The sequence below is a fragment of the Promicromonospora sukumoe genome, assembly GCF_014137995.1.
GTDB lineage: Bacteria > Actinomycetota > Actinomycetes > Actinomycetales > Cellulomonadaceae > Promicromonospora > Promicromonospora sukumoe.
Genome location: NZ_JACGWV010000001.1, coordinates 280525 through 338195, shown reverse-complemented (window position 1 = coordinate 338195; position 57671 = coordinate 280525). Strand labels below are relative to the sequence as shown.

Below are 57671 nucleotides of genomic sequence, written 5' to 3'. Positions count from 1 at the left end.
CGATCTACCCACCGGGTCTCCGCCCGGGATCCCGACGGCCCCAGCGTTCGACCCACCCACCCAGGTACCTACTGACCTGCCGACCCTGCCTCCCACGGATCTCCCGACCGTCGCCCCCAGCGATCTACCGACCGTGGTGCCGAGCGACCTGCCGACGTTCGAACCGGACGACTTCCCGTCCCTCGACCCGGACTTCGAGTTTCCTAGCCTCGACCCTGCCACAGGGTCGGACGCTGACGATGGCACCGGTGACTGGCTGGCCGGGGTGCTCGACGCGCTCGCCGACTGGTGGCACGACCAGCCCTTGCTGGCCCAGCTCGCGATCGGCGCCGGTATCGCGGCCCTGATCGTGTTGTCCGGCGGATCGCTCGGCCTCGCCCTGGGGATTTCCGGTGTCCTGACCTGGGGCCTGGACAAGTCCGCTGGCATCGCGACCTTCGTCCGCGACCCGCGGCAGGCCACACGCGACTACTTCGCCACGGCCACACCGACCCAGCTTGCCGCAGACACCCTCGGTGTCGCACTCACCTTCGCGCCCGGCAACTTCGCCGGCGCCGCAACCGGGCGCATCCTGCGCACCACAGCCGACGACCTGGTCGCGGACCCCGCAGTCTGGTGGACCACACGACGCGAGATGTTCACCCACGACGGCCTCGCCGACGAGACCGGCGCCATCAACATGGCCGCATTTCTGCGACGCGACCCCGTTCCCCTCGCCGACGGCACCACGAAAGCAGCGCTCTCACCCGCAGACGAAGCCGCGGCCGCTGCTCGATACGACTCGTACGCCTCGACGTCTGTGAAAGGCTCAGGCCCCGCCAAGGACTACCAGGTCAAGGTCTACGGCGAGAACGAGCGAGTCATCCCGATCGGCACGAACGCCGAGGGCAAGACCATCCGCTCGGAGCCGGACGGCTTCACCGCACAGTACGGGGCTGTTGGCGACTCGAAGCACATCAGCAACGAGTCAAGCAGCTTCTACATCCCCGATTCCCTCCCGAAGGAGGGGCTGCGCGAAGCGGCCATCACCAAGATGGACAAGACCCTCACCAAGCTGCAGCAAGCGGCGAACAAGGTGATGGACGGCGACGGCGTGGTCGAGCTGACGACCAACAGCACGAAGGCCGCGGAATTCATCGAGACCCGCATGAAGGCTCTCGGCATCCGCGGGTATGTAAGGATCGTTCCGGAGTGATCGGAGAACCATGGCAGACCTCCTAATAGCAGTGGCCGAAGGGAACGCGCAGTTCGACGCGGACCAGGTCGCGGCAGCGATCGTGCGGCGGTGGCCTTCGGCCGACGTCGTCTCCGTCGACGGGCCCGAGCTGTCGGACCTCGCCCAGCTGATGAGCACGCAGGTCACGATCAACGATGGGCAACGAGCTGCCACTGTCGAGTTCCACACGAGCGCCAAGGCGATCGACGCCGAGGGCGACGACGACCTCGCCGCCGAGTTCATCTCGCTGCTCACACGCACCGTGCCGGTCCCCGAGGACGCCATCGTCGTCATGAACTGGGCCGACGACATCGTCGCCCTCCGACCGAACATGACGCCCGAAGACGTCCACGCGCTACGAGGCTAGAACCGGCCGCGCCATGCTCGTTGGCTCACATCCCGGTTGGGGTGATCGGAGCGCTGGACGTCTGCGCGAGGACGATCTGGTCGAGGGCGACGAAGCCGTCGTTCTTGCAGCCGTCGCGATCAGCGTCGGCGGCGAAGACCGTTGACCTGCTGCGCTCGCTCGGTCCGGTGCGCAGCGACCACAGGCATCCGGCCTTCGCGGACGCTGTGGTCGATGAACGCCTTGACGTCCTTGACTGCGATGCCACTGCTGCCAATCCAGCCTCTCCTGACGAGGTCAGCGAACTGCTCGTTGCTCAACCACCGGCCCAGGTTGTCGTGGGTGACTGCAGCTCCGCCGTTCGGACCTTTAAGCCGGCCGGCGTCGTGCAGCCGCTTGAGCATCTCGGAGGGAACGTACATCCCTCGCGTCAGTTCGCTCTCTTTCGTGGGTGTCTCGACCGGGTAGGCAAACTTCGTGAAGGTGGCTGCTGGTCCGAGCCGGAACAAGGCCGGATCGCCCTGGCCCGTCGACGCCTGGCCGAGGCTGTCGAACCGCACCATCCGTTCCAGCTGGTCGGGCAATCGTGTGTCCACCTGCGCGATTCGCCCTTCACCTGGAATGGCGGGTTTTTTCATGCGCTTGTACTGGACCAGGACGAAGCACTGGAAGTCGTGGTTGTAGTAGACGAGGTCCACACCGGTAGCGGTCTCGACCTTTGTGGCGTTCACGTTCATCACCTCGAGCGTGTGCCGCCCGTCCTTGAAGCGAAAGATGTCTTCCCGCTTCGGAGCCCCAGTCATCCCGGGGAAGTTCCGCAGATCGTGATCGATGAGGCTGGGCTCTGTTGGCTCGGGCTGCAGCTCGGCCAGCGGGCTCTCTCCGGGCATCGGGGCGGTACGCATCGCCTCTAGGTCCATGTCGCTGAACATCAAGGCGGTTCCCACCGCGTTGGTGTGGTCCATCCTGATGTCGGTCGTCAGGCGAGGGATCATCCACTCCGGCACACCGTCGAGAGACGGCCACTGGCCGGGGCCAATGTACGACTCGATCGCCTCACGCAGCCGCTTGGATGCATCCGGTGTCAATGCGCCGCCCCGTCGACGAGCGACAACGTCCTGGACAGTCTTGCCTTCCTTGCCCAGACGTTCACCCAGGTACGAGACAGGTATCGCAACCTCGATCTGGCGCACGGCGCTCAAGACCCACGTCGAGTCCAACTTCGTTCGCGGTGGACCCGACTTGACGATTCCCAGGTGCGATACGACAAGAGTCCCGCCGTCGTCGTTGGTGACAACGACGGCCACTCGCCCGCTGCCGGGGGCATCCTCTCCCCGGTCGACTGCGAAGCTGATCGGAGCCGAGTCGACCACGCCATGTTCTTCGAGCTCCTCGGTCGACATCACCACGATATAGACCCGACCTGCAACGACAGCCATGCCGAGCATCATTCCACCAGGCCGAATGCTCGACGGTGTTGGCCCGCCGCCTGATCGGGTGAATCAGGTGGTCTCGTCGCCGGTGTACGACCATCGCTTGCCGGTCTGGCGGTACTGCTCGACGGGGATAGGCGCGGCGCCCGGGTGCATACGGGCGGTGTAGAGCAGGCCGTCGAGGTGGTCGATCTCGTGGTGGACCAGGCGGGCGAGGCCATTCTCGTACGTCGTGGTGGTGACCGTGCCGTCAAGCGCGGTCGCTTGGACGGTGACGCGCAGCGGGCGGGGCACCAAGCCGCGGACATCGAAGAAGCTCAGGCAGCCCTCGTACTGCTCGTCCTGCTCGTCGCTGGCGTCGATGACACGCGGATTGAGCAGGACAAGGACGTCTTCAGCGGGGTCGGGGGGCTGGACGGCGGCGGCCGCACGGTCGATGCCAATCTGCGGTGCGGCCAGCCCGCGCCCCTTGGCGAACTCGTGCACCTCGGCCAGTCGGTGCAGCACCTCCAGGAGCCGTGCGGTCGTCTCTTCGACAGCGGCTCGCTCAGTGGGCAGGTCGAACCGGCGCGCGGGGGTGGTCAGAATCGGTGCTCCGGCTTGGACGATGCCGAGCTGGTTCATCTGGTCGCTGGGCTTGGTCGGGGTCACGGGTGCTCCTGCTCGGTCCTGGCCCGGAATCGCCATTCGAGGCGGTAGCGGGCGTGCAGCTGTGGGTTGTCGGTGCTCCAGGTGAAAACGTCGACGCCGTCGTCGGCGGCGTGCGCGGGAGCGGTCGCTAGGGGTGTGGCCTCGGCGGTCATGGAGGTCTCGGTTCCCCACACGACGGGATCGAGCCAGGCAGGAAAGGCGAGTTGCACCTCGAGGTGCTCAGTGGGTAGCCGCACCGCGCGCTGGAACCAGCGGCCCCACTTCTCGGCGCTAACGGTGTAGGCGTACTCGATCCACACGGTCTGGCCAGGGTAGAGCGGGAAGCGGGTCTGCGGGTTCTCGAACAGGAGCCAGACCTCTTTGAACGCGTCGCGGTCATGCTTGGCCTCCCACCGCATCTCCTCACCGCCGCTGGACGCGGTCAGGTCGAGCTCCTCCCAGGTCAGGGGATGTTCACGGTAGTGGGCGTTGGAGCGTTCGGGCTCGCCGGGGTACCGGTCGACGCTGATCCGGATCAGGTAGCGGGTCACGGGTTGGTCACCGGTATTGCGTAGTCGGCGACGCATCGTGAGCCGGTAGGCCATCCCGTCGAACACCAGCCGTGCGGCGTCGTGCTCGACGACCAGGGCCGTGCCGCCCGCGTACGGCTGTGGACCCGGTGCGCGGGCGCCAGGTGTCAGTACCCGGCTGGTGCTGCGGGAAGCAGCGAAGGCACTCCAACGTCGGCGGACCGCGCCGCCGGCGTTGAGGACGTCGTCGGCCAGGCGCGCGAACTCCTCGGTGGGCCGGTGCCGCCCGGACTCGACGTGCGAGACGTAAGACGGGTCGAAACCCATCTGCTGCGCCAGGGCCCGCTTGGACAAGCCACGGACCTCACGCCAGTACGCGACCTCCGCGGCGAACGCGTCGGCCTCTTCAGAGAGCAGTTCATCGGTCACCGTGCGCGAGCCCCTTCGCCATGGCGGACGTGAAGGTGAGTGAAGCGTGAATGAGCCCGACTCACCATGCCCTCACCCTCTCACCTGCGCGTTTCCTGTTCCTGCAGGACGTTCCGATCGAGAGGAGATTCTCGTGATGGCAACACCGCAATGGGCCGACGCGATCGAGCGCGGCCTGGTCCAGATCGCCCAGGACGCCGTCGTCCACCCGACCGCCGTACTGATCCTGGCTGACCGCACCGGTCAGGAGCGGCCCGTCTCGATAGGCGCCCATGCCCGTGTCGGGGCCTTCACCGTCGTGCATGGCGGCACCATCCTTGGCGAGGACGTGGAAGTCGGGCATGGAGGAGTTGTCGGCGAACCGGAGACCGGGTACGCGTTGCGTGCCCACCACGATGGACACGGCGCAGACACGGTCCTCGGCGATGGGGTGGTGTTGCGTGCCGGCGCCGTCGTCTACGCAGGTGCTCGGGTCGGGGCCCGGACTGCCATCGGGCACCACACGCTGCTGCGCACCGGCGTCCGCATCGGCGACGACTCTCAGCTGGGGCACCTGATGACCGTCGAGCGCGACACTGTGATTGGGGACCGGGTGCGCTGCTCCCCGCTGACCCACCTGACTGCGCAGATGCACATCGGCGACGACGCCTTCATCGGCGCCCGTGTGGGCACGATCAACGACAAGCACCTGATCTGGCGCGACCCGGACCGCCAGGAGCCACTGCGTCCGCCTCGGGTCGAGGCTGGCGCGAAGGTCGGAACCGGCGTTGTGCTGCTGCCCGGCGTCGTGATCGGTGCCGGTGCCCTGGTGGGTGCCGGCTCGCTGGTCACCCGCGACGTCGCTCCGGGGTCCACGGTGTTCGGGAGTCCCGCACGTACGAACGGAGGACGGTCATGAGCGCGATGGACTGGCTGGAGACCCTGCGCCCGAGCATGAGCGTCGATCTGTCGACGTGGGCGAGCTGGCAGCGCTTGGATGCGGCACTGGACGACATCGTGGCAGGTGACCCTGGCCCTGCTGACCCGACAGCCCGCTCGCGCTGGCTGCGCCACGTCCGCTCCCGCCTTGCTGTGCACTGCGGGACGGGCCTGTGGCAGGCCGGTGCACAGTTCCTGGCCGGGTACCGGGATCTGGACCTACGCGAGGCAACCGGGACCGGACACGGACAGATGATCCTCGACCACTCCCCCGCACCGCGCACCCTGCGCTGGCGGGAACGTCTGGCAGGCGGGGCGCTGGTCGGAATCGCCGCGAGCGAGGCGCACGGCGGCTCACGCATCCAGGAGATCACCACCACCGCGCGCGCGATGCCCAGCGGGCGGTGGCAAGTTCACGGCAGCAAGTGCTGGGTCTCGCGCCTGACCGAGTCCGACGCGTTCGTGGTCTTCCTGCGCGACCCAGCTGGCACGATCTCCGCTGTCCTTGTCGATGCCGACGCGCCTGGCCTCGTCCGGGAGCCTCGGGCACCATCCGGGCTGGGTGGCTGGTCGTGGGGCATGCTCACGTTCGACGGCGTCGATCTCGACCCGTCCGTCGACCTCTTGGGTGGCGTCGGTGAGGGGCTGCGGATCTTCCGGAACCACTTCGCCAGGTTCCGCCCGCTGGTCACGCTGTGCGCTCTGGGAACCGCCGCGGGTGTGCACGATCAGGTCCGCGGCCTTCTCGCGGACCGTACCGCGCGGAGTGTCGTGCCGCGGATCCGGGACAACGCTCTGATCACGCTCGGGGCCTCCTGGGCACAGATCAATGCCGCGCTCCTGCTCGCGCTCCACGCCACGAGCCCGGACAGTCATGACCTGGCCGCTCGGCTCGGCAAGGCGCATGGCGTTGACGCTGCGTGCCACGTCGTCACAGCCTTGGCACCGCTTGTCGGCGCAGTTGGGTTCCAGCACGACCACCCGATCGCCAAGGCCAGAGCGGACCTGTCCGCCCTGCAGTACGCCGACGGGATCCACGACTCCCTGTACCGCTCCGGTGGAGCCGAGCTCCTGCGCACGACGACCAGACGAGCAAGGCTGCAGGCTGCCTGAGCGGCAGCCCACTCATGAGAACGGCTACCCAGCCGGCTTCACGCCGACCGGGTAGCCGTTCTCCAGCTCAACCAGGCCACCATCAGTGATCGCGCCGAGTGCCGCCTCGATCCGGCGCGCGACCATCGGGCGCATCCGCTGGTGCACTTGCTCGACGGTGCACCACGCCCACGACTTGAGCTCGCCCTCGGCCAGGCGGATCGTGTCGGTCTGCTCCGGGGTGAGACTGCCGCCGTCGTACACGAAGATCAGACCCTCCGTACGCCCCTCGACCGGCGGAACGTAGTCGACCGCCACCAGACGACCGGGTTCCACGACCAGGCTCAGTTCCTCACGCACCTCACGTGCCGCACCATCACGGGGCGACTCGTCCGCCTCAATGGCTCCACCCGGAGCCTCCCAGACCGCCTTGTACGACGGCTCACACAGCAGAACCCGCCCATCGCCGTCGCTGAACAACACCGTCGCCGCCGACCGCTTGCGCGGAATCGAGCGCGTGTACTCCGCAGAACCGATGTCCTTGCCCGGGGTCTCTTCCAGAGTAATCGTCACGCAACCGAACCTAGCCGCGCAGACGGTCATACGCCGACCCAGCCACGGGTCCGCAACGCATCACCACGCTGCCTCCACCAAGCGCACGCCCCACGCTCGTCCAGTAAGACTGACGGAGACTGCGTCGAACTACGAGATCAGTCAGCGTCCTTGAGTTCCAGCGTGAGCCCGAGCGCTTGGGCGATCTTGATGATCGTGGCAGTCGTGACATCTTTGTTGGCCTCGACCCGGGCGATGGTCGGGCGAGACACCCCAGACTTCTCGCCCAACTCCACCTGTGACCACCCTTGCCTCTTGCGGGCCTCACGAATGGTGTCGCCGAAACCCGCCGGCTCGAGGCCGCTCATGATCCCAGCGCCCCCGTGTCGGACCTCGTCGTCGAGGGCGGTCGATGCTGGGCGTGGAGCGCGTCCGCGGCGATCTCTGCGATCTGGTTCAGGAACGCAGGGTCGGTCATGTAGGACTGGATCTCGCGCGACTGATCAACCGTCTTCAACATCGCGAGCCCGACGGCGTTGCTGAACCCCTCTGACGCTTTGAGCTGCGCGATCGTGTTGTTCTTCGCCATCGCCACGGCTTCCTCGTTCTCGTCGAGGAAGCCCCAGAACGCCGTGATGAAGCCGGACACGCTCTCCGGGTTCACGTCGATGCCCTTGGCCTTGAACATCTCGTTCACCTTGTCGATCGCCTCGTCCAGCGGTCCACGCTGCGGTGCGCTGGCGGACTTGTGCTCGCCCTCGAAGTCCGGCAGCTTGATGCCGTCACCGCGGCCTTGGCTCAGCGAGTGGTCCTCGTTGATGGCGGACGGCACGAGCTTGACGCCCGAGAGCTGAACGCCTTCGAGGTAGTTGTCGTCGTACTCGTTCCAGTCGGTATGCAGGTTGCGCCCCAGCAGGGTGGCGAGGATCGCGCGACGGTGCAGGACCGGGTCCTGGTAGTCGACGATCTGGCTGAGGAACTGCCACGCGTTGCGGTAGCTGATCGTGTCCGCACGGAAGGCGTCCAGCGCCTCCTTCCGAGCTTTGTCCTTCGTAAGCACCGCCTGCCGCCGCTGACCACTCCAGCGGTCCTTGATCGGTGACAGGGCCTTGGCGATCTCTTCCCCACCGTCCTCGCCCAGGAATGCGTCCGCGACAGCGTTCATCTCGTCATGGGTGTAGAGCCCTGCGGTGTCGAGCCGCTCACCGATCGTGTACAACGCGTTGGGATCGACGTCACCGTCCACGTGTGCATCGGAGTAGTAGAGCTCGAAGTCCTTCTGGACGCTGGCCGGGGAGTTGCGGAAGTCGACGACCATCGGTGTGGTCTTGCCCGGGTAGATGCGGTTCAGGCGCGAGAGGGTCTGGACCGTCGCAACCCCGGAGAGCTTTTTGTCGACGTACATCGCCATCAGGCGCGGCTCGTCGAATCCGGTCTGGAACTTGTTCGCCACGACCATGACCCGGTAGATGCTCTCCTCCCGGAACGCCCTAGCCACGTCGCTGCGTCCGTTGACCGCGACCTCGGTGACGCTCTCACCGTCTTCGGTCAGCGAACCGGAGAACGCGGCCAGAATGCGCATGTCGGTGTACCCCTGGGAGGTGACGTAGGCGTCCATCTTCCGTGCCCAGCGCAGTGCCTCCATCCGCGAGCTGGTCACGATCATGGCCTTCGCTTGCCCGCCGAGCAGCGGCATGACGTTGCGGCGGAAGTGCTCGATCACGACGCGAACCTTCTGCGCGATCGCTGTCGGGTGCAGGCGCGCGTACCGGACGATGTTGGAGACCGCTTCACCGGTGTTGACCTGGATCTCGCTCTCGGGCTCCTGTCCCTCGAGCGTGTTCTTCACCCGCAGGAACATGTCGTAGGTGGAGTAGTTGGCCAGGACGTCGAGGATGAATCCTTCCTCGATTGCCTGCGCCATGGTGTAGGTGTCGAATGCTTCCCAGCGACCATCGCGCTGGGTACCGAACAACCGCAGCGTCTTTGCCTTCGGTGTCGCCGTCAACGCGACGAAGGTGATGTTCGCGGCAGCGGCGATCGCCGAGTCCTTGGCCTGCAGCAGGTCGTCGGCACTGATGTCGTCCTCGTCGCCGTCCAGGTCTACGTCCACGAGCAGCTCTCGGAGCCGATGCGCGCCGGAGCCCGACTGGGACGAGTGCGCCTCGTCCGCGACCACGGCCCAGCGTCGGCCGCGCAGCTCCTGGGAGTCCTCGATGATCTTCATGACCTCGGGAAAGGTCTGCAGGGTGCAGGTGATGATGTGATCACCTTCCAGCAGGGCCTTCTTCAGCTGGGGTGACTTCGCACCGGACTTCTCACCGACGGTGACGACGAGGCCCTTGCTCGACTGCACGAGGTTCATGTCGTCACGGATGTTCTCATCGAGGACTGTCCGGTCGGTGACCACGATGACGGAGTCGAACGTCGACGTCGAGCCGGCGCTCATGTGGCGGATCAGCCGGTGGCTGAGCCAGGCGATCGTCTTCGTCTTGCCTGAGCCCGCCGAGTGCCAGATCAGGTACCGCTTGCCGGGGCCGTTGGCCTCGATGTCGGCCACCACGCGCTCGACGGCACGCAACTGGTGGAACCGCGGGAAGACAAGGCGACCTTCGCTCTTCTTTCCTGACTTGCCCGGCTCGTAGAGCGCGAAATCCTTGAGGATTCGCATGAACTTTGGGCGGGCGAGGACCTCGCGCCACAGGTAGTTGGTCGATGAGCCGGTGCCCGACGGCGGGTTGCCGCCATGACCGTCGTTGCCCTGGTTGAACGGCAGGAATATGGTGTCCCCGCCCTGGAGCTTCGTGGTCATGTAGACCAGGTCGTTCGAGACCGCGAAGTGCACCAACGCTCGCCCCGGCGCGAGCAGCGGACGGTTCCGGCCCGGCTTTCGGTCGTCCTTATACTGCCGGATCGCATGGTTGACCGTCTGCGTGTTGTCGGTCTTCAGCTCCAGCGTGACGACCGGAAGCCCGTTGACGGTGAGCACGACGTCGAGAGTCTCGTTAGACGTGGTGTCGAAGCGCACCTGCCGCAGGACGCGCAGGCGTACTGCAGTCGCGGCCTCCACCACCTCGGTCAGGTGGGGGTTCGACGGCAGGAACTCCATCATCGGCCCGAACTTCGCGGCCGGACGGCCTACCTGCGCATACGTGAAGCCTTTACGCAGCACACCGAGCAGACCACCGACCGGATGGCCGGTGGTCGGGTCCATCCGCGTCGCCTTGGCCAGCTCCCGGGTGACATGTTGGAGCAACTCACGCTCGGCATCTGCTTTCTCCGCGTCGCCGAGGTCACCCGGTACCGCCTTCTCATACTCGTCCGGGTACTGGGTGCTGAGCCAGTGCAGCGCATCGTCCGGAACCATCGCGAGGCCAACATCCCAGCCGGTAGATCTACCGCCGTTCTCGTACAACCAGCCACGCTCGGCGAGCTCAGCGCACAAGTTGCTCTCGAACTCCGACTCCAGCAACTGCGAATAGCTCATACCGCAGCCTTTCGTCCGGCCACGACATCGACGATGTATGCCGAAGACCGTTCGACAAGCAGTGCCTTCAAATCGGCGACCCTCGCCAGCATCGCGTCGATTCTTCCTGTGGCCTCGTCGAGGTCGTCTGTAGCCTGACTCATCTCGCCGGGTGACGGGAGCGGAATTGAAAGCCCGAACAGGTCCCTCACGTTAAGACGCGGGGTCCGCACGTTACCTTGTTGCGCCGCGCCGATCCCTCTAACCCATTGGGCCATTGTCTCCACGAATTCCGGGGATCTCATGACGTACTCAGCCCATGCGGCAGTAAGACCTTCCTCCGGACGCAATACAGCATAGTCCGGACTCACAAGACCGTCCACGGGCGCCCGTCCGAGACCACCCTGAAATGCGCGCATCCGGTTGAGTACTACGTCCCCAGCTCGGGCAATTTTGTACTTGGACAAGTCAGCACCCGCCTGCTGCCCAGAGGATGATTCCTCGCGCCTCTGGACACCTCGGTGAATCGAGACCGACAACAGTGGAAGATCCTGATACTGGTTCCCTGCCCGCTCGTCAACCTCGCGCATGAACCACTGGAGCCTCACGCGCTCAAACTCCATGGCATGAACCGTCGACCATGTAGCACTGCGCCGTGCTCGCAGCATCTCCGCCAGTTCATCAAGCTTGCCGATCATTGACTCCGCCTCGTCGAGGTGAGTCGCGATGGCTTGCTGAACGGGTTTAGGTGGCAGCGGGATTCGTATGCGAGACATCCGCGTGAAGTTCGTCGACCAGAGATCATCGACGATCCCGGTGCCCCATCGAAAGAACTCCTCCTGGAACGCAATGCTCCGCAGGAGATGATGCCCATACTCCGCAACCATAACTTCAGCCTTAGGTGTCATAACGGAGTAGACGGTCGAAACGCTCCCGTCTTGGCGCGCCAGTCCCGACGCACCGCGCCGGTCGGAGCGAGAGTTAATGACCAGATCGCCTGCCCGAACGAGTTTGCGGTCCACCTCAGATCGGGTCTTGGCAACTCCTTCAAGTTGCGGGGTCACGCCACCCCTCCCAACCGACAAGGCAGGGAAATCGCTTTCGCCGACTTTTTCGTTCCGTTCAGTAACGACAAACCCAAGAGGCATCATCTGGAATATCGGACTCTCCAGTGATGACTCGTGCACCACGAGGCTCATTCGTCGCTTACCTCCTTGAACATCTCGCCTAGCTCGCCCATGATCATCTGTACATCGGCGTCAATGTCGGCCAGTGGGCGCGGCTTCCTGGGCACGAAGAAAATCCGAGTGAACGGGATCTCGTTCCCAAGCCTTGCCTTGCTCGAGTCCCATTGAGCATCCGCCAGGTACGGGAGCACTTGGCGCTCCATGTGGCCGTCCACGTCCTCAGTCAGCGGAACCCGTTCTGTGAGCTTCCATCCGTCGGCGACAACGGGCTTGCCCTTACGATCCACAGCCAGCGGCGCGGAGTCGTCTGCTCTCGCCATTACTTTCATGACCGCATCGATGAGACCAAGTGGGGCCTTCAGACCGGCGGCCACCGCGGCCTGGAGGAAGGACTTTGGCAGTTCGTTCCACGGCGTGCCGTCGAGTGACGCGAGGACGGCAACATGCCGGTCCGTAAAGTCCCGGCGCCCACGCAGCTCCTCGACAGCCTCCTCACTGAAGCGGGTCGCAAAACGCGCCTGCTTGTAGACAGGTACGTCCCGGAACATAAAATCCTCGGGCGCCATGACACGTGAGATTGCAGGGTCGGCGTGTTCGAACGCGTTGTATGCCTCAACCACGGTGTTCCGATTCTCTCTGCCCATCTTGCGACGTTTTTCACCCATCGGCTTGCGCAGCACTTCCCACTGCCCGGTGCCGTCGATCAGTTGAATCTTGCCGCGACGTTCGGGGCGCTTGTTCGTATCAAGAATCCAGACAAATGTCGAGATGCCTGTGCCATAGAACATGTCAGTCGGCAGAGCGATGATCGCGTCGATTAAGTCCTCTTCGAGCAGCCACTGGCGGATCGCGGTCGGCCCCTTGTCGCCGCTGAACAGCGGCGAGGCGTTGGACACGACTGCGGCCCGCCCGCCTTGACCATTCTTGTGCGCGGGACTCAACTTCGAGGCACAATGTGCGAGGAAGAGCATCTGTCCGTCGTTAATGCTCGGTAGGCCATGACTGAAACGTGATCCGTGCACCTTGGCCTGCTCGCGGACACACTTCTCGTCGGCCGACCAATCGCCCCCGAAGGGCGGGTTTGAGAGCACATAATCGAACGTCTGGTCGTCGTAGATGTCCTCCACGAGCGTGTTGCCCTGCTTAATGGCGTCTGGGCGACCACCCTGAATGAGAAGATCGGCCTTCCCGAGCGCGAAAGCGGAGGGCATGAGTTCCTGGCCATACAGCGTTACATCGATCGTCTGGTTCATCCGCTTCAGAGCGCCCTGAGCGATGAGCAGCATGCCGCCGGACCCCGCGGTCGGATCGTAGATCGAGCGTGCCGCACTCTCGCCGGCGAGGGTGTCGTCGTCGTCATTGATCAGGATGTCGACCATGAGCTTGATCGCATCACGCGGGGTGTAGAAATTGCCCGCCGCTTTACCCTTTTTATTGAAGGCCCGGTACATAATGTCTTCGAACACGTCACCCATGGTGGTGTTCTCGAGGCTGCGCGGGCCGAGGTCCAGCGTCGAGAAATGCTTCACGACGGCATACAGACGGTTGGCCTCGGAGAGGATCCTCGCTCGTCTGGCAAAGTCGAAGGAAACCCAGATGTCGGCAATGTTGTTTGAGAAGCCGTCGATGTAACTCTTCAATGAACTCTCGACGTTGTCGTCGACGGACGCGATCGTGGCAAGGTCGAGGGGCGAGACGTTGTAGAAGCTGAGCTTGAACTTGTCCTTGACCGCGATGTCGATAAGGTGAGGCGGCAGGTCGCCGAGCGCGGAGACGAACTTCGTCACCTCATGCTTCGAGTCCACAAGCATGCACTCCAGGCGACGCAGCACAGTGAACGGCAAGATGAAGTCGCCGTAGTCCTCCTCATCGACGACGTTGCGCAGGAACTTGTCTGCCGTGTCCCAGACGATGCGTGCGGTCGTCGCGCTCTTGGATGCCACTGCCGGTTCCGCCATGCTCGCTTGCCCCTACCTCGTTGCCCGACGTTCGATGTATCAGAAACTTTACATGGCCAGACATCACCAACGTGACATCGCGCGGTCCTCAGGTCGGTAGCTGGCGTTGAGCGGTCGAGCTGCTCGAATACCCGACCCACGGTGGATCGTCGCTGGTTGCGACGCACAGCGCTGGGCCCGTAACCCACGGTGGAGCGCGCAGGCTCGGAGCGGGTCGCGCCAGAATCCTCACGATCCTCCGAGTAGCCGCCAGACGGTCCCTCTCTCGGCCTGCAGGTCGATAGTGGTTCCGGCCATCGTGTCGAGGGTGTCCCGAAGGGGCCACGAGACGAAGTGGCCGTACCGCGCCGAGTACACGCCAACGGTGTGGATGCCGTACGCGTCGTCCCTGTCGAACATGGCGTAGGCGATCAGCTGGTACAGGTCTGCGAGATCAAGGGTGTCGGCTCGGGTCCCGGTCCGGGCGTTCTTCGTACCGAGATGGCTCTTGAGTTCCAGGAGCGTCCCGTCGTAGATGAGGTCTGCGTCGGCCGAGCAGAGCGCGGACGCCTTGAAACTCGGTCCGATCGCCATGGTCTTGGCGTCCTCGATCCTGGGGTGCAGGTGCACGTATGCAACCTCACGCAGCGTGCGGAGCTCAGCCAGGGCGTCCTCCGTCGCCAGACCGACAAGGCCCTCGGTGGTGAACCGCTCCTGTTCGACGAGCCCGACCAGTGGGGACCCAGGCATGAGCCGCCCGGTCCGGAAGACCTCCGTGCATAACGCGACGGCCCAGGCTGCGCGCAGGAAGTCGTCGGACGACGGGGGCGCCGTGGCCGCCAGCTCGACCACGCCCAGGACGGCAGCATAAGCAACCGCGTCACCCGCGAACATGCGGGTCGCGGGCTTGGGGTCGTAGCCCGGGTTCAGGGCGAACCGGATCGCAAAGTCGAACGCGGCCCCGACTGTGCCCGAAGCCGCGGTACCGCCATCGACGAGGATGTCCCCTGCGCCGGCTCGATAGTCGGTCTGCACCGGCCTGGTGTTCGGATAACGAGCGTCGAGGTGACGGCGCAGCGGGCTGCTCTTGTCCTTCACCGCCCTGGTAAGGGTTGCGTACCTATATCCATCGGGTGCAGTCATGACCAGGATGCTGCCACTGGACACCGACACTCCACGCAGGTCGCGCCCGCAGAGCCGCACGTCCCGTCGGCCTCCACGCCGTGTGCGTCCCCAGCGGCCGTCCCGTGGCGCCAATCACATGGCGGCTACCCGGCAAGCACCCTGATCTCCGGCGCAGGTTTGCCCCACCGATGTTCGCAGCGTTCCCCGGGTTCCCGGCCGCAGGGACACGCGGCACTCGTCTCAACTGACACGAAGTTCCTCCAGTAGGAGCGTCGCGTGTACGTAGCCGCCTGGGTGGTCAGTCCGAAGTCGTCCACGATCTCCAGGCTGCTTTCCAGCAGGTTCTCGATGATCGTTCCGCATGCGATCAGTGCGTCGACCGGCTTCTGGAAGATCGGATGCTCAAAGTCCTGAACCACTCCGTTTCCACGAAGGTGCATGGGTGACCGCGCGTGATATCGCTGGAGGACCGCGCCATGTTCGTGGACCAGCGCGTCGCTCGCGAACGCGAGGCGGGCACCCAGGGCCGGGTGCGCGGCATCGCTCAGCCAGTCGTACCAGTCCAGGAAGCGGTGATTGCCCGTGTCCTTTGCCAGCTTGTCGACGTACGTCTGCACATTCGTGGCCTTGAAAGCCTCGTTCGCGGACTTCATCCTCGACCCGAACCCGGCCTGGTTCAACACCGGTGCCAGCTCACGGTAGACGGTCTGAGCCCGGGCTTTGGCGTCACTGTCTACGGTCTTGGCCGCGGCCCAGGCGGCTGCGAACTTCTTAGCCTCGTACAGCAGGCATCCGGTGTGCTCGATGAGAGATCGAGACGAGACAGCGGCCGAGTACAAGCGCCAGCCCTCCACGCTCAAGAGCGTGTCCGTGAGCAGGTCGACTGATCGCCAGGCATGGAAGAGCCACCACGAGACCAGTCGCGAATGGACTGCCGGGAACATGACTGCCGCGATCGGCTCAGCGAGTCCGCGGGGTGATGGCTCGTCGATCGCGAGGACACGTGTGCCACCGTCCATCTCGACGAACGCCCAATCCTCGCCTCTCTGGAGAGCCGATTCGCGCCATTTCGCGACCCGGTTGAGCTTCATCGGCATCGGAAGGAATTCGACGGTACTGACGCCCCTGGTCAAGTCGTCGAACCTCCACACAGCCTCCTTGACCTCAAGGAGTGCGTCCCGGCGGCTGCCCAAGATCTGTTCCACCGCGTTGGTCAGTCCGGTCCCGCGGTCCGCGTAAGGCATAGGTCGAGCCTACGACCGGGACCATTGATCGCCTCAATGCGCATGCCTAGGGAGCCGTGTGTCTTTCGGGTTCCATCCGGCTCGCGCGTTCCGTGTGGCCCCCTGGGCGCCACGGCGCACTGCTCGGCCACACAGCATCCACCCAAGCCCGACCGGACGACGGCGAGACGTCATGCGATCCCCGTGCGAACCCGCCCTGATCTGCCCAGCCCGCGCGCGGCAAGAGGGATGCGGCCCGGTAGAGCACGACCGAAACGCTGCGACGACCGTCGTTCCCGCCAGCCGCCTGCGGGCTCGGTCCATATTGGTTCACCCGGCGTTCTGCTGGCAAGCCGCCTGCTGGATGCAGGACGATAGCGACATGTTGTTCCTTGACCCCGCCCAGCCAGCAGCGCTGCTCGCGGCATGACCGTCCGGAACACCGCACCTACGGCAAGGGGACATGATGACGAGTGAGATGTGCGCCGTCTGCGGCGAAGAAGCAGACGCCGACGAACTGGATCCCCATGGTCACTTCGACACCGATGACGTCCCCTGCACCATCTGCGGCGAACTGGTAGACGATCACTTCGTTGTCGGTGAAGAGAAAGACCACGAATACGAGAGCGGGATCTGAAGCGGACCCGCACCGTGGAGGGTATCCGAGTCATCGTGTTCGCCATCAGCACCACTCCCGGGCGGTATAGGCACCCCACCTCACCGATCCCACGCCGCAGCCCACCGCCGAGTTGACTGCGAGGACCATATGTTCCTGGTACACCATCGTCGCACTGACGGCGAGCTCACTGCCTAGGCCCAAGGCGCTCACCCGACCCCACTAACCGAGAGGCCGGTGGGAACCCATTACCTGGGGCTAGAGAGGGCACGATCCCGGCAGTCCTAGCCCACCGATGCCTACCTCGTTGCAGCACCCGCCTGCACGAGGCAAGCCACAACGACAGCAACGCCGCCGCCTGACGGCGCTCACCAGGCCGATGAAACATCCGTGCCGGGACCTCGTGGCAGGGGCACTGCGGCATGCGGGTCTCATCAGGCGCCCCGCGTACCGTTATCTTAGCGCGCGCTACGACACCTATTGATCCGGATTAGAGTCAAATGACCAACGCAGTGAGGTACCGGAACAACGGCGACAACCGCGTCCTGAGGCACATGTTGCGAATAGCGTGGGATAGGCGTTGCTACTGGTGCCGAGAATTTAAGGGATATCTAGAACTAGAAATCGACCACATTCTCCCGAAAAGTTCGACAAACACACAACGCCAGCGCCTTCAGAAGGCCTTCGGTGTGCCCGATGATTTCGACGTTCACGCGGTTTACAACCTTGCACCCATCTGTGGTGACTGTAACAAGCTCAAGACCGATGAGGACCTAACGCAGAAAGGCGTCGTTCTCTCTCACTTGAAGCAGGCGCAGCGCCTCGCACCGGATGTCACAAGGAGCGTTCATGCGTTCGGTCGGGCGTCGAAGCTAGGTGAGGCGCTCCTGGTTGCGGCCGAGGTGGACCTGACGGACAGCGACACCCAGGCGACGTTCGAGGAGGGCGCACCCGCAATCGTCCAACGCTTGGCCGAGCTCGGGGATGGAAAGGCCGACTACTGGGTTCATCGCGAGGTGACAGTAGAGGCCGAGCCCGACGACCACACGTTCCTAGTCATGCTCAACGAACGAGGGCGCGCCGCGCTCGAGGTGCTCGAGACCGTTGCCGGCGGCGACCTCGACGCGGACCTCTCCGGCCCTATCAGTGCCCTGTTCCGACAGGCGGAGAACGCCATCGCCAACACCTTCCGAGTCCACGATGACGGTGTCGGCGCGCCTGAGGTGGGCTCGGTGTCTATTGACTGGCCGCTACTCTCTATCGACGCAATGCGCTACTCGTCCGCTCCGCCAGCGGAGATTGAGTTCGTATTCGAGGGGACGTTAGAGGGCGTCGCGACGGCCTCGGTTGTAAGGGACCGTGACGACGGCAGCGGCCTAGAAGATGCGCAAGGCGAGGCCATGTTTTCATGTCGTTTCACGTTCGAACTCGCCTGGCAACCGAGCGATGGGGCTGGCCAGTTCCACTTCGACGGTGTTTGGCTTGAAGACTTCACCTCCGAGACGTTCGTTGACGGCAAGCGTAGCCACGTGTGATGGAACCGGCCGGGCTCGCCACCCGATCGAAGTCAAGCCACGAAGCTGCCAAGCAACACAAGGCTCCCGATGGTGCCGGTACCCCTAGGATCTGCCTGGGTGCGGCTCGAGATCGCTTTCGAGAACGACCTGACCGGTGCGTGGCTTTACGGCGTGCTCGTACATCTCGCTCAGCGTCTTCATGGATACGTGCCGTAGCGGTTCAGTCGGAGTGCCGCAGGACTCCAGGGGATGCCAGTACGGCGCGCCGAGGTCAAGGAGCGTTTCGCGTGGAAGGAGGCTCATGGAGGCGGGTGAGCACTCAAAATCTTCGGACAGGTATCCGCATGCGGTAAATCGGGGAAACGATTCGCCGTGCCCATATTGGTACCCGCCGGTCATTTCCCGGGGCTCCCACGGGTCCTCAGGGTACTCAAGCTGGCAGTAGGCATGTGCTCCCTGGCTGGGGAACTGATCGCCACGCTCAGTCACTACCGCAGCCCCGGTGAGCGTGACTGCGAGGAACTGCGGGTCGGCCCCGCCGACCCAGACGACTGCGCCGTCCAGGACCGTCCGTTCGAATAGCATCCCCCCTACGCCCCAGCCTTTGGACTCAACAAGCGCGCCAGCGAAGTTGGAGGCGACGAAATTAGCCCCATTCAGATCTCCAACGATCGAAGCCCCGACAGCCTGCAGCTTGTACGCACTTAGCCCGTCGCCGTCGATGTCATGGAGGACGGCTCCCGAAATATCGGCATGGTCGAGTACGGCTCCCGACAGGTCTGCGCCCGTGAAGTCAGCGCAGGTCTGTGGGTCGGCACCTTCCAGTGAGCCGTGTGGGTCCTGGGTTATTTGATCGGTGACCCTCCGGTTGATCTGCACCTCACAGCCCATGTCGACGCCACTGAGGTCAGCGCCACGAAGGTTCATCCCACGGAAGTTCTTCGGGCCTCCCGGGGTGTCGCGGACCGTCTCACGGATGTACTGGACGTTGGCGAGGCTCTCGGCGCGGTCAGACCGAGCATCGTCGATCCACCACTGTCCGACCATCAGGACCAGACCAACAGTCAGGCCGGACACCACCGCGACGACCATGTCACGCCGGCCGAACTCCCTCACCCACCCGCGGCGCCGCCGCTTGCGGCCACGTCGTGGACTGGGAAACAGCGATCGCTTTGTAGCCACCTGACGCCGAGCCGAACCAGAAGTCGCAAACCGGACTGCCATGCCCGCCATCCTGCCAGCCAGAACGCTCAGGTCTGTGCTGAGTGAACCCCGCGCCTTCCATCACGATTTGCCGGGTAGTGGCGCCGAGCGGGTGACGGTCACGGTTGGAGGGGCGCGGATCACTGGTGTCCGGCGCTCCGTCACGCTTGGCGCCATGCCCGTGACTCGGCGACCAGAACCGCTCGCTCGGCCTTGACCCGCCACCTCCCTCGTGGCCCCATCTTCGCCAGGTTCAGCGGAGGCGCGAGCCGATTCAGGACTGCCGTCTCAACCTGATCGAGCACCACGCCATCGGGCCGCACCCAGAACGCGAGCTGCAAACGCGCTCGCATCCAGTCCGTCAAACGTCGATCTCCATCCGGCTCCAGTGAGTAGTTCGCACTGCCGTCAGGCCTCGCCAGGTTGCGGGGTACCGCGTGCAGGTCAAGCTCCGACCGCAGCAGAGCAGCCATGCTCCGGCGCAACGTGGACGAGCCTGTCCTGCCTGTCGCGAAGTGCGTGTGCACGTCACGGCTGGCCAGGCTGCGCTCAGCCTTTCCCACATAGAGGGGAACGTCGGGAGAACCGACAGCAAGCATGTTCCGAGCCTCGACGTCACCGTAGACGGCATAAAGCCCGGCCAGATCCGGAATTGTCTCGACGGCATGCGCAATGGGATGTCGCCGGCCGTCGACCAACGCGGAAACAGCGGCACGCAGCACAGCCTCGTCCATCGCTGGAGATTAGGCCAACGCCGGCCGGGCCTGCGTATGGGCACGCCGCTCGCTCACGAGGTCCACACCGCGGCCTCTCTTCCGCGCAGCAAGCGAGCAACATCGGCGTGCGCTGCATGGGGTGAGCCGCGCCAGCTATCGGAAGTTGTCAGATCCGCCGTAGTCGTCGCCAAGCCGGGTACAGACCCCGCGCGCGCCGACGCGCCCGGCCAGGGCACCTGCTCAGGTGCCTCAGTCTCGGGCAGGTTCGCGCTGCTCTTCGATGACCTTGGCCCGTGTCAGTGCCGGATGTTCGTCCACACCGACCGCGCTCCACGGAACAGGTGCGAGCCAGCCGTGCTCGTCTGCCTCGCTCAGCGGGCTCAGTCTCCACGGCTCGTACGGCGCTGGGGCAAGCGGGGCCAGTTCCCCGTCGATGCTGCCGGACTCCAGCAGTCGTAGAAGGCGACCCGGCTGCGCGAACCCCACCCGTGGGGAGATGAGATGGACGGGGCCGACGTCCACCCGCCAGCCAGCGATATTCATCTCGACTGGCTGCCGGAATCGGATGGAGTGCTCGCAGGCTATGAGACGGCCCAGCTCAGCCGTCGTGCGGTCGTCGTGGTTGATCCGCATCGGGATCTGCAGCCACTGCGGGACCAGGACACAGTCACCTTCGATGACCAGGCGGGCCAGCCGCGCCTGAACCCGGTCATACGTCGTGAACGACGTCGGCATGCGCTTACGAGTCGAGAGGAGCCTTTCAAGGGCGGCGAGGTCCTCGAACTGGTCGAGGGTGAACGCCGCGGCGACCTCACCATCGCGCCGGAGGACGACTTGCTGAGCGTCGCGGCAGATCGACCGTCGCAGTCGCAGCGCCTCGACCGTATCGGACACCATCAGACCATCCACGTTGAGCTGGACTTCAGCGTTGCCTGGTTCTTCGGCGCGGCGCGGTAGCAGATGTCGAAGGATTAGCCCACCGTAGAAGGTCAGCTCCAGGGTTCCACCCTCGGTCCCGGCGCCCGCATGGGTCACGACGCCATCATGCTCACCGAGCACGACACCGCTCGCGTCGTGCAGCTCGATCGAGAACCGGTCCTCGAGGCGCGGCCGCTTCGCCGCCGCGAAAGCCAGCATCCCTGGACCGTCGATGGTGATGACGGTTAGCGGGGCTAGTCCTCCTCTACTCTTAGATTGATAAAGGCGCCCAAAGATGACTAAAGACCTACGATTGGAGTCCAGATCATCCTGGATAGCTACGCCGTGTCGGTGACTCAAGGAGAAGACCATGCACCGACGTCATTGAGGGCGGTGGCCGCCCCCCGCAGGCATCTGGCAGATCGCCGTCGTCACTGTGGAGCAACTCCTAAGGACAGAGCTGCTGCCTCGGTGTCACCCTGGACCAGTGAACCCGCTTGAGTTCGTCGCATCGCTCATCTCGTCGCTGGTCACGCTCGCTTGGCCAGCAGCCATCATCGTGCTCAGCTTGCTGTTCATGAGGTCGCAGCAGCCAGCGCTCGCGAGACTGATCGACCGAATCAAGTCGCTCAAGGCCGGCCCATTTGAAGCCACTTTGCCCGCGGAAGATACGCCCGGAGCACAGCACGTGCTGGCTCGTCTTGGGGACGCATCCGAAACGGCCGAAGCGACGGCGAGCGCGCGGCCGCATGCAGACAAGCCCGGCGAGGCGGAAGCACCCAGCGACGTGCCCCGGGTAACGATGTCCCGCGAGGACCTCGAGCAGATCTTGACCCAGTACGGTCAGGCGGGCTGGGACATCGCGCAGATGGGGATGTTCAAAGGTCGGCCCCGTCCGGTAATCAAGTGGGACAAGAGTGGGGCTCCGCAACTTGTCGTGTGGACTACCCGGCGGACCGATCCCGTGGACGAGCCGCTTGGCTGAACGCATCCCGTGTGGGCATCGACTGCGGCACAGAGGGCCGCTTCGACGACGTCGACTAGTAGGCGTCCGCCTCGGAGACCGTGCTTCGACCGCGCCACGCCCGTCATTAATGGCATAGCGGGTATTGGCCCAGCAGCGGGGTTTGGCCGCGACATCCATGGTGTAGACCCTGGAAGTTGCCCTTCCTGCACAGACGCCCCCAGGAGGCGTGCTCGTGGGTCCCACGGACATCCGGGACTCGTGTGCTGGTTCATGTGCCCCGGTTCCCACGCGGGCAGCATCGGCCAGTTTCCGCATCACCGCCGAAGCCACACCACCGCGCTTCTCCGGACGTCGCTGCGATGCCCTTATGAGCACCGACGAAGACGGCCAAGGAACGACGCTGATCTGGCTAGCACTGACCTCCGCCGCCGCCCTTGTCGTACTCATGGGCGGAGCCGTGGCGACTCACGTGCGACGCAAGGAGCCGTTTCAGCAGCCGGCAATCCTGGGCCTGGTCGCGGCCGCCACTACCGTCCTCGGGTTCCTGCACATCGCCTGATGGCACCGGGGAACTGGAGTCGTCTTCGGCCCTTCGGCAATGCTCCTCGACTTCCTGGCTGACGTCGACGCCCCGGTAAGCCCCCGGGCCGACCCAAGAGGGCCTCGTTGACATCCAGCGGAGGCGGCGGGTCCGAACGCATCCTGATGGCCGGGTTCGCAGGAGCGCAGACCAACCCGCTCGCACATGGGACCGCGTTGCTCTAGTCCGCGTAGGTCCTACGGTGGCCAGGAGACGACAACCTTGGAGGCGGAGACGTGACCGACGACCTCGCACCCGGCAAGCAGCCCGGCGTTCCCCCTGAACTGGAGTCCCGGTACCGCGCCTACCTCGCCGCGCTCAACGAGCGCCGGCTCGACGACCTCGTGGAGCACGTGCACGACGAGCTGACCTACAACGGTGAGCCGATGACGCGCCGGCAGTACCAGGAGCTGATCGCCGCCGACCTCGCTGCGGCTCCGGACCTCGTCTACGACGCGCACATCGTGGTCGCGGGGAGTGACGCGGCCGGCGGCCAGGTGGCGTGCCGGCTGATCTTCGACTGCACGCCGCTGGGCGAGTTCCTCGGATTCCGGCCGGACGGCGCGCGGCTGCGGTTCGCCGAGCACGTCTTCTACCGCTACCAGGACGGCCGCATCGCGGCCGTCCGGTCGATGATCGACCGTGCGGCCATCGCGGAGCAGCTCTCCGGCCGGGACATGAGCGCCTTTCTCGAACCAGGGTGAAGCATCTAGCGGCAACACGCAGCGCCGCGCGCGGACCAGCGAACGTCCCTGGTCCCTTCCACCTGGCAAACGAATTCGAGCTGTCCAGACGCAGGCTTCGACTATTCGGTAAGGAACTCGAGCCAGAGAGGGTAGTGGTCGCTCAGCCGCCAGGAGACCTGGGACTCAGAAAGATCGCGAACCGACAGACCAACGCCGAAGGATGCGATACGTGCGCCTATCTGGGCCGATCTCAGCCTCGGCTACAGCACCCGGATCCTCACCGTTTGTACTCGCCACAACGTTTGCCGGCCCCAGACACGCCACACCCCGGATGCAGGCCCCTTCCTCCCAGGGCGCACGATGTATCGAGCCGAGATGCCCGGGCCACGCAGCGTCACTCGCTCGGCGGTGGCTCCTTGATCGTCCGGAGGTAGGTGACGCCGCCCTGGTTGACGCAGTCTTCCGCCAGACCGTACACCTGCTGGTGCAGGTCCGTGACGCCTTCGCCCGCGACGATCGTGGCGGCTACTGGCGCGAAGCGAGCAAGAGGTGTCGAGTTCTCGTCGTAGATGAAGCCATGCTGATCGGTGGTCTGGATGACCATCGGTTCTGCCCCCTGATACTCGACCCCGACGTTGACTTCGTACTCCCAGGCCCCGCCACGGCTTTCGACCACGGCCGCGATCAAGGCAACGAGGTCAGAGACCGCAGCCTCGATCGATCTGGACGGCACCCGGCTGCCCGGCAACGACTCGTGCTCACCGTTGATCGGCGGGCCGCCGACCGCGGCTGCGATGCTGACCGACCCGTCGTGATGGATCGATGCCCATGCCTGGCGGAATCGCTGTCGGTCGCTGGTCGCCTTGTTCGGAGCAGTCCACCGACGTAGGCCTGGCCGGGGGTTGTTCAGCGTGACGTTCTCCAACGGATGGATGCCGGTGCGGTCCGACCACCCGAGGGTGAGCGTCGCCGCTCGGTCGAAGACCACACCTGCCTGCTCGCGAGCAGGCCGTTCTGTTGCAACATCAGGGATTCTGGGATGCGCCACCCCGATGAACCACGCACGCTCGGCAAGATCATGACCTACTGCTGTGTCGTCGTAGAGTCTGCCGAGTGCCTCGCCGGCGTGGCGACGCTCGTCGAGCCGTGCGCGGTACATCGCTTCGATCTGCCGCTCCTTCATCCACACGGTGTCGGAGTCGTTGCGGACCGGAGCGCCGAAGAGGTCGTTCTTGTAGATAAGGTGCGGGCCGTCCACCGACGGCGGCACGACGACCACAACGGCGCGCTCCCCTCCGACCCCGACACGGTAAATCCCCAGCCCGAAGATCGGCGGCATGATTGCCGTGACTGCAGCGCTGCGCAGCGCACGCTCATGCCGCTCGGTGAGCTCGCCAACGTCGCGCCGACCGGTCGCAGCCTTCTGCACCTCGGACACCCCGAAGACGATCGTGCCACCGCCACTGTTGGCCATCGCCGCGACGTCCTTCGGAAAGTCGCTGCCGGAGGCGCCCTTCTCCGGGGGCAGCTCACGCTTCCAGTCCAGATCGCTGGTCTCGACGAGATGCTCCGCCACAGCCGTTGCCACCAGCTCGCCCGTTACCGGACCGGGCTTGTGCCCCAGGTACTTGTGCAGTGCGCTGAACGTCACCATGACCTCCATCAAGAGTGCTCGTGCAGGCCGACCCTACTTTTAGTGACCGACAGACATCCCGACAGCCGTTCCAGCTCCAGCTGCCCCTCGGACCACCACCCGATCACACGCTCCCGCCCGCATGCTGGCCGCATGCCGCTGCGCCGGTCCAAGCCCAGGCACCCCTGTGATGGCCTCGAATTCCTCGGCGTAACCAGTAGCAGGAGAGCGCGCCCCTGCACGTTCACCCGCTGCCCGGAGCGTGCTTTGTCGCTTTCATCGGTACCGTCGAAGCCCACAAGAGGACTCCGGAGGGCGGGACGTGATGAACGAAGCCACGTTCATGCTCGCTCGCCAGACGGGATACAGGCCAGCTTGGCGTGCCGCCAGGACCCTCCACCTACTCAAGGTCCATGTATCGCCGGACCGCACTGCGTCATCCTGCGGGCTGATACGAGGTGGGCCCTGTGGCCCGGCGGGGAGAGCGTGGCCTCACCGAGACGTACTTGATGTAGATGCGACAGGAACTGCGCGGAGCCCTGGGGAATCAATCATGGAATCACCCCGACGCACCATGCAAAGAATCACTGCCACCCTTATCGGCGATCCAGCTCTGAGCTCCTATCGTGCCTGAGGAGAGGAGCCCAAGGCGAGGCGTCATCACGACCGCCATTATCGCACTTGAGATACTCGCGGGCATCCTCATCAACAGAGGATCCGACCAGCTGCCGCATCAAGTTTCACAATTGACGAAGGCTCCAACGATATGGGCCATCCTCACAGGAGTCGTTCTCCTGAGCGTTATCCTGCATCTCCTGTCAGGCGCCGCGGACCAAAAGCGGTCCTACCCCATGCGATTCGGAGAAATGCCACTTCGTTCGCCCAACTGGATCGCGTCCCTACCCTCATGGATTCTAATGACCCATTTAGCGCGGCGAAGACTCGTCGTTCTCTACGGTCCAAGCGGATCGGGTAAATCACAAAAAGCAGCAGCATTCGCACGAATGAGTCGTCGACGATTTAAGGTCATCATCTGGGTTCCAGCAGCATCAGAGTATTCAATAGTTGCCACATACACTCGCGTCGCACAAGCTCTGGAACTAGTCAGCCCTGACAGAGAAGCTGAAGTTTCAGCCCGTCTTCTGCGCGACCATCTCCAGTCAAGCTCGCGACGATGCCTACTCATCCTAGATGGCGCAACTGACCCTGCCGCCGTCCAACGATGGGCACCTGGATTCGGGAACGTCACAACGATCGTCACAACTACCTTCGAAGGAATCACACATCAAGGGTCTGGAATCCAGATATCAGGTTTTACCGACAGGCAAGCGAATCGATATGTGAGCCGCCGCCTACCGGGAGAATCTCGCGAGGACGCGCGCCACCTGGTCAGAACCGTCGGAAAACTCCCGGTCGTGCTCGCGCAATCCACCGCCGTAATCCGTCACGATCGGATCAAAATTCGAGAGTATTGCACCCAATTTGCCAACCAGCCCATTCTGGCTTCGCTGCACAACATTGGTCTGCTTGGTGTCGAGAGTCCTGCAATTTCCGGAGTGCTTCACTCGATCAACGCCTTTAGCCGAGCAAACCAAGCCCAGCTTTTGGACGGGATGAACGGCCACGAATTGCTCGCCACATTCTCACTCTACTCACCAGCCCCAATTCGGAGATCGCTCCTGATGGCTTCACAGATCGATGCTTCACCGGGCGCAGGAGCCGTATTGGGGCTGTTTCCATCGTGGTCGCTAGCTAGTTGGAACTCTGGCACAGAATCGATTACTTTGAACGATATAACTACTACGGCTTCTCGCGAGAATTTGTCACCCAGCGAGGTGAGAGAAGCGACCTCGGCTGCAATAAGAATGATCCGGAACGCAAATTGGCTACCGGAGGGCGCTTGGCATTCTGGCCCACCGACGCAAGATGGGCGCTACGCAGCCTCGCTTGCAGCCGCACTTTGGAGCAATGCGTGCGAACTTGACATCGGCGACGATCTGCTAGTTGAACTTGGAGAACTGCGACTGTCGGTCGCGAAATTCGAGTTCGCGGATGGCAATTTTCAAACTTCGTTGAACATCGGGACAGCGGTCGCCTCTGCTCTCGATAAGATCCAGTCAGAGCGCGCGGACTTAGTTGCCATCGCTACATCGACTCACGCGGCACATTGCCTCCTCGCATTGGGCGAGAAGAGTTCTGCTATTACCGCCTACAGGAGCCTTGCCGAGAAGACATCAGCGACGCATGGGCATCTCTCACCTCTCCATATAGAAACAATTCTGGGCCTCGCAAACACTTACCGATCGGCCGGACAGGCTAACAATGCGGTGCGCGTCCTCGAAGGACTTATCAAAGGCACTAGAATCGCACAGGATTTACCCAGCACGGTTCAGGCTGAAATCTTCGGAAGTCTCGGATTTGCGTACCTCGTGAACAACAATCCGCTGAAAGCAATCCCTCTACTTGAGAGGTCCGTCTCGATTCGGCGTAAGACCCTAGGAGAGCGGGCCCTCATGACGCTAGCAGTGCAGACCAATCTCGGCCGGGCCTACCTAGAAGTCATGGACCCTAGGGCGTCGGCCACGATTGAGGAGACTTTCCAGGCGAAGGTCGAGTCTCTCGGATGCGATCACCCGCAGACACTCGTGAGCATGCACTATTACGCCATTTCTCTCATTTCAAGGGGTGAGTTTGATGACGGGATGTCCCTCTTGCTTGACACACTGAAAGCGCGCATTAAGAGGCTCGGGGAGAGCCATCCAGACACGCAATTGACCGCGAACGTCGTCCGGTCATTCACCGACGTTGAACCGCTATAGGTATCCGTCAGGTCCACCATCGTCGTCGACGTTCTCGTCACCGTCGTTGCCCTGACCCGCGTCGTCCGATGGCGGCGGGTATTTCTCCTTGAGAGCGCCAAGGAACCTGTGCCTGGTCTGCAGGCGGAGGTGGGATGAAGTCGCACGGCGAACGATGGCACGCTACGCCCTAGCAACATGCGGGCCCTGCATGCGCGCCCCAGCCGTCCGGTCCAGTCACCTGCACTGGTGCCTCAGACAGGCCCGCGCTGCTCTTCGATGACCTGGATTCGTGCCAGTGCGGGATGCTCGTCCACACCGACCGCGTTCCACGCCACAGGTGCAAGCCAGCTTTGCTCGTCTCCCTCGCTCAGCCGAGTCAGTCTCCACGGCTCAAGCGGCGCTGGGGCAAGCGGGGCCAGTTCCCCGTCGATGCTGCCGGACTCCAGCAGCCGTAGAAGGCGACCCTGCTCGGCGAACCTCACCCGTGGCGAGATGAGATGGACGGGGCCGATGTCCACCCGCCAGCCAGCGATGTTCATTTCGAACTCTGGCTGCCGGATTCGCATGAAGTGCTCGCTGGCTATGAAGCGGCCGAGCTCAGCCGTCGTGCCGTCGTCGTGGTGGACCCGCATCGGGATCTGCAGCCACTGCGGGACCAGGACACAGCAACCTTCGACGACCAGGCGTGCTAATCGCGCCTGAACCCGGTCGTAGGTCGTGAAGGCGGTAGGCATCCGCTTGCGGGCTCCCAGGTGCCTTTCAAGGGCTGCGAGGTCGGCGACAAACTGATCGATTGTCTCAAGGTCGTCGTCGACGGGGTCCTCGAACTCGTCGAGGGTGAAGGCCGCTGCGACTTCTCCATCGCGCCGGATAGTGATTTGCCGGGCGTCGCGGCAGATCGACCGTCGCAGTCTCAGCACCTCGACCGCATCGGAGACCATCAGACCGTCCACACTCAGATGGAGCTCAGCGGTACCCCGTTCCTCGGCGTGGTGCGGCACCAGATAGCGGACCGTGAGCCCGCCGTAGAAGGTCAGCTCCAGAGTTCCGCCCTCGGGCCCGGCGCCCGCATGGGTCACGACACCGTCGTGCTCCCCGAGCACGCCGTTCGCGTCTCGCAGCTCGATCGAGAACCGGTCCTGGAGCCGCGGGCTCTTCGTCGCCTCGAAAGCCAACATCCCGGGACCGTCCATGCTGAAGAACGCGGGCCCGCTCACCTTTGAGGCAACGACCGGGACTTTGACGGGCTCACCAACGCCGTACCCGATCGACCGCCGAAATGCCGCCCGGTCGTCCTCCGAGGCAGTCTCGGGGTCGAGGATGAACTGGGAGACGATCGGGCTCTTCTCGGGAGCATCTGGGGACTTCGGACGGGGCGTGATGGTCGTGACGCCGTTCTCGATGCGGAAGTCTGGTGCCCAGTAGGGGTCCATGTCGGCACCGCGAGCTGCCAGCAGCCGGACGCGCTCAGCGAGGTCGTCCCCATCCTTGAGGACTGCCGTCGTGACCTGGTACTCACCGACCGCTTCGAGGATCGGATCGCGTTCGAGATACCGTCGCACGCCGTCGTGCTCGGCGAGCAGATCATCAAGGGCGACACGATCGAGAATCTCGATCCGCAGCCCCGTCTCACCGGCGAGTCCTTCGACGAACAGCCTCTCCGGTGGTGTCAGCTTGCAAGGCACGACCAGAACCCACCGCTGGGGACATTGGCGTGCTGCCTGGTCGAACGACGCGCGGATGTGCCGTTTCCTGCTCGATACCCCCAGCCCGCCGTCCGGGTAGTACTTGAACTGGTAGATCGTCAGCTCCCCCAGCGCCGTCGTGGCCTGAAAGTCGACCCCGCCATCACCACCGCGCCCGTCGGGCGAGAAAGCAGTCGCTCCAGGCTCGGCGTCCCACTTCGCTTTCAGGAGCCGCTCAACAGCCACGTCGAACCGTTCACGGCCCATCTGCCGCCAGTCGATCATCACGAGAGCGACGCTACCCGCGACCACTGACAAGCAGATCGGCGCCGCGAGTCACCCGTCAACCATCGGTGCAGCAGTCCGGCCGCACGCTCGGCGTGGTGCTTCGAGGGAGGACTGGTCTCGCCGACCCATGGCGACCTCGCGAGCATCGACGCTTGCATCGATCGCTTTGCGGGCGCCGACGTGACACGACCGGAGCGCGAACGGGACACCACGGGGCCGCACATGAGACTCCTGCCAGACACCGCATGCGAGTTGCGCACTCCCGCGTCAAAGTCGTGTCCTCTCGGTGTCCCTCCAGGCCACCGACAACGACCTCGGACGGCACGGTCACCCCGCACCGGGGCAGGCCCCGCACGCGAACCATGCACCCCGCGGGGTCCTTCGGTCTCGCCGTCATAGGCGGCGGGACCCATGCCCGGCCAGGGCATCAAGGCCGGGCGCCAAGCCACGGTCGACGAGCCAGGACGTGACATCATGCGCAAAGCCGCACCCGCAACCAGCAAGCCCGACACTCGACCTACCGCTCAGGCAAGCCGGCAAGGTGAGCCCGACGAGCTGGAAGCACGCATCAGGAAGTTCGTCGACGACCGCCCCCGCTTCTCGTTAAGCCTCGTAATGGCGATCAATCGAGCACTGACCCCACCGCCCGACCCTCGCTGAGCAGGGTGACGCGGGTCAGGACACCCGGTTGCGAGAGAAGGTTCGCAGCCCGTGACGGGGCGTTGAGCCAGACCTCCTCGATCTCCGGGTCGTCGAGGTAGGGCTGCAGCGGCCCGAAGCCCCCGACCGCATCGGTCACGGCGCGCGCCGCCGCTCCGGGATCGTCGAGCGGCGGCACCACGCCGACGCTCGCCCGTGTCTCGTAGTCGCCCACCGCGTCCGTGACCAGGGTCGACAACCCCGCCCGGTCACCGATCGGGTCCAGTCCCCTGCGCCGCACCAGCTCGCGGACCTCGTGCTCGAGAATCCGCGCCCCCTCATCGCCCATGAGCGGCAACGCTAGGTCCAAACGTTCATCTCCGCTTGGCACCCTGTGGATAACTTTCCCCAGACCCGGGAGTTATCCACCTAATCCACAGGGTTGTCCACAAAGGTGCAGGTAAAGAGGGTTGTCCGGGATGCTCCGGGATGAACCCACGGTGGACGGCCGGTGGATATCGTCTAGCCCATGGACGCCCACCCTTCACCCGGTCCCGACTCCTCCGGCCGCGGCCAGGACCGCTGGCAGGCCACCGCGAGCGCCGCCGGGCTGCTGGCCGACGACGGCAGCGTCGCCGTCACGATCTTCGCCGAGATGTCGGCCCTGGCGGTCCGCACGGGTGCGATCAACCTCGGCCAGGGGTTCCCCGACGTCGACGGGCCCGAGTACGTGAAGCAGGCCGCGATCCAGGCGATCGAGGCGGGCCGCAACCAGTACGCCCCCGGGGACGGCGTGCCGGAGCTGCGGCAGGCCGTCGCGGACCACCAGAAGCGGCACTACGGGCTGGACGTCGACCCCGACACCGAGGTGCTGGTCACGACGGGTGCCACCGAGGCGCTGACGGCGTCCGTCCTGGCCCTGACCCGGCCGGGCGACGAGGTGCTCACGCTGGAGCCGTTCTACGACTCGCACGCCGCGGCGATCGGCATGTCGGGCGCCACGCACGTGACCGCTCCCCTGGTGCCGGGACCGGACGGTTTCCGGCTCGACGTCGAGGCCCTGCGCGCCGCGGCGACCGACCGCCTGCGGATGATCCTGCTCAACTCGCCGCACAACCCGACCGGGACGGTGCTCACGCGCGACGAGCTGGAGGCCGTCGCCGCGGTCGCCCGGGAGCACGACGCGATCGTGGTGACCGACGAGGTCTACGAGCACCTCACGTTCGGCGCGGAGCACATCCCCGTCTCGACGCTGCCGGGGATGGCGGAGCGCACGCTGACCATCTCGTCGTCGGGCAAGACGTTCTCGTTCACGGGCTGGAAGGTGGGCTGGTTGCACGGGCCGGCCGACCTGGTCACGGCGGTGCGCACGGTCAAGCAGTACCTCACGTACACGTCGGGCGCGCCGTTCCAGCCCGCCATCGCGCAGGCCCTGGCCGACGACGACACGCCCCGCGACCTGGCCGCCTCCCTCGCGAGCCGCCGCGACCTGCTGTGCGCGGGCCTGGAGACCGCCGGCTTCGAGGTGACGCGCCCGGCCGGCACGTACTTCGTGATGGCGGACGCGTCGGCCGTGCTCGCCCGGCTGGGCCTGCGCGACGGCGTCGAACTGTGCCGCAGGCTGCCCGAGCTGGCGGGCGTCGTGGCGATCCCGGCGTCGGCGTTCTGCCGCGCGGGCTCCCCGACGGCGCAGGCCCTGGCGAACCACGTGCGGTTCACCTTCGTGAAGCGCGAGGAGGTGCTGCGCGACGCCGCGACCCGGCTGGCCGGCCTGGGAGTCCCGCTGAGCTAGCGGGGCTCACCCCGCCAGCAGGGAGACCGCGACGGCCAGCATGATCAGCGCGATCACGCCGTCGAGCACGCGCCACGCGCCCGGGCGCCGCAGCACGGGGGCGAGCAGCCGGGCGCCGTAGGCGAGGGCGGCGAACCAGGCGACGCTGGAGATCATCGCGCCCGCGGAGAACCACCAGCGCGTGTCGCCGTAGGTGGCGGCGACCGAGCCCTGCAGCACGATCGTGTCGAGGTAGACGTGGGGGTTCAGCCAGGTCAGAGCGAGCGCCGTGAGGACCACGGGCTTGAGGCGGCGGCCGGGTCCGTCGCCGAGGGCGCCGTCGTCGGCCGCGGCGAGGGTCGTGTCCCCCTTGACCGCCCGCCAGGCGGCCATGGCCCCGTACCCGAGCACGACGGCGGCGCCCAGCCAGCGCACGACGACGACGGCGTTGGGCCAGCGCTCCACGAGGGGCCCGAAGCCGGCGGCGCCCGCGGCGTAGAGCGCGACGTCGGACGCCGCGCAGATGGCCGCCACGACGCCCACGTGCTCCTTGCGCAGCCCCTGGCGCAGGACGAACGCGTTCTGGGCCCCGATGGCGACGATGAGCGAGAGGCCGAAACCGAGTCCGGCGAGCAGGGGGAGCATGCCCTCAACGCTAGGCAGCCGATCCCGTGAAGACCAGTTCATGTTTCTCACGCTGCGTTAGCAGAACTGAAGATGCGCGACACTGGTCGCATGCGATGGGACTCCCGCCAGCTCGAGGCGCTGGCCGCCGTGGTCGCCGAGGGCTCGTTCGACGCCGCGGCCCAGGCCCTGCACGTCACGCCGTCGGCGGTGAGCCAGCGCATCCGGGCCCTGGAGAACGCGGCGGGCAGCGTGCTGGTGCGGCGGGCCCGGCCGGTCGTCGCGACGTCGTCGGGCCAGGCGCTCCTGCGCCTCGCCCGGCAGACCGAGCTGCTCGGCGCGGAGGTGGCCGCGGAGCTGGGCGCGCACGGCGCCGACGACCCGCCCGAGGACGCGGACGACGGCGCGCCCGGCCGCCTCGTCACGGTGCCCCTGGCCGTGAGCGCCGACTCCCTGGCCACCTGGGTGATGCCCGCGCTCGCCCAGGTCGAGGGCGTCACGTTCGACATGCACCGCGCCGACGACAGCCGCACCGCCGACCTGCTCCGCGAGGGCGTGGTGATGGCGGCGGTCACCTCGCAGACGGCGCAGGTGCAGGGCTGCCGCAGCACGCCGCTCGGGACCATGCGTTACCGCCCCGCGTGCACGCGCGCCTTCGCGGCGCGCTGGTTCCCCCACGGCCCGACGCCGGAGGCCCTCGACGCCGCGCCCGTCGTCGTCTTCGACCGGACGGACGACCTGCAGGACGTCTACCTGCGCGCCAGGGCGCCGGAAGCCCGGCCGCCGCGGCACCACGTGCCGAGCACCGTCGAGTACGAGGAGACCATCCGGCTGGGCCTGGGCTGGGGCATGCTCCTGGAGCGGCCGGCGATCGGCGGGCTGCACACCGGCACCGGCGGCGGCATCACGCCGCTGGAGCCCGGCTACGTCCTGGACATCCCGCTCCACCTGCAGCAGTGGAAGCTGCGCTCGGCCGTGCTGGACCGGGTCGCCACGGCGCTGCGAAAAGAAGCAACACGAGCACTGCTCCCGGCGTGAAATCTGGACGTACCCCCATCATTAGCCCTGATCCAGTCCTTCCGCACTTCCGGATCATGAACCGGACATCCCCTGTCCGACTTCCTACGGTTCAGGAATGCTCTCCGCGCTTGCCGGGATGGCCTTCGGCCTCTCGCTCATCGTCGCCGTCGGCGCCCAGAACATCTTCGTCCTCCGCCAGGGCCTGCGCAGGGAGCACGTGGGCCTCGTCGCCGGCATCTGCGCCGTCAGCGACTTCGTGCTCATCTCGGCCGGGGTCGGCGGGCTCGGCACGCTGATCCAGAGCTTCCCCACGGTGGTCGAGATCGCCCGGTGGGCGGGCGCCGTCGTCGTGCTGGCCTACGGCGGCATGGCCGCCCGGCGCGCGTGGAAGGGCCAGCAGGTCGTCATGGGGCGGCACAGCATGACCTCGCGGACCGTGGGCGCCGCCGTCGCCACCACGCTCGCGCTGACCTGGCTGAACCCCCACGTCTACCTCGACACCGTGGTGCTCGTGGGCGGGCTCGCCGCGACGCACGGCGACGACCGGTGGTGGTTCGGGCTCGGCGCCTGCCTGGCCAGCACCGCGTGGTTCGTCGCTCTGGGCTACGGGGCGCGCTACCTCGCGCCGCTGCTGGAGAAGCCCGGCGCCTGGCGGGTCCTGGACAGCGTGGTCGCCCTGACCATGGTGGCCGTGGCCGCCACGCTGATCCTGGGCGCCTGACCCAGCCGCTCGCGCCACCCCAGCGAGTTGTCAGACCTACAGGTCACCCGGGTGACCTGTAGGTCTGACACGTCAGGCGCAGACGCCGTCGAGCAGCACCTCGGGGCTCGGGCTGGGCTTCGGCTTGGTCGGCTTGCCGCCGCCGGTGGCGCCGTCCGCGGTGTCGCCCTCGGTCGCGCCGTCCCCGGCGTCGGCCATCTCGCCGCCGTCGCCACCCGCGTCGCCCTCCGTGCCTCCGGCGTCACCCTCGGAGCCCCCGGCGTCGCCGGAGCCCCCCTCGGCCGCACCGCTCCCGCTCGGCGAGGCGGACGGCTCCGGCTCCTCCAGGACGACGTCGTCCGGCGGCTCGTCGGCGGCGACGCGCGCGAAGATCTCCGCGGACTCCGGGCCCCAGCCGAGCCCGCTGACGCCGTTCTCGGTGGTGTCGTACACCGGGACCTTGGTCATGATGATGTTGCGCTTCTCGATCTCGCGCAGCGACCAGGCCAGGCCGGCCACGCTGCCCGGGTTGGCGATCGCCGGGTCGGCGCTCAGCGAGCCGAGGGCCGCGTTGATCAGCCGGAACGTCTTGGTCGGGTCCGCGAGCGTCTCGGCGGACAGGATCTGGCGGAACGTCGCGTTGATGAACGCCTGCTGCCGCTCGATGCGGGTCAGGTCGCTGCCCATCTCCAGGCCCATGCCGGTGCCCTTGCGGACGCGCAGGAACTGGATGGCGGTCTTGCCGTCCAGCCGGTTCTCGCCGGCAGGCAGGTCGATCCGCGCGGACCGCGGGTCACCGTGCAGCGCCTCCGGCAGGCACATCTTCACGCCGCCGATCGCGTCGACGACGTCGATCACGCCGTTCATCTTGACGACGGCGTGGTTGGTCACCGTGATGCCGGTGATCGCGTTGACCGTGTTGATGGTGCAGGCGGCGGCGTGCTTGAGATCCGTGCCGCCGCTGCCGACGGTGAACGAGGCGTTGAACTTGTCCCGGTAGGGCTGCGACTGGCTGCCGTCGGGGAGCTTGCACGAGGGGATGTCCACGAAGGTGTCGCGGGGCAGGGACACGATCTCCATCCACTGCCGGTCCGCCGAGATGTGCACCAGCATCGTGGTGTCGGAGCGCATGCCGTCGACGACGCCGCCGATGTCCGCGTTCGAGCCGTCCCGGATGTCGGTGCCCATGAGCAGCAGGTTGACCGGCTCGTCCTTGAACGGGTCGGACGGGTCCTTCGGCTCGACGACCTCGGTGACCAGGCCGTCCAGGTCCTGGACGTCGATCTGCGAGATCGCGTTGTGGTACGCCGTCGCCGCCGCGGCGGAGCCGAACGCCATCACCCCGATGACGCTCATCGCGGCGGTGCGGACCACGAACGCCTTGCGCCAGCTGCGCACGTGGCGCGGCTGGCGCTCCCCCGAGCGCGCATGTCGGGGAACCCCGGGAATTATCTCGCCGACAGGTCGCACTGCCGTCCAGAAGTCACTCGCCACGCATCGGAGGGTAGAGCCTCAGTGCGACAATCGTGTAACTAAGTCGCCCGGTTCACAGGAAGCGTCCAGCCCGTGCCAGGGGCCCGGGCCGTGGTTCAGTCGGCGCAGACGCCCGGCAGCAGCGAGGGCGAGGGTGACGGGCTGGGGGTGTCCGACGGCGACGTCGCGCCGTCGGTCCCCCGGCTCGTGGCCTCGTCCGTGGCCTCGTCCGAGGCGCCGCCGGACGTCTCCCGGGACGGCTTGTCCGACGAGCCGCCGCCCGAACCCGAGGACTTGTGCCCGGGTGGCGGCTCGTCGGCCGCGAGGCGCTCCCAGATCGCCGCGGCGTCCTCGGTCCAGACCACCCGGTTGGGGTCGGTCGGGGCGGCGACCACGGGCAGCTCGGTGAACACGATCTCGGAGGGATCGATGTCGCGGATGCTGAAGGCGAGGCCCGCGAGCGCCGCGGGGTCGGCCAGCCCGGGGTCGGCAGAGATGGCGCGGAGCACCGCCTCGATGGTCCGGTACAGCCGCGGGGAGTTGGTCACGACGTTCTGGTCCAGGATCTGGCGGACGAGCGCGTCGACGAACGCCTGCTGCCGTTCGATCCGGGTGAGGTCGCTGCCCTGCTCCAGGCCCAGGCCGGTGCCGTGCCGGGCCCGGAGGAACCCGATGGCCTGGCGGCCGTCGAGGGTCTGCTCGCCGGCGGGCAGCTCGAAGCGGCCGTACGCCGGGTTCTGGACGAGCGGCTCGGGCAGGCACATGCGCACCCCGCCGAGCGCCTCGACGACCTCGACCACGCCGTCCATCTTGACGACCATGTGATTGGTGACGGGGACGCCCGTGAGGGTCTGCACGGCGGAGATGGTGCAGGCGGCGGCGTAGGTGAGGTCCTCCTCGGCGCCGCCGCCGATCGTGAACGCGCTGTTGAACATGCCGTAGGTGGCGCCGGACTCGCTGCCGTCGGGCAGCTTGCACGACGGGATGTCGACCAGCGAGTCGCGCGGGATCGAGACCACCTCCATGCGGGACCGGTCGCCCGAGACGTGCACCAGCATCGTGGTGTCCGACCGCATGCCGCCGTCGCCCTCGCCGGCGATCTTCGTGTTCTCGCCGCCGCGCAGGTCGGTGCCCATGACCAGGATGTTCAGGCTGCGGCCGGTGAAGGGGTCGTCGGGGTCGGCGGACGGCGTCGGCCCCTTGACGAGACCGGACACGTCGCTGACGCCGATCTGCTGCTTCAGGTCGAGATAGGCGGCGGCGCCGCCGGCTGCCACGAGGGCCAGCGCGCCGACGACGACGAGCGCCGCGGCGCGCGCGGCGCGATGACTGCGCTGGTGACGGAGGTGCCGGGGCACATAGGGAGCATAAGCATGTACCCCGGCACGGGGCCTGTTAAGTGGTCCGCGGTCAGCTCACCGCGGCGTCGCCGAGGTCCGGGTTGTCCGAGAAGAATCCGTCCAGACCGGCATCAAGGAACACCTCGATCTCACCCACCAGGTCACCGATCCCGTTCGGGTCTGCCGAGGAGCGGAACTCGGCGGCGAGGAACTGGTTCTCCCGGCGGAACGTCCAGGCGTGGACGTCCAGGCCCGCGCGGTGGGCGTCGCGGATCACGCTGCTGGGCGCGGCGAGCGTGCCGTCGGCGTTCCGCGGGATCAGCACGTTCTTCTCGGAGCCGATGCCGTCGGCGTAGGTCGCGATCTCGCGGAGCCCCTGGCGGGTGACGAGGTCGGCGTAGGTGCGCGGGTCGCCGTCGGCTACGAGGTCGTAGGGCGCGCCGCTGCTGCTGATGAGCTGGCCGAGCGGCACGTCGGTGAGCTCGTCGAGCTCCTGGAGGTTGCCGACCTCGAAGGACTGCACGATCACCGGGGCGTCCCGGCGGTCGAACCCGTTGCGGCGCAGCTCGGCCACCAGCGGCTCCTCCAGGGAGAGGCCCACGGAGTCGAAGTAGGTGGGGTGCTTGGTCTCCGGGTAGACGCCGACGGGCGCGCCGTCGCAGGTGCGGCTGTTGCGGGCCAGGTCGAGCACCTCGTCGAGCGTCGGGATCAGGTAGAGCCCGTCGAACGCGGTGTTCTGGGGCCGGACCTGCGGCAGTCGCTCCTTGGCGCGCAGGGTGCGCAGCTCGGCGAGCGTGAAGTCCTCGGTGAACCAGCCGGTGATCCGGGCGCCGTCGATCGTCTTGGTGGTGCGACGGCCGGCGAACTCGGCGTGGGTGGCGACGTCGGTGGTGCCGCTGATCTCGTTCTCGTGCCGGGCGACCAGCACGCCGTCCTTCGTGGAGACCACGTCGGGCTCGATGTAGTCGGCGCACTGGTTGATCGCGGTCTCGTACGCGGCGAGCGTGTGCTCGGGCCGGTAGCCCGAGGCCCCGCGGTGCCCGACGACGGTGACGCCGTCGTCGGCCACGCGCTTCTTCCTGAGGTCGACCAGGGCCATCTCGGTGTCGTCCGGGGTGCCCGTGACCCGCGCGTCGTTGCCGGGGTAGTTGTTGTCGTTGCCGATCAGGAGCGTGTCCTTGTCGACGAACAGGACGGTCTCGAAGGACTGCACGGGCAGGGCGAACGTCTCGCCGAGGCCGTAGCCCTCCCCCGCGTCGATGCCGCGCGGGTTGTCGATCCGCAGCGCGTCCACGACGAGCTCCTTGCGGACGAACCCGTCGCGGTCCGTGCGGCCCAGGTCGATCTCGTAGACGCGCTTGGTGACCGACTGGTCGCCCTCGAAGTCGTCGCGCTCGATGAGCAGCATCGAGTCGCGGCCGGTCGAGAAGGCGTCGCCGATGACGTTCGCCGTCTGGTCGGTCTGGTACGCCCAGCGCTTGCCGGTGTACTCGCCGCGGCGGGTGTCGAACTGGTAGATCCAGCGGCGGCGGGGGTCGGCGTCGTCGGCCAGGGCGCCCTCGACCACCGGGTAGAGGTAGCGTCCGCTGCCCGCCATGGCCTCGAAGCCGCGGCTGCTGCCCACGTTGGGCGTCTCGCCCGGCTCCAGGTACGGGTTGCCCGGCGACTTGCCGTCGGGGAACCCGTAGGGCGCCTCCAGCAGCGTGCCGTCGGCGTCGAAGTGCAGCAGGAACGGGCCGAACTCCTCGCCCACCCAGAACGTGCCGTCGGCGGCGCGGACGAGGGACTCGACGTCGAAGTCGGCACCGGTCAGCAGGCGGTCGGTGGTGTCCTCGTTGACGATGTCGAAGTCGAGCACGTGGTCGCGGTCGTTGTACTCGACGAAGTCGAGCACCTTGATCTCGCCGTTGCCCTTGCCGGAGTGCTTGCCGGACGGCTTGCCGCGGCCCGTGTCCCACTGGGGGCGCACCAGGTAGTTGCGCAGCAGGAAGTCGGCGGAGTTGCCCTTGGCCCCGAAGCCGTTGTCCGGCTGGGCCCAGAAGGTGCCGTCGTGGTTGTCGACCATGGCGGAGAAGCCGGGGATCACCTGGCCGTCCCAGGGTCCCTGCCGGCCGTTGCCGGGGCTGGCGGCCGCGCCCGACGGCGGGCCGTCCGCCAGGTAGTCGGCCGACAGGGTGGCGCGACCCGCCAGGGTCGCGGCGAGATGGGTGCCGCCGTGGTGCTCGGTCGCGGGTCCGGGCCGGGGCCCGGCGACGGCGACGGCCGCCGGCAGCAGCAACGACGTCGCTGCCGCGGCGGCCACCACGCGCGCGGCGCGGGTACGCAGGGGTGTGCTCATGGGAGCGAGCCAAGTGGGCGTACCCCACATCCCGGTGAATCCCGCACTACCTCTGGGTGAACTCTCCCGGCGGGCTCCCGGGCGGTTCTCAGACCGGCATGTGCCAGCCGCCGCGGCGGAACGCCGGGGTGGCGATCGCCAGGACGAGGATGGCGAGCGTGACCGCCGCGAGCATCACCAGGGCCATGGCCGTGGCGTCGCCGCCGAGGAACCCGCCGAGCGAGCTCACCGAGCCGGCGATCAGGGACTGGACGGCGCCGATCATCGCCGCCGCGGTGCCGGCGATCTCGCCGTGCCGGGACAGCGCCAGCGCGGACGCGTTGGCCGGGACGAGCCCCTGGAACGCGAGCACGCACCACAGGGCGACCAGCAGGCCGATCAGCCCGCCCGCCCCGGTCAGGACCACCACGAGCAGCACGACGACGAGGACCGCCTGGGCGACCACCCCGAACCGGAGCAGCCGGACCGGGGCGACCTTGCGCACGAGCGCCGCGTTGACCTGGGCCGACAGGACGAGCCCCACACCGTTGACCGCGAACAGCAGGGCGAACTGCCCCTCGCTCAGCCCGTACTCCTGCTGGAAGATGATGGGCGAGCCCACCACGTAGCTCATCAGCACGCCGAAGCCGAGGCCCGGGATCACCGCAAGGGCCATGAAGTGCCGGTCCCTGAGCAGCTTGCCGTAGCCGCCGGCGACCGCGCGGACGCCGCCGGTGAGCCGCTTGACCGGCGGGTGGGTCTCGGGCATCACCCGGAGCACCACGAGGGCCAGCGCGGCACCCATCACGGCCAGCACCACGAACACCCAGCGCCAGGGACCGTGCGCCAGCACGAAGGTGCCCAGCGTGGGCGCGAACATGGGCGCCACGCCGATCACGAGCATGAGGCGCGACAGGATGCGGGCTGCCTCGGCACCCACGAAGCGGTCGCGCACGATGGCGACCGAGGCCACGCCGGCCGCGGCGTTGAAGAAGCCCTGCGCGAGCCGCAGGACGATGAGCAGCGGCATGCTCGTGACGACGGCGCACAGCAGCGAGATGACGACGTGCAGCGCGAGGCCGACCAGCAGCGGGGCGCGGCGGCCGAACCGGTCCGAGAGCGGCCCGATGACGAGCTGGCCCACGCCACCGCCGATGAGCATGCAGGAGACCGTGAGCTGGGCCAGCGCCTCGGTGGAGTCGAGGTCCAGGGCCACCTGCGGGAGCGCGGGCAGGTACATGTCGACGGTGAAGGCGGGCAGGGCCGACAGGGCCCCGAGCATGAGGACCCACTTGACGGTGGACCGGGAGGAGGCTCGGCGCGCGGGCATGACTGGGGAGACGCCCGACGGCGCGGAGGGTGGCATGGGCGCCATGCTATCGAATCGATACGACGATGAGAAGAGTGATCTCGCTCTCCGGTCACGTGTTCGCCAGGAGTTCACCACCGGGAGGCGACCCTTCTCCTGCTCCCGCGAGTGTCAGTGGCTCGGGGCATGCTGGTCCCATGTGCGGACGCTTCGCCTCCTTCACCCAGACCCAGGACCTCGCCGACGAGCTCGCGATCGCCGAGATCGCCGAGGACGCGCGGCTCCTGCCGCCGTCGTGGAACGTGGCGCCGACCGACCCGGTGCGGATCGTCGTCGAGCGGGCGGCCAAGGGCTCCGCGGAGGTGAGCCGGTCGCTGCGGCTCGCCCGCTGGGGGCTCGTGCCGTCCTGGTCCAAGGACCCGAGCGGGGGCGCGCGGATGATCAACGCGCGCTCGGAGTCGCTGGTCGACAAGCCTGCGTTCGCCAAGCCCTTCAAGGCGCGGCGCTGCCTCGTACTGGCAGACGGCTACTACGAGTGGCGCAAGCTGTCGCTGCCCGCCTCGGGTTCGAAGAAGGTGCCGAAGCAGCCCTACTGGATCCACCCCGCCGGCCCCGGTGTCGCGGCGTTCGCCGGCCTGTACGAGTTCTGGCGCAACCCGGCGGCGAGCGAGTCCGACCCGGACCGCTGGCTGGTGTCGACCACGGTCGTGACCCGGCCGGCGTCGGACGACATGGCGGCGATCCACGACCGGATGCCGCTCGTGCTGCCGCCCGAGGCCTGGAACCGGTGGCTGGACCCCACCGTGGGCGACGCCACCGACCTGCTGGAGATCGACAACCTGCCGCTGGCCACGCTGCCGGTGGGCGACGCCGTCGGCTCGGTGCAGAACGACGGCCCGTCGCTCATCGAGGCGGACCCGGAGCCCCGAGACCCGGAGCCGGTCCGGGTCTGAGAAGGCCACGCCCGCACGGCCAACCAGCCAGTTGAGCTTTTTTCGTTGCGTATACGCAACTAGACTGGCGGATGCCATGATTCCTCTACACGCTGGTGCCCGTGACTATCGACACCAGCAGCTCCCCAGCGCCCAACGGGTACGGAGAGTTCATCGCGGACCTGAAACGACGGGTCCGCACCACCCAGTACCGCGCGGTGCGCGCGGCCAACACAGAAGTGCTGCGGCTGTACTGGTCGGTGGGGCGCGACATCCTCGACCGCCAGCGGAACGAGGGCTGGGGCACGAAGATCGTGGACCAGATCTCTGCGGACATGCGACGCGAGTTCCCTGGTCAGCGGGGTTGGTCGCGGTCCAACATCAAGAACATGCGACGCTTCGCGGAGGTGTGGCCCGCCTCGGAACCAATTGGCCAACAGGCTGTTGGCCAATTGCCTTGGGGCCACGTCGTCACCCTCATCGAGCGTCTCGGCACCGCCGACGAACGCGAGTGGTACGCCGCCAAGGCAGTCCAGAACGGCTGGTCCCGCGCGAGCCTCGAGTTCGAGATCAAGACCGACCTGAGGAAGCGCCTCGGCTCCGCACCGTCGAACTTCGCGACGACGCTCGACGCCGTCGACTCCGACCTCGCCCAGCAGGCCGTCAAGGACTCCTACGTCTTCGAGCACCTCGACCCGGACGAGCACGTCGCCGAACGCGACCGTGAGCGCGTGCTGATCGACCGCATCCAGGACACCCTGCTGGAGCTCGGGCGTGACATGGCATTCGTCGGCCGCCAGTACCGGATCGAGGTCGGCGGCGACGAGTTCTTCGTGGACCTGCTCTTCTTCCACGTGACACAGCTGCGCTACGTGGTCGTCGAGCTCAAGGTGGGCAAGTTCCAGCCCGCTCACATGGGCCAGATCGGCACCTACGTGGCGATGGTCGACGGCGAGGTCCGGGACCCGGACCTGCACGCCAAGACGGTCGGAATCCTGCTGTGCACCGAGCGCAACGACGCGACGCTCGACTACGCACTCGCCGGCACGGCGTCGCCCGTGGCGGTCGCGCTCTACGAGGGCCTGACGCCCGCGGAGCGCGCCGCGCTCCCGAGCCCCGGCGAGCTCGAGGCGGTCATCGAGGAGGAGATCCAGGCACAGGGTCCGGCCGCAGCACCAGCCCCGGACCAGGTGCCTGTCTGATCCACGCGACCGCGGCACCACGCAGTTCGGCAGTTGGCCTTGAGATCGGCCCAGTGATGGGCCGATCTCAAGGCCAACTGCCGAACTCGGTGGGTGCGGTCAGGCCGCCAGCGGGACCTCGTCGAGGGTCCGAATGCGGTCCTCGACCTCCGGGTACCGGTCGTACCGGTCCAGCAGCACCGCGGCGAGCCCGGCGTCGAGCGGCCCCTGGAAGTCCTTCTCGACGTCGTTGCCCACCATCAGCACGTCGCCCGGCGCCGCCCCGAGCACCTCGCACGTCACGGCGTAGGCGCGCGGGTCGGGCTTGCCCGCGGGCAGGTCGTCCGAGGCGACGACGACGTCGACGTGCGCGGCCAGGCCCGTCCGGTCGAGCTTGAGCCGCTGGTGGACGGCGTCGCCGTTGGTGAGCAGCGCGACGACGAGGCCGGCGTCCCGCACCCGGCGCAGGGCCGGGACGGCGTCGTCGAAGGCCGCCCAGGCCTGCTGGTAGCGGGAGAGGTAGCCGGAGAACAGCTCGTCCGCCTCGTCGTCGGTGGCGTCGGCCCCCAGGAACTCGCGCACGCGGACGCGGCGCTGCTCCAGGAAGGTGATCTCGCGCCGCTGGTACCTGGCGTAGGCCTCCTCGGCGATGCCGCCCCACGCCGTGACCAGCTCGTCGGGGTCGTCATGGTCCAGACCCAGCTCGGGCAGCCAGTCCAGCAGAGCCGTCCGAGAGGCGCCCTCCTGGTCCACGAGTGTGTCGTCGAGATCGAAGAGAACGACTTTCAGCACGCTCGCATCGTGTCATACGCGAGTCGGCAGGCCGCCTGACCTGCACCCTGACCTGCACCCTGACCGGCACCGGAAAAAATCCAGGGGGTGAACTGTGCATCAGCACACAACGAAAACGGCCGGGTGACCGTCCTTAGCCGTGACAGGTCTCTGTCACCACTCCAGCTGGGGGATCCATGACCGCACTCCGCTTGACCCGTCCTGCATCGCGCCTGCTCACCATGGGCGTGGCAGCCGTGCTGGCCATCGGCCTGCTCGGCGAGGGCGGCGCGACCGACGCCGCGAGCGCAGCCATCACGCCCGAGTCCGCCGCGGCGGCCGCCCCGACCGCGGCGAAGAAGCCCGGCCTGCGGTTCGCCCCGGCCTCGCGCACCGTCCAGGCGTACGCGTACGACAACTACGTGTACCTGGACTCGGCGGTCTGGCTGGCCGCGTACGGCGAGACCCACGAGTTCTGGGCCAAGCGGTCCAAGCCGTCCAGCCCGGTCTCGCTGACCAGGACGGTGATCCGCGACGGCGAGCGCACCACCACCAAGGCCCCCAAGGCGATCGTCGACGGGCTCAACGGCTTCAAGAACGGGCTCACGGTCCGCGTGCGGACGCCCAAGGGCAAGGTCCTGGCCAAGGAGACCCGCAGCCTGTGCCTGGGCGGGTCCGACCGTCAGCGCGTGGAGCCGACGGGCCGGACCGAGCCGGTCTACCCGTCGTTCTGCGGCGGGAGCTGGTTCACGGACGCCACCGTGACCGGGGTGGAGCAGGGCTGGGCCACCAAGCTCGACGCGTTCTTCGAGGTCGAGACCAAGCAGAAGAACCTCGTGATGACCGTGATCATCAGCGACCCGGTCGCCGACTTCCTCGGCCTGCCGGCCAAGGGCCGCGCGGTGACGCAGCGGGTCCAGGTCGTCGACGAGTGCGAGGTCTGGGACTGCGGTGAGGTCGCGGAGCAGCTCATGGGCGCGCCCGCCGAGGGCTTCAGCTCGCTGCAGGACGGCGACGCGGCGACCGCCCGGGCCGAGAGCCTGCGGACGCAGAGCGGCCACGCGGGTCACGGCGGCAGCACGGCCTCCGAGCACCGCACCAACCTCTTCACGCTGGGCGACGCGGAGCACGGGGCCGACCACCCGGCGCTCGGGCAGTCGGGGTCCACGCCGTCGAACCGGACGCCCGACAAGGACACGCTCCCCGACCTCATCTCCGCCCCGGCCTGGCAGATCGGTACCGAGGTGGACGAGTCCGGCACCGACCGGCTCACCTTCAACGCCAACGAGTGGAACGCCGGTCCCGCGCCGCTGGTCGTCGAGGGCTACCGCCGCGGCTCCGGCGAGCTGATGGACGCCTACCAGTTCTTCTACCGGGACGGCAAGGAGGTCGGCAGCACCAAGACCGGCACGATGGAGTACCACCAGGCGCCCGAGCACAACCACTGGCACTTCCTGGACTTCGCGAGCTACGAGCTGGTGACGACCAAGGGCAAGCCGGTGACGCCGTCGGGCAAGCAGTCCTGGTGCCTGGCGCCGACCGACCCGGTCGACCTCTCGGTGCCCGGCGCCGTGTGGCGCCCCGAGGCCACCGGCCTCGACAGCACCTGCGGCGACCAGTCCGCCCTGTGGCTGCGTGAGGTCCTGCCCGCCGGCTGGGGCGACACCTACAACCAGACGCAGACGCAGGCGTTCGACCTGACGAAGGTCAAGAACGGCACCTACCAGATCAAGATCACCGTGAACCCGAACGGCGCCCTGCACGAGCGGACGACGTCGAACAACGTCAGCTACCGGACCGTGGTGCTGGGCGGCAAGCCCGGCAAGCGCACCGTGAAGGTGCCGCCGTACGAGGGTGTGAACACGGAGGTCGTGGCCACGCCGGTGCGGTGACGTCCCCCGGGGCGCGGCCCGCGTACCGCCGTCGGAGGCGGTGCGTAGGCTGCGCCCCATGAACGCCAGCAGCACGACGCCGGGCGGCCCGTCCGGGAGCGGCATCGCCTGCACGCTCTCGGACGGGATCGCCGACGTCCGCCTCGACCGGCCCGACAAGCTCAACGCGCTGTCGCTGGGCATGCTGGGCGAGCTCCGGGCCACCGCACGCCGCCTCCGGCACGAGCCGGGGCTGCGTGCGGTCGTGCTGTCCGGCAACGGTCGCTCGTTCTGCGCGGGGCTGGACCTCGGCTCGGCGGCGCGGAACCCGGCCGCCGTGGCCCGGGCGTTCGTCCCGACGCCGCGCGGCACCAACCTGTTCCAGGAGGCGTGCTGGGCGTGGCGGCGCCTGCCGGTGCCGGTGATCGCGGCCGTGCACGGGCACGTGATCGGCGCGGGCGTGCAGATCGCGCTGGCCGCCGACCTGCGCCTGACCGCCCCCGACGCCCGCTGGTCCGTCAAGGAGGTCGAGCGCGGCCTCGTCCCCGACATGTCGGGCATCCGCGCGCTGACCCAGCTCGTCGGCATCGAGACGGCCAAGCGCCTCACCTTCACCGCCGAGGAGTTCACCGGGGCCGACGCCGGCCGGCTCGGCCTGGCCGGTACGGTCACCGACACTCCCCTGGACGAGGCGTTCGCCCTGGCCGGCCGCATCGCGGAGCGGCGACCCGAGGCCGTGGCCGCGGCGAAGCGGCTGTTCGACCGGCGGTGGTCGTCGGGCGACCGGCGCACCTTCGCGGCCGAGCGCCGCGAGCAGCTCCGGCTGCTGCCAGGCGCGATGCGGGCGCTCCAGCGGATGCGCGGCGGCGACGCGGGCTGAGGGCGGGGACGCCGTCGGCGAGCCGCCGGCCCGCGGACCCCAGGGCCCGGCGTCAGCCCCGGTACGCCCGCTGGAGCCGCACCGGCGCGAGCGGGCCGATGCCCGGCACGTCCCGCTCGGGCTGCGCGGTGAGCGCGTAGCGCGAGCTCGTCGCCAGCATCGCGGCGGTGTCCTTGTCGACCAGCACGGTCGAGGGGTCGGACTGCTCGGTGAGGCGTGAGGCGAGGTTGACCGTCGGGCCGAAGATGTCGCCGAACCGGGACAGCACGCGCCCCCAGACGAGGCCCACGCGCACGGGGATCTCGGGGTCGCCGGGCGCCGCGGTCCCGAGCGCCACCCCGGACGTCTCGGCCAGGCCGAGGGCGACCTCCGCGCCGGTGGAGACGTCGTCGGTCACGAAGAGGACGGCGTCGCCGATGGTCTTCACGACGCGGCCGCCCGCGTTGACGATGACGTCGCGCGCGCCGGCCTCGAACCGCTGCACGAACTCCGCCAGCTCCTCCGAGCCGAGGCCCGCCGTCCGCTTGGTGAAGGAGACGATGTCGGCGAACCCGACCGCCCGCAGCAGCGGGAGCTGGTGGCCGTCGTTGCTCTCGTCGCCCCGCGCCCCGGCGAACTCGATGGCGGTACGCCCCGTGAGCGCCGCGAGCTGACGCCGCCAGGCGTGCTCGAGCTGGCGGCTGAGCATCTCGGACATCTCCGGGAGCTTGTCCAGGGCGAGCAGCCGGGCCGACGTCTCGTCCAGCTCGTAGCGCCGGGCGAGGTGCTCGACGAGCGCCTCGACCTGCCACAGCGCCAGCCGCTCGGTGGTGTGCCCGACCGACCGGATGAAGGTCATCTGGGCGCGCTCGTCCATCTGCTCCGCCTCGAACAGGCCCGCCGCGTCCTTGAGCGCCTCGACGTCGGCGTCGGTGAACCAGGTCTCGGTCGGGTGGGTGACGGGCAGACCGATCCAGCGCCAGTACCGGGTCACGAACTGCTTGTCGAGCCCCGTGAGCTCCACGACCTGCGACAGGGTGTAGCGGCGCGCGCCGCCCAGCAGCGTCTCGTCCAGGCGGGCAGCGGTGTCTGCCCCCGGGGTCTCGTGGTTCGCGGGGGACGTCTCGGAGTTGTGGAGCACGTCACCACTGTAGGCGGGCGCACCTCATGCAACGGCATGCATCGGTGTGCGCCGCTCAGCCCCAGAGCGTCAGGACGAGCGGGATGCCCATGAGGACCAGCAGCATGCCGACCACGGTCACCACGTTCCACAGGCTCAGCCGGACGCCGGGCACGCCGTCGTCCCGGTAGAGCAGCACCCAGACGACCAGCAGCCAGGCGACCCCGGCCGCGATGAGGCCCGTCGTCGGCGTGCCCTCGGTCTGGACGATGCCGCGGTCCAGCCGGACCGTGCTGATCAGGTACACCGTGACCACGGCCGCGGCGCACACGACCCCCTTGGCCACACCGACCGTGGCTCGTCCTGCCTCCATGGCGTCTCCTGACCGTCACCGCCCGTGCTGCCCGTCGTCGCTTGTGGCGGAGATTACCGCAGGTCAGGTGTCGCGCGGCAGGGGCTGCCGACGAGTTCACCCGGATCGGCGGGCCGGTTCACCCGGTCCTGCCCGGCGCCCGGCTACCGCAGGTGCCAGACGTCGCCCGCGGTCACCGTGCGCTCCTCGCCCGCGTCCGTGCGGATCGTCAGCGCCCCGGCCTCGTCGAGGCCCACGGCCTCGCCGACCACCTCGCCGGCGCCCCCGGCGAGCTCGGCCCGCACGCGCGTCCCGAGCGTCGCGGAGACGGCGCGGTACTCGTCCAGCAGCCCGGCCGCGGTGACGTCGCCGTCGGCCTCCTCCCAGCGGCGGACGACGGCGTGCAGCTCGCCCAGCATGTGCACCAGCACGTCGGTGCGGTCGGGCCGGGGGTGGCCCGCGAGCGCCAGCGACGTCGCCGTCGGCACGGGCAGCTCCTCGGCGGACTGGGAGACGTTGAGCCCGATCCCGAGCACGACGGCGGGGGCGGCGGGCCCGGCCCCCGTCGCGCCGGCCGATCCGGCGCCCGGCGCCTCCGGCACCACCTCGGCCAGGATGCCGGCGACCTTGCGGTACGGGCCCAGGCCTTCGACGGCGTCAGCGGCGGGCAGGAGCACGTCGTTGGGCCACTTCACGGCGGCGGTGACCCCGCCGTCGGACACGGCGCGGACCACGGCGAGGCCCGCCAGGAGCGGGAGCCAGCCCAGGATCTCGGCCGGGACGCGCGGCCGGAGCAGCACGGAGACGGTGAGGCTCGCGCGCGGCGGCGTCTCCCACGTCCGTCCGGCGCGGCCGCGTCCGGCGGTCTGCTCCTCCGCGACCAGGGCCGACGGCGCGGGCCAGGCGGCCGGGTCGGCGCGGACGGCGGCGGCGAGCTCGGCGTTGGTGGAGGGCGACGTCTCGACCACGTCGACCCGGGCGAACCCGGGGACGGTCAGGCGGTCGAGGGACAGGGAGGGGTGCACCTCCTCATCCTCTCTCCGGGGCCGCGCGGCCGCCCTTGGAGGAAACCCACAAGCCGGCGGGGCGACCCGCTGAGGTCTTCCGCATCGAGCCGGAGGCATCCGACAACTACGCTCTAAGGCGTGAACGACTCCACCACGACACTCGCCGGCACGCGCGCCAAGCTCGACGACCTCGACGCCCGCCGGGCCGCCGCCATCGACAAGCCGGAGGAGACGGCCCAGGAGAAGCAGCACAAGCGGGGCAAGAAGACCGCCCGCGAGCGGATCGACGCGCTGCTGGACGAGGGCAGCTTCACCGAGCTGGACGCGCTGGCCAAGCACCGCAGCCGCAACTTCGGGCTGGACAAGAAGCGGATCGCCGGCGACGGCGTCGTGACCGGGTACGGCACGATCGACGGCCGCCAGGTCTGCGTCTACTCGCAGGACTTCACGGTCTTCGGCGGCAGCCTCGGCGAGGTGCACGGCCAGAAGATCACCAAGGTGCAGGACCTCGCGCTGCGCACCGGTGTGCCGCTGATCGGCATCAGCGACGGCGGTGGCGCGCGCATCCAGGAGGGTGTCGCGGCGCTGACGCAGTTCGCGGAGATGTTCCGGCGCAACGTGGCGGCGTCGGGCGTCATCCCGCAGATCTCGCTCATCCTCGGCCCGAGCGCGGGCGGCGCGGTGTACTCCCCCGCCCTGACCGACTTCATCGTGATGGCCGACCAGACGTCCAACATGTTCATCACCGGCCCGGACGTCATCCGCACCGTGACGGGCGAGGACGTCGACTTCGAGACCCTGGGCGGCGCCCGCACGCACAACTCGAAGTCGGGCGTGGCGCACTACATGGGCAGCGACGAGGACGACGCGATCGACTACGTGCGCCACCTGGTGAGCTATCTGCCGCAGAACAACCTGTCGGACGCGCCGTCGTTCCCGCCCGAGGACGAGACCGTCCTCGAGGTCACGGCCGACGACGAGGCTCTCGACGAGCTGATCCCGGACAGCGACAACCAGCCGTACGACATGTGCGAGGCCGTCGAGGCGGTGCTGGACCCGGAGTCGTTCCTGGAGGTCCAGCCGATGTTCGCGACCAACGTGCTGGTCGGCTTCGGGCACGTGGAGGGGCAGTCGGTCGGCATCATTGCCAACCAGCCCCAGTCCATGGCGGGCACGCTCGACATCGACGCCGCCGAGAAGGCCGCGCGGTTCGTGCGCACCTGCGACGCGTTCAACATCCCCGTGCTGACGTTCGTGGACGTGCCGGGCTTCCTGCCCGGCGTCGGCCAGGAGCACCAGGGCATCATCCGCCGCGGCGCCAAGCTGATCTACGCGTACGCCGAGGCCACGGTCCCGCTGGTCACGATCATCACGCGCAAGGCGTACGGCGGCGCGTACATCGTCATGGGCTCCAAGCAGCTCGGCGCCGACGTGAACCTGGCCTGGCCGACGGCGCAGATCGCCGTGATGGGCGCGAGCGGTGCCGTGAACATCCTGCAGCGCGGCGCGCTGAGGACGGTCCAGGAGGCGGGCGGCGACGTCGAGGCCGAGCGCGCCCGGCTGACCGGCGAGTACGAGGACGCCATCGTCAACCCGTGGGACGCCGCCGAGCGCGGGTACGTGGACGCGGTCATCCGCCCGTCCGAGACCCGGGTGCAGGTCGTGCGTGCCCTGCGCGCGCTGCGCACCAAGCGATCTACGCTTCCTCCGAAGAAGCACGGCAACATCCCGCTGTGACCTGGTTCGCTGGTCGAGCCTGCCGAGACCTGGAGGAGACTGCATGAGCCACGAGGACGCCACCCACGGCCCGGCGCCGATGGGCCGCGTCGACACGGAGCCGATGCACCGCGCCGTCGACGCCCTGGCGGCCGCGCTGCACGACTACGTGGGGACCGCCGTCGGGGTGCGCGCCGAGTTCGGCGCCGCCGAGGCCGACGAGGACCCGCGCGTGCTGGCCCTCGAGTCGAAGGTGGGGCACCTGAACGCGTCCCTGTTCGACGTGCTGCACGGCGCCCTGGGCATGCACCCGGACCTCACCTCGTCGGTGTGGGAGCCGGAGCACGAGGGCGAGGAGGACGAGATCCTCGAGTCCGAGACGCCGGAGGAGGGCGAGTCGTTCTACCTCGGCTTCGTCGTGGGCGCGCGGGGCGGCGACGCGTCGCTCGACGGCGTGATCGACCTGCTCGACGCCGCCGGCGAGTCCGTCGCCACGCAGCTCACCGAGGGCGGTTACGACATCGCGGAGTGGGCCGCCTCGCGCGGCGAGGCCCCCGGCTTCGGCTTCTACGAGGAAGAGGACGACGAGTGAGCTCCCAGGTACGCGTCGTCCGCGGCGAGCCCGACGACGTCGAGGTGGCCGCGCTCGTGGCCGGCCTCGCGGCGGTCGCGGCCGCCGGGACGGAGCCCGAGGACGCCGCGCCGCTCGACGAGTGGACCAACCGTTCCCGCGCGCTGCGCGGGAACGGTGCGGCCACGGCCAACAACTTCGGTGGACGCGCCGGGCGGCACAACGCGGACTCGTGGCGGTGGAGCCTGCGGTCCTGACCGCCGGGAATTGTGACTGCGAGTGAGGGAACGCGCACCGTACGCTCCCCCTCATGACCTCTCCCACGCGGCCCTCCACCCCGATCGACGCCGTCGCCGACGCCTACGTCACCCGCCTCACCGAGCTCTCACCCCTGTCCGCGACGGCCTGGGGCCTGCCGGGGCACGATCACGAGATCGACGACCTCTCCCCGGCCGGCCACGACGCCGTCGCCCAGGCCGGGCGTGAGGTGCTGGCGAACCTCGACGGCCTGGAGCCCGCCGACGACGTCGACCGCGTCACCCTGTCCGCGATGCGCGAGCGGATCGGGCTCGACCTGGAGCTGCACGACGCCGGCGAGGGCCTGCGCGACCTGAACAACATCGCCTCGCCCGTACAGGGCCTGCGCGACGTCTTCGACATCATGGCCACCGACTCGGTCGAGGCCTGGGAGAACATCGCCTCCCGCCTGAACGGCCTGCCCGGCGCCGTCGACGGGTACGTCGAGTCGCTGACGGAGGCCGCCTCCCGGGGCGACGTCGCGGCGATCCGCCAGGTGCGCGAGTGCGTGGACCAGGCCCGCGAGCTCGCCGGGTCGGACTCCTTCTTCACCTCCTTCACGCGCGGCCCCGCCGTCGACGCGGTGCTGGACGACTCCGCGGCGTGCAGCCTGGTCCGCAAGGAGCTGGAGCACGGCGCCACGGCCGCCCGCGAGGCCTACGGCAGGCTCGCGGACTTCCTGGAGCGCGACCTCGCGCCGCGAGCGCCCGAGGCCGACGCCGTGGGCCGTGACCGCTACGCCCTGTTCTCGCGCCACTTCCTGGGCGCGCAGGTGGACCTCGACGAGACGTACCGGTGGGGCCTGGAGGAGCTCGCGTCCATCGTGGCCGAGCAGGAGCAGGTCGCCGCCCAGATCGCCGGCCCGGGCGCCACGGTCGAGGAGGCGGTGGCCGTGCTCGACGCCGACCCCGCGCGCAAGCTCCTCGGCACCGCCGCTCTCAAGACCTGGATGCAGGAGACGTCGGACGCCGCGATCACCGCACTGAACGGCACGCACTTCGACGTGCCCGAGCCCGTGCTCGACCTGGAGTGCATGATCGCGCCGACCCAGTCGGGCGGCATCTACTACACCCCGCCGAGCGACGACTGGTCGCGACCGGGCCGGATGTGGTGGGCCGTGCCCGCCGGCGTCACCGAGTTCAACACCTGGCGCGAGAAGACGACCGTCTACCACGAGGGCGTCCCCGGCCATCACCTGCAGTGCGGCCAGGCGGTGTTCGCCCGCGAGACGCTGAACACCTGGCGCCGGCTGGCCTGCTGGGTGTCCGGCCACGGCGAGGGCTGGGCGCTGTACGCGGAGCGCCTCATGGCCGACCTCGGCTACATGGACGACCCGGGCGACCGCCTCGGCATGCTCGACGCGCAGCGCCTGCGGGCGGCCCGCGTCGTGTTCGACATCGGCGTGCACCTCGGCCTGAAGGCCCCCGAGGAGTGGGGCGGCGGCACCTGGACCGCCGAGAAGGGCTGGCCGTTCCTGCTGGCCAACGTGAACATGCCCGAGCAGTTCGTCCGGTTCGAGTTCAACCGGTACCTCGGCTGGCCGGGCCAGGCGCCGTCGTACAAGGTGGGGCAGCGCCTCTGGGAGCAGACGCGCGACGCCGCCAAGGCGGCCGTGCCGGCGGGCCAGGAGTTCGACGCCAAGGCCTTCCACGCCCGGGCGCTGAACCTCGGCTCCGTGGGCCTGGACACCCTGCGCGAGGCGCTGTCCTGACGGCACGTGTCAGACGTACAGGTCCCTCGGGTGACCTGTACGTCTGACACGTGGGCGGCGCACCGGGCGAAGTGACGTGGGTCACTCGGCGTGGATACCGGAAATCCCGTTTGCTCCGGCCGCATTCTCGTTACTGTGTCGCGCGTGCCCCGCCTGGTCCTCGCCTCCCAGTCCCCCGCTCGACTCGCGACGCTGCAGTCCGCAGGAGTCACGCCGGAAGTCGTCGTGTCCGGCGTGGACGAGGACAAGGTCCTCGCCGACGCCACCGAGCGCTTCGGCGAGCTCGACCCCGCCGACGCCGTGCTCGTCCTGGCCCAGGCCAAGGCCGAGGAGGTCGCGTCCCGGCTGGAGGAGTCGTGGGCCGACGCCGAGGCGCCGGCCGGGCCTTCCGACGGTGAGCCTTCCGATCGTGGGCCTGGTGACGCCGGGCCTGCCGACGGCGACGGGCCCTCCGACGTCGAGCAGGCGGACGCCGATCAGGCGGACGTGGACTCCGCGCCCGTCGACGTGATCGTCGTCGGCTGCGACTCGATGCTCGAGATCGACGGCGCCATCGTCGGCAAGCCGGCCGACGCCGCAACCGCGCGCGAGCGCTGGCGCGCCATGCGCGGGAGCAAGGGCGTGCTGCATACGGGCCACTGGGTGGTCGACCTGCGCGACGACGCCGCGGGCGGCACCGGCGGCACCCTCGGCTCCACCAGCTCGACCACGGTCTGGTTCGCCGACATCGACGACGACGAGATCGACGCCTACGTCGCGACCGACGAGCCGCTGCACGTGGCCGGCGCGTTCACGATCGACGGCCTCGGCGGCCCGTACGTCGAGCGCATCGAGGGCGACCACCACGGCGTCGTCGGCATCAGCCTCCCCCTGCTCCGCGAGCTCCTGGCAGAGCTCAACGTCCCCTGGCGCCACCTCCGCAAGGCGTAGCAGTCGAGCGCGGATCGAGTGAGCGCCGATCGGGTTGCACTCTGAGCGCCCATTCCGCCACTGCACCCGCGTTCACCTGTCGAGCTCGACCTGCCCCCGCAGCAGAGCAGCAGCCGGGGTCCAGCGCAGGGCCGTCAGACGGGCCGCGACGTCCGGACCGATGCCCTCGTCGCTCAGGGCCTCGGCCGCCGGGTAGCGGAGGACGACCAGACGGTCCGTGCCGACCAGGCCGTTCTGCCGCACGGAGTCGTCGGCAAGCATCTCCTGGCCCGAGTGGTACGCGCGCCCGTCGATCTCGACCACCAGGTACCGCCCGCCCGGCAGCCGCCAGACCAGATCGACCCGCGCCAGAAGGACACCGGCAAGAGTGAAGGTCACCTGCTGACCGTCGGGCGGGACGCCGTGGTCCAGGCACGAGAGCCGGGCAGCCGTCTCGGCGGGTGACTCGTCCAGCCCGGACGCCAGGGGGAACCAGTCGAGGGCCCGCACCGAGCCGCGCCGGCGTCGCATCATGTCGCGCACCTGGTCGAGCGCCGACACGTCAAGGAAGCCCTGGTGCAGCACGCTGCCGAGCACCGCCACGCCTCCACCCCGTGCCAGACCCGGGAGCGCCTGCGCCAGCGCCGGGACCAGGGCCGCGATCCGCCTGCCCCGGTACCGCACCGTCGGGAAGGACCGGTAGCGGCGCAGGACGACCTCGGACCCGAGCTTCGCCGCCGTGCCGTCGGGTCGTGCCACCTCCGGCACGAGCCGCGCAGGCAGACCGGCCACGCGGTGGAGCGCGAGCGCACAGGCCCCGACGGCGATCCCTCCCGGGACCGCGAGCATCCCGGCCCACGCGGCCCGGCGGCGGACGTGCTCGAAGTAGTCGTCCCGCCGACGCCGCTCGACGGGATCGGGGTCCGTGTCGTAGACGCACCGGGTCACGCGAGACCAGGCGCCGGCCTTGATCAGCCGCCCGACGGCGTACTTGTCCAGCCCCGCGGCGTCGCACTGGGCCTTGTTCACCAGCCCCTCCTGCGTGGCGGCGTCCGACAGCAGACGCGGCGGGATCTTCCGTGGTGGTCGCATGCTGCCGATCCCACACCGACCACCGGCCCCACGACGGCCGGCTGAACCACCCTGTGCACAACCACCCGAAACGACCCCCTGTGGTCGCGCTCGCCCCGTTCCCCCGGCTCACGCGAGGCCCCGCCCCCACAAGACTGATCTCACGCTGGAGCAGATGAACGCGGGCTGGGTTGCACTCTGGGCGCTCATTCCGCAACTACCGCCGCGGTCACTCCCACAGGCCCACCCCGGCGCGCGCAAGCCGGCGGCGTTTACCCGATACCCACAAGGCCGGGCGGCTCAGTGGACTGCACAGTGCCGACGCCATGTGTGGATCCTCCAAACGCGCCGCTCCGGGGTTGGTCTGGCCTCCAGACTTTCCGCCGCGTGCCCGGAGGCGGTACATAGGTCCTGGATACCCGGGTTACGGTGAGCCGTGCCTAGTTCCAGCCTGCCCCGAACCATCTCGAAGGTGCTCATCGCCAACCGTGGCGAGATCGCCGTCCGCGTGGCCCGCGGATGCGCCGATGCGGGGCTGGCGTCCGTCGCCGTCTACGCCGACCAGGACCGCGAGGCCATGCACGTGCGCATCGCCGACGAGGCGTTCGCCCTCGGCGGCGCCCGCGCCGCGGACACGTACCTCGACCCGGCCAAGCTGCTCGACGTCGCCCGCCGGTCCGGCGCCGACGCCGTGCACCCGGGCTACGGGTTCCTGTCCGAGAACGCCGAGTTCGCCCAGGCGGTGCTCGACGCGGGGCTCGTCTGGATCGGCCCGCCGCCGTCGGCCATCGACGCGCTGGGCGACAAGGTGAGCGCCCGGCACATCGCGCAGCGCGCGGGCGCCCCGCTGGTGCCCGGCACGGCCGACCCGGTCAAGGACAGCAGCGAGGTCCGGGCCTTCGCCGAGGAGTTCGGCCTGCCCATCGCCATCAAGGCGGCGTTCGGCGGCGGCGGCCGCGGCCTCAAGGTCGCGCGCACCTTCGACGAGATCGACGAGCTGTTCGACTCGGCGGTCCGCGAGGCGACGGCGGCGTTCGGCCGGGGCGAGTGCTTCGTGGAGCGCTACCTCGACAAGCCGCGCCACGTGGAGACCCAGTGCCTCGCGGACACCCACGGCAACGTCGTCGTGGTGTCCACCCGGGACTGCTCCCTGCAGCGCCGGCACCAGAAGCTCGTCGAGGAGGCCCCCGCGCCGTTCCTCACGCCCGAGCAGGAGAAGTCGCTGTACATGGCCTCGGAGGCCATCCTGCGCGAGGCCGGGTACGTGGGCGCCGGCACCTGCGAGTTCCTGGTGGGCCTCGACGGCACCATCTCGTTCCTCGAGGTGAACACCCGCCTCCAGGTCGAGCACCCGGTGACCGAGGAGGTCACGGGCATCGACCTGGTCCGCGAGCAGCTGCGCATCGCCGCGGGCGAGCCGCTGGGCTACGACTCCCCCGCGATCCGCGGGCACTCCCTCGAGTTCCGCATCAACGGCGAGGACCCGGCCGCGGGCTTCCTGCCGGCGCCGGGCCGCCTGAACACGATCACGTGGCCGTCGGGCCCGGGCGTGCGCGTCGACACGGGTGTCGTCGCGGGCGACACGGTCTCCGGCGCGTTCGACTCCATGATCGCCAAGCTCATCGTCACGGGCGCCACGCGCCAGCAGGCGGTCAAGCGGGCCCGCCGCGCCCTGCGCGAGCTCGTGGTCGAGGGCATCCCCACGGTGGTCCCGTTCCACAAGGCGGTGCTCGACGCCGAGGCGTTCGTCCCGACGGACGGCAAGCCGTTCCGCGTGCACACCCGCTGGATCGAGACCGAGTTCGCCGACGAGCTCAAGACGCTGGCCCCGGCCGTGCCCGCCCCGGCGCCCGACGCCGAGGAGGAGGTCACGGCCGAGCGCGTCGTCGTCGAGGTGGGCGGACGCCGCCTCGAGGTCGTGCTGCCCGCGGGCCTCGGCGTCGCCGCCGGCCGCGCGCGTACCGCCAACGCCGCCCGGCGTCCCACCCGGCGCGCCGGTGGTGGCAAGGCGTCGAGCGCCGCCACGGGCAACACGCTCGCCTCGCCCATGCAGGGCACCATCGTCAAGGTCGCGGTGGAGGACGGCGCGCAGGTGGCCGAGGGCGACCTGATCGTCGTGCTGGAGGCCATGAAGATGGAGCAGCCGATCCTGGCGCACCGCGCGGGCACGATCCGGTCCCTGACGGCCGCGCCGGGTGCGGGCGTGACGGCGGGCGCCCCGCTCTGCGAGATCGTCGACTGAGCGCAGGCGGACCGGGCAAGATCGTCGGCCTGAGCCCGAACATCGGGTGATTTCCGACATCAACACGGGTGAAAAGGGCCCGTTCACACCTGATAGGAACCAGGTGTGCTCTTCGGGCACCATGTGATCCGCTAGGTTCTGCGACGTGACACACGTCGTAGTCCTCAGCCCCGA

At 68.1% G+C, this 57671-nt stretch carries 50 protein-coding genes and 1 pseudogene (2 of these 51 only partly in view); 25 read left to right on the top strand and 26 right to left on the bottom strand.

What is annotated here, in order from left to right:
* Window positions 1-1195, top strand: partial view of a PT domain-containing protein gene (locus FHX71_RS01550; protein WP_182614113.1) — the 3' portion only. 1400 nt of this gene lie to the left of the window's left edge; only the last 1195 of its 2595 coding nucleotides appear in the window; its start codon lies beyond the left edge, outside the window; it ends in the stop codon at window positions 1193-1195.
* A 10-nt stretch (window positions 1196-1205) separates the two neighbouring features.
* Window positions 1206-1583 carry a hypothetical protein gene (locus FHX71_RS01545; protein WP_182614112.1) on the top strand — a complete coding sequence of 126 codons (378 nt, stop codon included), beginning with the start codon at window positions 1206-1208 and terminating at the stop codon, window positions 1581-1583.
* A 119-nt stretch (window positions 1584-1702) separates the two neighbouring features.
* Here FHX71_RS01545 and FHX71_RS01540 read toward each other — a convergent pair whose 3' ends face one another.
* The 3 genes from FHX71_RS01540 to FHX71_RS01530 form a co-directional block, all read right to left on the bottom strand.
* The gene (locus FHX71_RS01540; protein WP_182614111.1) at window positions 1703-3001 is read right to left on the bottom strand and encodes a hypothetical protein; all 1299 of its coding nucleotides are present in this window, start codon (window positions 2999-3001) and stop codon (window positions 1703-1705) included.
* A 63-nt stretch (window positions 3002-3064) separates the two neighbouring features.
* Window positions 3065-3646: a peptide deformylase gene (locus FHX71_RS01535; RefSeq protein WP_182614110.1), complete on the bottom strand. Its 582-nt coding sequence runs from the start codon at window positions 3644-3646 to the stop codon at window positions 3065-3067.
* The gene (locus FHX71_RS01530) at window positions 3643-4584 is read right to left on the bottom strand and encodes a helix-turn-helix domain-containing protein (protein WP_182614109.1); all 942 of its coding nucleotides are present in this window, start codon (window positions 4582-4584) and stop codon (window positions 3643-3645) included. The genes FHX71_RS01535 and FHX71_RS01530 overlap by 4 nt, the downstream gene beginning before the upstream one ends.
* Before the next feature lie 136 nt (window positions 4585-4720).
* Between FHX71_RS01530 and FHX71_RS29635 the strand changes: the two genes are divergently transcribed.
* Together FHX71_RS29635 and FHX71_RS01520 are read left to right on the top strand one after the other, a co-directional pair.
* Window positions 4721-5482, top strand: a complete 762-nt coding sequence (locus FHX71_RS29635) for an acyltransferase (protein ID WP_182618397.1) — start codon at window positions 4721-4723, stop codon at window positions 5480-5482.
* On the top strand, window positions 5479-6615 hold the full coding sequence (locus tag FHX71_RS01520) for an acyl-CoA dehydrogenase family protein (RefSeq protein WP_220489406.1): 1137 nt from the start codon (window positions 5479-5481) through the stop codon (window positions 6613-6615). The genes FHX71_RS29635 and FHX71_RS01520 overlap by 4 nt, the downstream gene beginning before the upstream one ends.
* Window positions 6616-6639: 24 nt before the next feature.
* Here FHX71_RS01520 and FHX71_RS01515 read toward each other — a convergent pair whose 3' ends face one another.
* The 7 genes from FHX71_RS01515 to FHX71_RS01485 all read right to left on the bottom strand — a co-directional run bounded on the left by FHX71_RS01515 (window position 6640) and on the right by FHX71_RS01485 (window position 16105).
* Window positions 6640-7167: an NUDIX domain-containing protein gene (locus FHX71_RS01515; protein ID WP_312876886.1), complete on the bottom strand. Its 528-nt coding sequence runs from the start codon at window positions 7165-7167 to the stop codon at window positions 6640-6642.
* A gap of 137 nt (window positions 7168-7304) precedes the next feature.
* A complete protein-coding gene (locus FHX71_RS01510) occupies window positions 7305-7514 on the bottom strand; it encodes a helix-turn-helix transcriptional regulator (protein ID WP_182614107.1) in 210 nt (69 codons plus the stop codon).
* Window positions 7511-10633 carry a type I restriction endonuclease subunit R gene (locus FHX71_RS01505; RefSeq protein ID WP_182614106.1) on the bottom strand — a complete coding sequence of 1041 codons (3123 nt, stop codon included), beginning with the start codon at window positions 10631-10633 and terminating at the stop codon, window positions 7511-7513. The genes FHX71_RS01510 and FHX71_RS01505 overlap by 4 nt, the downstream gene beginning before the upstream one ends.
* The gene (locus tag FHX71_RS01500; protein WP_182614105.1) at window positions 10630-11811 is read right to left on the bottom strand and encodes a restriction endonuclease subunit S; all 1182 of its coding nucleotides are present in this window, start codon (window positions 11809-11811) and stop codon (window positions 10630-10632) included. Before FHX71_RS01500 ends, FHX71_RS01505 begins: the two co-directional genes overlap by 4 nt.
* Window positions 11808-13742, bottom strand: a complete 1935-nt coding sequence (locus FHX71_RS01495) for a type I restriction-modification system subunit M (protein WP_312876885.1) — start codon at window positions 13740-13742, stop codon at window positions 11808-11810. The genes FHX71_RS01500 and FHX71_RS01495 overlap by 4 nt, the downstream gene beginning before the upstream one ends.
* A gap of 243 nt (window positions 13743-13985) precedes the next feature.
* Window positions 13986-14879: a hypothetical protein gene (locus tag FHX71_RS01490; protein WP_182614103.1), complete on the bottom strand. Its 894-nt coding sequence runs from the start codon at window positions 14877-14879 to the stop codon at window positions 13986-13988.
* A gap of 125 nt (window positions 14880-15004) precedes the next feature.
* On the bottom strand, window positions 15005-16105 hold the full coding sequence (locus tag FHX71_RS01485; RefSeq protein WP_182614102.1) for a hypothetical protein: 1101 nt from the start codon (window positions 16103-16105) through the stop codon (window positions 15005-15007).
* A gap of 445 nt (window positions 16106-16550) precedes the next feature.
* On the opposite strand from FHX71_RS01485, the gene FHX71_RS01480 reads away from it, so the two are divergent.
* Both FHX71_RS01480 and FHX71_RS01475 read left to right on the top strand, forming a co-directional pair.
* A complete protein-coding gene (locus tag FHX71_RS01480) occupies window positions 16551-16721 on the top strand; it encodes a hypothetical protein (protein ID WP_182614101.1) in 171 nt (56 codons plus the stop codon).
* A gap of 479 nt (window positions 16722-17200) precedes the next feature.
* Window positions 17201-18235, top strand: a complete 1035-nt coding sequence (locus FHX71_RS01475; protein ID WP_182614100.1) for an HNH endonuclease — start codon at window positions 17201-17203, stop codon at window positions 18233-18235.
* Between the two features lie 84 nt (window positions 18236-18319).
* Here FHX71_RS01475 and FHX71_RS01470 read toward each other — a convergent pair whose 3' ends face one another.
* The 3 genes from FHX71_RS01470 to FHX71_RS01460 form a co-directional block, all read right to left on the bottom strand.
* Window positions 18320-19333, bottom strand: coding sequence for a pentapeptide repeat-containing protein (locus FHX71_RS01470; protein ID WP_182614099.1), 1014 nt, complete (start codon window positions 19331-19333; stop codon window positions 18320-18322).
* A 248-nt stretch (window positions 19334-19581) separates the two neighbouring features.
* Entirely contained in the window at window positions 19582-20154 is a 573-nt protein-coding gene (locus FHX71_RS01465; RefSeq protein WP_182614098.1) for a GIY-YIG nuclease family protein, read from the bottom strand.
* 231 nt (window positions 20155-20385) lie between these two features.
* Entirely contained in the window at window positions 20386-21273 is an 888-nt protein-coding gene (locus tag FHX71_RS01460) for a hypothetical protein (protein ID WP_182614097.1), read from the bottom strand.
* A gap of 268 nt (window positions 21274-21541) precedes the next feature.
* On the opposite strand from FHX71_RS01460, the gene FHX71_RS01455 reads away from it, so the two are divergent.
* The 3 genes from FHX71_RS01455 (at window position 21542) to FHX71_RS01445 (ending at window position 23305) form a co-directional block, all read left to right on the top strand.
* Window positions 21542-22039: a hypothetical protein gene (locus FHX71_RS01455; RefSeq protein ID WP_182614096.1), complete on the top strand. Its 498-nt coding sequence runs from the start codon at window positions 21542-21544 to the stop codon at window positions 22037-22039.
* 349 nt (window positions 22040-22388) lie between these two features.
* Window positions 22389-22580 (top strand): DoxX family protein, encoded by a 192-nt coding sequence (locus FHX71_RS01450; protein ID WP_182614095.1) that lies wholly within the window; start codon window positions 22389-22391, stop codon window positions 22578-22580.
* A 257-nt stretch (window positions 22581-22837) separates the two neighbouring features.
* Complete coding sequence (locus tag FHX71_RS01445) at window positions 22838-23305, top strand: ester cyclase (RefSeq protein WP_182614094.1); 468 nt, start codon at window positions 22838-22840, stop codon at window positions 23303-23305.
* A 376-nt stretch (window positions 23306-23681) separates the two neighbouring features.
* On the opposite strand, the gene FHX71_RS01440 is transcribed toward FHX71_RS01445, so the two are convergent.
* The gene (locus tag FHX71_RS01440; protein ID WP_182614093.1) at window positions 23682-24938 is read right to left on the bottom strand and encodes an AlbA family DNA-binding domain-containing protein; all 1257 of its coding nucleotides are present in this window, start codon (window positions 24936-24938) and stop codon (window positions 23682-23684) included.
* 833 nt (window positions 24939-25771) lie between these two features.
* On the opposite strand from FHX71_RS01440, the pseudogene FHX71_RS30275 reads away from it, so the two are divergent.
* Window positions 25772-26113: pseudogene (locus tag FHX71_RS30275) on the top strand (AAA family ATPase); the annotation flags it as partial.
* A 222-nt stretch (window positions 26114-26335) separates the two neighbouring features.
* Entirely contained in the window at window positions 26336-27739 is a 1404-nt protein-coding gene (locus tag FHX71_RS29905) for a tetratricopeptide repeat protein (protein WP_182614092.1), read from the top strand.
* 233 nt (window positions 27740-27972) lie between these two features.
* Here FHX71_RS29905 and FHX71_RS01430 read toward each other — a convergent pair whose 3' ends face one another.
* Both FHX71_RS01430 and FHX71_RS01425 read right to left on the bottom strand, forming a co-directional pair.
* Window positions 27973-29694 (bottom strand): hypothetical protein, encoded by a 1722-nt coding sequence (locus FHX71_RS01430; RefSeq protein ID WP_182614091.1) that lies wholly within the window; start codon window positions 29692-29694, stop codon window positions 27973-27975.
* Between the two features lie 622 nt (window positions 29695-30316).
* On the bottom strand, window positions 30317-30682 hold the full coding sequence (locus FHX71_RS01425; protein WP_182614090.1) for a hypothetical protein: 366 nt from the start codon (window positions 30680-30682) through the stop codon (window positions 30317-30319).
* 180 nt (window positions 30683-30862) lie between these two features.
* On the opposite strand from FHX71_RS01425, the gene FHX71_RS01420 reads away from it, so the two are divergent.
* On the top strand, window positions 30863-32125 hold the full coding sequence (locus FHX71_RS01420) for a pyridoxal phosphate-dependent aminotransferase (RefSeq protein WP_182614089.1): 1263 nt from the start codon (window positions 30863-30865) through the stop codon (window positions 32123-32125).
* A 6-nt stretch (window positions 32126-32131) separates the two neighbouring features.
* Here the strand turns inward: FHX71_RS01420 and FHX71_RS01415 are convergent, their stop codons facing one another.
* Entirely contained in the window at window positions 32132-32749 is a 618-nt protein-coding gene (locus FHX71_RS01415) for a LysE/ArgO family amino acid transporter (protein ID WP_182614088.1), read from the bottom strand.
* Between the two features lie 90 nt (window positions 32750-32839).
* Here FHX71_RS01415 and FHX71_RS01410 point away from each other — a divergent pair, with 90 nt between their 5' ends.
* On the top strand, window positions 32840-33766 hold the full coding sequence (locus tag FHX71_RS01410) for a LysR family transcriptional regulator ArgP (protein ID WP_182614087.1): 927 nt from the start codon (window positions 32840-32842) through the stop codon (window positions 33764-33766).
* Window positions 33767-33863: 97 nt separating this feature from the next.
* The gene (locus FHX71_RS01405; RefSeq protein ID WP_182614086.1) at window positions 33864-34469 is read left to right on the top strand and encodes a LysE/ArgO family amino acid transporter; all 606 of its coding nucleotides are present in this window, start codon (window positions 33864-33866) and stop codon (window positions 34467-34469) included.
* Between the two features lie 72 nt (window positions 34470-34541).
* Here the strand turns inward: FHX71_RS01405 and FHX71_RS01400 are convergent, their stop codons facing one another.
* From FHX71_RS01400 to FHX71_RS01385, 4 genes are all read right to left on the bottom strand, one after another.
* Window positions 34542-35942 carry an LCP family protein gene (locus FHX71_RS01400; protein ID WP_182614085.1) on the bottom strand — a complete coding sequence of 467 codons (1401 nt, stop codon included), beginning with the start codon at window positions 35940-35942 and terminating at the stop codon, window positions 34542-34544.
* Between the two features lie 95 nt (window positions 35943-36037).
* Entirely contained in the window at window positions 36038-37279 is a 1242-nt protein-coding gene (locus tag FHX71_RS01395) for an LCP family protein (protein ID WP_182614084.1), read from the bottom strand.
* A gap of 52 nt (window positions 37280-37331) precedes the next feature.
* On the bottom strand, window positions 37332-39599 hold the full coding sequence (locus FHX71_RS01390; RefSeq protein ID WP_182614083.1) for an esterase-like activity of phytase family protein: 2268 nt from the start codon (window positions 39597-39599) through the stop codon (window positions 37332-37334).
* Between the two features lie 88 nt (window positions 39600-39687).
* A complete protein-coding gene (locus tag FHX71_RS01385) occupies window positions 39688-40944 on the bottom strand; it encodes a multidrug effflux MFS transporter (protein WP_312876884.1) in 1257 nt (418 codons plus the stop codon).
* Window positions 40945-41084: 140 nt separating this feature from the next.
* Here FHX71_RS01385 and FHX71_RS01380 point away from each other — a divergent pair, with 140 nt between their 5' ends.
* Window positions 41085-41840 (top strand): SOS response-associated peptidase, encoded by a 756-nt coding sequence (locus tag FHX71_RS01380; protein WP_182614082.1) that lies wholly within the window; start codon window positions 41085-41087, stop codon window positions 41838-41840.
* 101 nt (window positions 41841-41941) lie between these two features.
* On the top strand, window positions 41942-43021 hold the full coding sequence (locus FHX71_RS01375; RefSeq protein WP_312876883.1) for a PDDEXK nuclease domain-containing protein: 1080 nt from the start codon (window positions 41942-41944) through the stop codon (window positions 43019-43021).
* A gap of 99 nt (window positions 43022-43120) precedes the next feature.
* Here the strand turns inward: FHX71_RS01375 and FHX71_RS01370 are convergent, their stop codons facing one another.
* A complete protein-coding gene (locus FHX71_RS01370) occupies window positions 43121-43792 on the bottom strand; it encodes an HAD family hydrolase (protein WP_182614080.1) in 672 nt (223 codons plus the stop codon).
* 176 nt (window positions 43793-43968) lie between these two features.
* Between FHX71_RS01370 and FHX71_RS01365 the strand changes: the two genes are divergently transcribed.
* On the top strand, window positions 43969-45663 hold the full coding sequence (locus tag FHX71_RS01365) for a lysyl oxidase family protein (RefSeq protein ID WP_246402115.1): 1695 nt from the start codon (window positions 43969-43971) through the stop codon (window positions 45661-45663).
* A 58-nt stretch (window positions 45664-45721) separates the two neighbouring features.
* Window positions 45722-46522 (top strand): crotonase/enoyl-CoA hydratase family protein, encoded by an 801-nt coding sequence (locus tag FHX71_RS01360; RefSeq protein WP_182614079.1) that lies wholly within the window; start codon window positions 45722-45724, stop codon window positions 46520-46522.
* 52 nt (window positions 46523-46574) lie between these two features.
* Here FHX71_RS01360 and FHX71_RS01355 read toward each other — a convergent pair whose 3' ends face one another.
* From FHX71_RS01355 to FHX71_RS01345, 3 genes are all read right to left on the bottom strand, one after another.
* Entirely contained in the window at window positions 46575-47642 is a 1068-nt protein-coding gene (locus FHX71_RS01355; protein WP_182614078.1) for an adenylate/guanylate cyclase domain-containing protein, read from the bottom strand.
* A 55-nt stretch (window positions 47643-47697) separates the two neighbouring features.
* Window positions 47698-47994, bottom strand: a complete 297-nt coding sequence (locus FHX71_RS01350) for a hypothetical protein (RefSeq protein WP_182614077.1) — start codon at window positions 47992-47994, stop codon at window positions 47698-47700.
* A 143-nt stretch (window positions 47995-48137) separates the two neighbouring features.
* Window positions 48138-48998: a biotin--[acetyl-CoA-carboxylase] ligase gene (locus FHX71_RS01345; protein ID WP_182614076.1), complete on the bottom strand. Its 861-nt coding sequence runs from the start codon at window positions 48996-48998 to the stop codon at window positions 48138-48140.
* Window positions 48999-49118: 120 nt separating this feature from the next.
* On the opposite strand from FHX71_RS01345, the gene FHX71_RS01340 reads away from it, so the two are divergent.
* The 5 genes from FHX71_RS01340 (at window position 49119) to FHX71_RS01320 (ending at window position 54205) form a co-directional block, all read left to right on the top strand.
* On the top strand, window positions 49119-50717 hold the full coding sequence (locus tag FHX71_RS01340; protein WP_182614075.1) for an acyl-CoA carboxylase subunit beta: 1599 nt from the start codon (window positions 49119-49121) through the stop codon (window positions 50715-50717).
* 43 nt (window positions 50718-50760) lie between these two features.
* The gene (locus tag FHX71_RS01335; protein ID WP_182614074.1) at window positions 50761-51288 is read left to right on the top strand and encodes a hypothetical protein; all 528 of its coding nucleotides are present in this window, start codon (window positions 50761-50763) and stop codon (window positions 51286-51288) included.
* Window positions 51285-51524, top strand: a complete 240-nt coding sequence (locus tag FHX71_RS01330) for an acyl-CoA carboxylase epsilon subunit (protein WP_182614073.1) — start codon at window positions 51285-51287, stop codon at window positions 51522-51524. The genes FHX71_RS01335 and FHX71_RS01330 overlap by 4 nt, the downstream gene beginning before the upstream one ends.
* 53 nt (window positions 51525-51577) lie before the next feature.
* Window positions 51578-53275, top strand: coding sequence for a DUF885 domain-containing protein (locus FHX71_RS01325; RefSeq protein ID WP_182614072.1), 1698 nt, complete (start codon window positions 51578-51580; stop codon window positions 53273-53275).
* Between the two features lie 144 nt (window positions 53276-53419).
* Entirely contained in the window at window positions 53420-54205 is a 786-nt protein-coding gene (locus FHX71_RS01320; RefSeq protein WP_182614071.1) for a Maf family protein, read from the top strand.
* 72 nt (window positions 54206-54277) lie between these two features.
* Here FHX71_RS01320 and FHX71_RS01315 read toward each other — a convergent pair whose 3' ends face one another.
* A complete protein-coding gene (locus FHX71_RS01315) occupies window positions 54278-55276 on the bottom strand; it encodes a type IV toxin-antitoxin system AbiEi family antitoxin domain-containing protein (RefSeq protein ID WP_182614070.1) in 999 nt (332 codons plus the stop codon).
* A 415-nt stretch (window positions 55277-55691) separates the two neighbouring features.
* On the opposite strand from FHX71_RS01315, the gene FHX71_RS01310 reads away from it, so the two are divergent.
* Window positions 55692-57497: an acetyl/propionyl/methylcrotonyl-CoA carboxylase subunit alpha gene (locus FHX71_RS01310; protein WP_376770114.1), complete on the top strand. Its 1806-nt coding sequence runs from the start codon at window positions 55692-55694 to the stop codon at window positions 57495-57497.
* A 145-nt stretch (window positions 57498-57642) separates the two neighbouring features.
* Window positions 57643-57671: the beginning of a hypothetical protein gene (locus FHX71_RS01305; protein WP_182614069.1), read on the top strand. Its footprint extends 442 nt past the window's final position; 29 of the gene's 471 nt are visible here — the first part of the coding sequence; its start codon is at window positions 57643-57645; the stop codon falls past the right edge of the window.

Bases quoted from the DNA above. Each gene is read 5' to 3' on its own strand.
- FHX71_RS01465 (WP_182614098.1), bottom strand. From the start codon at position 20,154: ATGGACGAGGCTGTGCTGCGTGCCGCTGTTTCCGCGTTGGTCGACGGC.
- FHX71_RS01480 (WP_182614101.1), top strand. From the start codon at position 16,551: ATGACGAGTGAGATGTGCGCCGTCTGCGGCGAAGAAGCAGACGCCGAC.
- FHX71_RS01485 (WP_182614102.1), bottom strand. From the start codon at position 16,105: ATGCCTTACGCGGACCGCGGGACCGGACTGACCAACGCGGTGGAACAG.
- FHX71_RS01360 (WP_182614079.1), top strand. From the start codon at position 45,722: ATGAACGCCAGCAGCACGACGCCGGGCGGCCCGTCCGGGAGCGGCATC.
- FHX71_RS01540 (WP_182614111.1), bottom strand. From the start codon at position 3,001: ATGGCTGTCGTTGCAGGTCGGGTCTATATCGTGGTGATGTCGACCGAG.
- FHX71_RS01365 (WP_246402115.1), top strand. From the start codon at position 43,969: ATGACCGCACTCCGCTTGACCCGTCCTGCATCGCGCCTGCTCACCATG.
- FHX71_RS01520 (WP_220489406.1), top strand. From the start codon at position 5,479: ATGAGCGCGATGGACTGGCTGGAGACCCTGCGCCCGAGCATGAGCGTC.
- FHX71_RS01335 (WP_182614074.1), top strand. From the start codon at position 50,761: ATGAGCCACGAGGACGCCACCCACGGCCCGGCGCCGATGGGCCGCGTC.
- FHX71_RS01450 (WP_182614095.1), top strand. From the start codon at position 22,389: ATGAGCACCGACGAAGACGGCCAAGGAACGACGCTGATCTGGCTAGCA.
- FHX71_RS01475 (WP_182614100.1), top strand. From the start codon at position 17,201: ATGACCAACGCAGTGAGGTACCGGAACAACGGCGACAACCGCGTCCTG.
- FHX71_RS01410 (WP_182614087.1), top strand. From the start codon at position 32,840: ATGCGATGGGACTCCCGCCAGCTCGAGGCGCTGGCCGCCGTGGTCGCC.
- FHX71_RS01425 (WP_182614090.1), bottom strand. From the start codon at position 30,682: ATGGGCGATGAGGGGGCGCGGATTCTCGAGCACGAGGTCCGCGAGCTG.
- FHX71_RS01420 (WP_182614089.1), top strand. From the start codon at position 30,863: ATGGACGCCCACCCTTCACCCGGTCCCGACTCCTCCGGCCGCGGCCAG.
- FHX71_RS01460 (WP_182614097.1), bottom strand. From the start codon at position 21,273: ATGCTGGCTTTCGCGGCGGCGAAGCGGCCGCGCCTCGAGGACCGGTTC.
- FHX71_RS01545 (WP_182614112.1), top strand. From the start codon at position 1,206: ATGGCAGACCTCCTAATAGCAGTGGCCGAAGGGAACGCGCAGTTCGAC.
- FHX71_RS01490 (WP_182614103.1), bottom strand. From the start codon at position 14,879: ATGACTGCACCCGATGGATATAGGTACGCAACCCTTACCAGGGCGGTG.
- FHX71_RS01500 (WP_182614105.1), bottom strand. From the start codon at position 11,811: ATGAGCCTCGTGGTGCACGAGTCATCACTGGAGAGTCCGATATTCCAG.
- FHX71_RS01350 (WP_182614077.1), bottom strand. From the start codon at position 47,994: ATGGAGGCAGGACGAGCCACGGTCGGTGTGGCCAAGGGGGTCGTGTGC.
- FHX71_RS01415 (WP_182614088.1), bottom strand. From the start codon at position 32,749: ATGCTCCCCCTGCTCGCCGGACTCGGTTTCGGCCTCTCGCTCATCGTC.
- FHX71_RS01385 (WP_312876884.1), bottom strand. From the start codon at position 40,944: ATGCCACCCTCCGCGCCGTCGGGCGTCTCCCCAGTCATGCCCGCGCGC.
- FHX71_RS01390 (WP_182614083.1), bottom strand. From the start codon at position 39,599: ATGAGCACACCCCTGCGTACCCGCGCCGCGCGCGTGGTGGCCGCCGCG.
- FHX71_RS01325 (WP_182614072.1), top strand. From the start codon at position 51,578: ATGACCTCTCCCACGCGGCCCTCCACCCCGATCGACGCCGTCGCCGAC.
- FHX71_RS01510 (WP_182614107.1), bottom strand. From the start codon at position 7,514: ATGAGCGGCCTCGAGCCGGCGGGTTTCGGCGACACCATTCGTGAGGCC.
- FHX71_RS01405 (WP_182614086.1), top strand. From the start codon at position 33,864: ATGCTCTCCGCGCTTGCCGGGATGGCCTTCGGCCTCTCGCTCATCGTC.
- FHX71_RS01380 (WP_182614082.1), top strand. From the start codon at position 41,085: ATGTGCGGACGCTTCGCCTCCTTCACCCAGACCCAGGACCTCGCCGAC.
- FHX71_RS01315 (WP_182614070.1), bottom strand. From the start codon at position 55,276: ATGCGACCACCACGGAAGATCCCGCCGCGTCTGCTGTCGGACGCCGCC.
- FHX71_RS01505 (WP_182614106.1), bottom strand. From the start codon at position 10,633: ATGAGCTATTCGCAGTTGCTGGAGTCGGAGTTCGAGAGCAACTTGTGC.
- FHX71_RS29635 (WP_182618397.1), top strand. From the start codon at position 4,721: ATGGCAACACCGCAATGGGCCGACGCGATCGAGCGCGGCCTGGTCCAG.